At 30.6% G+C, this 57671-nt stretch carries 49 protein-coding genes, 1 riboswitch and 1 other annotated feature (1 of these 51 running past the window's edge); of the genes, 3 read left to right on the plus strand and 46 right to left on the minus strand.

The genetic code is table 11. The features are described 5' to 3' along the window. Positions 1-50: 50 nt before the first annotated feature. From CLOBL_RS08505 to CLOBL_RS08720, 45 genes are all read right to left on the minus strand, one after another. Complete coding sequence (locus CLOBL_RS08505) at positions 51-1313, minus strand: helix-turn-helix transcriptional regulator (protein ID WP_077858625.1); 1263 nt, start codon at positions 1311-1313, stop codon at positions 51-53. A 35-nt stretch (positions 1314-1348) separates the two neighbouring features. Then, the gene (locus CLOBL_RS08510) at positions 1349-2650 is read right to left on the minus strand and encodes a tetratricopeptide repeat protein (protein ID WP_077858626.1); all 1302 of its coding nucleotides are present in this window, start codon (positions 2648-2650) and stop codon (positions 1349-1351) included. A gap of 257 nt (positions 2651-2907) precedes the next feature. Next, entirely contained in the window at positions 2908-3084 is a 177-nt protein-coding gene (locus tag CLOBL_RS27470; RefSeq protein ID WP_143323852.1) for a YtxH domain-containing protein, read from the minus strand. Positions 3085-3204: 120 nt separating this feature from the next. Continuing rightward, positions 3205-4149, minus strand: coding sequence for a ribonuclease H family protein (locus tag CLOBL_RS08515; protein ID WP_077858627.1), 945 nt, complete (start codon positions 4147-4149; stop codon positions 3205-3207). 64 nt (positions 4150-4213) lie between these two features. Next, positions 4214-5176 carry a DUF1232 domain-containing protein gene (locus CLOBL_RS08520; RefSeq protein WP_077858628.1) on the minus strand — a complete coding sequence of 321 codons (963 nt, stop codon included), beginning with the start codon at positions 5174-5176 and terminating at the stop codon, positions 4214-4216. Positions 5177-5531: 355 nt separating this feature from the next. After that, positions 5532-6362: a MetQ/NlpA family ABC transporter substrate-binding protein gene (locus tag CLOBL_RS08525; protein ID WP_077858629.1), complete on the minus strand. Its 831-nt coding sequence runs from the start codon at positions 6360-6362 to the stop codon at positions 5532-5534. A gap of 12 nt (positions 6363-6374) precedes the next feature. After that, the gene (locus tag CLOBL_RS08530) at positions 6375-7013 is read right to left on the minus strand and encodes a methionine ABC transporter permease (RefSeq protein WP_077858630.1); all 639 of its coding nucleotides are present in this window, start codon (positions 7011-7013) and stop codon (positions 6375-6377) included. Beyond that, the gene (locus CLOBL_RS08535) at positions 7013-7978 is read right to left on the minus strand and encodes a methionine ABC transporter ATP-binding protein (protein ID WP_077858631.1); all 966 of its coding nucleotides are present in this window, start codon (positions 7976-7978) and stop codon (positions 7013-7015) included. Before CLOBL_RS08535 ends, CLOBL_RS08530 begins: the two co-directional genes overlap by 1 nt. Before the next feature lie 149 nt (positions 7979-8127). Then, a riboswitch (SAM riboswitch) is annotated at positions 8128-8242 on the minus strand. 300 nt (positions 8243-8542) lie between these two features. Next, the gene (locus tag CLOBL_RS08540; RefSeq protein ID WP_077858632.1) at positions 8543-11803 is read right to left on the minus strand and encodes a 5'-nucleotidase C-terminal domain-containing protein; all 3261 of its coding nucleotides are present in this window, start codon (positions 11801-11803) and stop codon (positions 8543-8545) included. 420 nt (positions 11804-12223) lie between these two features. After that, positions 12224-12691 carry an SsrA-binding protein SmpB gene (smpB, locus tag CLOBL_RS08545; protein WP_009172464.1) on the minus strand — a complete coding sequence of 156 codons (468 nt, stop codon included), beginning with the start codon at positions 12689-12691 and terminating at the stop codon, positions 12224-12226. A gap of 295 nt (positions 12692-12986) precedes the next feature. Next, positions 12987-15170 (minus strand): ribonuclease R, encoded by a 2184-nt coding sequence (gene rnr, locus CLOBL_RS08550; RefSeq protein ID WP_077858633.1) that lies wholly within the window; start codon positions 15168-15170, stop codon positions 12987-12989. Positions 15171-15433: 263 nt separating this feature from the next. Next, positions 15434-16792: a nitrogenase component 1 gene (locus CLOBL_RS08555; RefSeq protein ID WP_077858634.1), complete on the minus strand. Its 1359-nt coding sequence runs from the start codon at positions 16790-16792 to the stop codon at positions 15434-15436. 31 nt (positions 16793-16823) lie between these two features. Beyond that, positions 16824-18356, minus strand: coding sequence for a nitrogenase component 1 (locus CLOBL_RS08560; RefSeq protein WP_077858635.1), 1533 nt, complete (start codon positions 18354-18356; stop codon positions 16824-16826). Between the two features lie 130 nt (positions 18357-18486). Beyond that, positions 18487-19266, minus strand: a complete 780-nt coding sequence (locus CLOBL_RS08565; protein WP_077858636.1) for a 4Fe-4S binding protein — start codon at positions 19264-19266, stop codon at positions 18487-18489. Between the two features lie 13 nt (positions 19267-19279). Next, positions 19280-20020 carry an ABC transporter ATP-binding protein gene (locus CLOBL_RS08570; RefSeq protein WP_077858637.1) on the minus strand — a complete coding sequence of 247 codons (741 nt, stop codon included), beginning with the start codon at positions 20018-20020 and terminating at the stop codon, positions 19280-19282. Positions 20021-20026: 6 nt separating this feature from the next. Next, the gene (locus CLOBL_RS08575) at positions 20027-20806 is read right to left on the minus strand and encodes an ABC transporter permease (RefSeq protein WP_077858638.1); all 780 of its coding nucleotides are present in this window, start codon (positions 20804-20806) and stop codon (positions 20027-20029) included. Between the two features lie 22 nt (positions 20807-20828). Next, the gene (locus CLOBL_RS08580; protein ID WP_077858639.1) at positions 20829-21821 is read right to left on the minus strand and encodes an aliphatic sulfonate ABC transporter substrate-binding protein; all 993 of its coding nucleotides are present in this window, start codon (positions 21819-21821) and stop codon (positions 20829-20831) included. A 158-nt stretch (positions 21822-21979) separates the two neighbouring features. Next, positions 21980-22894 (minus strand): cysteine synthase A, encoded by a 915-nt coding sequence (gene cysK, locus CLOBL_RS08585; RefSeq protein ID WP_077858640.1) that lies wholly within the window; start codon positions 22892-22894, stop codon positions 21980-21982. Beyond that, positions 22891-24054 (minus strand): PLP-dependent aspartate aminotransferase family protein, encoded by a 1164-nt coding sequence (locus CLOBL_RS08590; protein ID WP_077858641.1) that lies wholly within the window; start codon positions 24052-24054, stop codon positions 22891-22893. Before CLOBL_RS08590 ends, cysK begins: the two co-directional genes overlap by 4 nt. 107 nt (positions 24055-24161) lie before the next feature. After that, complete coding sequence (locus tag CLOBL_RS08595; protein ID WP_077858642.1) at positions 24162-25034, minus strand: radical SAM protein; 873 nt, start codon at positions 25032-25034, stop codon at positions 24162-24164. A 208-nt stretch (positions 25035-25242) separates the two neighbouring features. Next, complete coding sequence (locus CLOBL_RS08600) at positions 25243-25590, minus strand: NifB/NifX family molybdenum-iron cluster-binding protein (RefSeq protein ID WP_009172478.1); 348 nt, start codon at positions 25588-25590, stop codon at positions 25243-25245. 15 nt (positions 25591-25605) lie between these two features. Next, the gene (locus tag CLOBL_RS08605) at positions 25606-26448 is read right to left on the minus strand and encodes a MetQ/NlpA family ABC transporter substrate-binding protein (RefSeq protein WP_077858643.1); all 843 of its coding nucleotides are present in this window, start codon (positions 26446-26448) and stop codon (positions 25606-25608) included. 38 nt (positions 26449-26486) lie between these two features. Next, complete coding sequence (locus CLOBL_RS08610) at positions 26487-27158, minus strand: methionine ABC transporter permease (RefSeq protein ID WP_077858644.1); 672 nt, start codon at positions 27156-27158, stop codon at positions 26487-26489. Beyond that, positions 27155-27934 carry an ATP-binding cassette domain-containing protein gene (locus tag CLOBL_RS08615; RefSeq protein WP_077858645.1) on the minus strand — a complete coding sequence of 260 codons (780 nt, stop codon included), beginning with the start codon at positions 27932-27934 and terminating at the stop codon, positions 27155-27157. The genes CLOBL_RS08610 and CLOBL_RS08615 overlap by 4 nt, the downstream gene beginning before the upstream one ends. 100 nt (positions 27935-28034) lie before the next feature. Next, positions 28035-28868 carry a nitrogenase iron protein gene (gene nifH / locus CLOBL_RS08620; RefSeq protein ID WP_077858646.1) on the minus strand — a complete coding sequence of 278 codons (834 nt, stop codon included), beginning with the start codon at positions 28866-28868 and terminating at the stop codon, positions 28035-28037. A gap of 117 nt (positions 28869-28985) precedes the next feature. Continuing rightward, positions 28986-30293 carry an aminotransferase class V-fold PLP-dependent enzyme gene (locus CLOBL_RS08625; RefSeq protein ID WP_077858647.1) on the minus strand — a complete coding sequence of 436 codons (1308 nt, stop codon included), beginning with the start codon at positions 30291-30293 and terminating at the stop codon, positions 28986-28988. Positions 30294-30481: 188 nt separating this feature from the next. Then, positions 30482-31798 carry a nitrogenase component 1 gene (locus CLOBL_RS08630; protein ID WP_077858648.1) on the minus strand — a complete coding sequence of 439 codons (1317 nt, stop codon included), beginning with the start codon at positions 31796-31798 and terminating at the stop codon, positions 30482-30484. Then, the gene (locus CLOBL_RS08635) at positions 31782-33263 is read right to left on the minus strand and encodes a nitrogenase component 1 (RefSeq protein ID WP_077858649.1); all 1482 of its coding nucleotides are present in this window, start codon (positions 33261-33263) and stop codon (positions 31782-31784) included. Before CLOBL_RS08635 ends, CLOBL_RS08630 begins: the two co-directional genes overlap by 17 nt. 219 nt (positions 33264-33482) lie before the next feature. Beyond that, entirely contained in the window at positions 33483-33635 is a 153-nt protein-coding gene (locus CLOBL_RS08640; protein WP_009172486.1) for a YezD family protein, read from the minus strand. A 118-nt stretch (positions 33636-33753) separates the two neighbouring features. Beyond that, positions 33754-33981 (minus strand) — a binding site (T-box leader). 174 nt (positions 33982-34155) lie between these two features. After that, a complete protein-coding gene (secG, locus tag CLOBL_RS08645; RefSeq protein WP_009172487.1) occupies positions 34156-34389 on the minus strand; it encodes a preprotein translocase subunit SecG in 234 nt (77 codons plus the stop codon). A gap of 145 nt (positions 34390-34534) precedes the next feature. Continuing rightward, a complete protein-coding gene (gene eno / locus CLOBL_RS08650; protein ID WP_077858650.1) occupies positions 34535-35827 on the minus strand; it encodes a phosphopyruvate hydratase in 1293 nt (430 codons plus the stop codon). 320 nt (positions 35828-36147) lie between these two features. Beyond that, positions 36148-36747, minus strand: a complete 600-nt coding sequence (locus CLOBL_RS08655; protein WP_077858651.1) for a protein kinase — start codon at positions 36745-36747, stop codon at positions 36148-36150. Positions 36748-36992: 245 nt separating this feature from the next. After that, positions 36993-38528, minus strand: coding sequence for a 2,3-bisphosphoglycerate-independent phosphoglycerate mutase (gene gpmI / locus CLOBL_RS08660; RefSeq protein ID WP_077858652.1), 1536 nt, complete (start codon positions 38526-38528; stop codon positions 36993-36995). A gap of 421 nt (positions 38529-38949) precedes the next feature. Beyond that, positions 38950-39696 carry a triose-phosphate isomerase gene (gene tpiA / locus CLOBL_RS08665; RefSeq protein ID WP_077858653.1) on the minus strand — a complete coding sequence of 249 codons (747 nt, stop codon included), beginning with the start codon at positions 39694-39696 and terminating at the stop codon, positions 38950-38952. A gap of 158 nt (positions 39697-39854) precedes the next feature. Then, positions 39855-41030: a phosphoglycerate kinase gene (locus CLOBL_RS08670; protein WP_077858654.1), complete on the minus strand. Its 1176-nt coding sequence runs from the start codon at positions 41028-41030 to the stop codon at positions 39855-39857. A 289-nt stretch (positions 41031-41319) separates the two neighbouring features. Further along, positions 41320-42321, minus strand: a complete 1002-nt coding sequence (gene gap / locus CLOBL_RS08675) for a type I glyceraldehyde-3-phosphate dehydrogenase (protein WP_077858655.1) — start codon at positions 42319-42321, stop codon at positions 41320-41322. Between the two features lie 73 nt (positions 42322-42394). Then, positions 42395-43456, minus strand: coding sequence for a sugar-binding domain-containing protein (locus CLOBL_RS08680; protein WP_077858656.1), 1062 nt, complete (start codon positions 43454-43456; stop codon positions 42395-42397). A gap of 381 nt (positions 43457-43837) precedes the next feature. After that, on the minus strand, positions 43838-45226 hold the full coding sequence (gene rpoN / locus CLOBL_RS08685; protein ID WP_077858657.1) for an RNA polymerase factor sigma-54: 1389 nt from the start codon (positions 45224-45226) through the stop codon (positions 43838-43840). A 302-nt stretch (positions 45227-45528) separates the two neighbouring features. Further along, complete coding sequence (locus CLOBL_RS08690; RefSeq protein ID WP_077858658.1) at positions 45529-46365, minus strand: DegV family protein; 837 nt, start codon at positions 46363-46365, stop codon at positions 45529-45531. 20 nt (positions 46366-46385) lie between these two features. Continuing rightward, positions 46386-46847 carry a tRNA (cytidine(34)-2'-O)-methyltransferase gene (locus CLOBL_RS08695; RefSeq protein ID WP_077858659.1) on the minus strand — a complete coding sequence of 154 codons (462 nt, stop codon included), beginning with the start codon at positions 46845-46847 and terminating at the stop codon, positions 46386-46388. 372 nt (positions 46848-47219) lie between these two features. Continuing rightward, a complete protein-coding gene (locus CLOBL_RS08700) occupies positions 47220-48602 on the minus strand; it encodes a VanW family protein (protein ID WP_242953803.1) in 1383 nt (460 codons plus the stop codon). Positions 48603-48849: 247 nt separating this feature from the next. Then, positions 48850-49791, minus strand: a complete 942-nt coding sequence (locus CLOBL_RS08705) for a glycoside hydrolase family 25 protein (RefSeq protein ID WP_077858661.1) — start codon at positions 49789-49791, stop codon at positions 48850-48852. Positions 49792-49870: 79 nt separating this feature from the next. Further along, entirely contained in the window at positions 49871-51337 is a 1467-nt protein-coding gene (locus CLOBL_RS08710; protein ID WP_077858679.1) for a HAMP domain-containing sensor histidine kinase, read from the minus strand. A gap of 22 nt (positions 51338-51359) precedes the next feature. Further along, the gene (locus tag CLOBL_RS08715; RefSeq protein ID WP_179117710.1) at positions 51360-52073 is read right to left on the minus strand and encodes a response regulator transcription factor; all 714 of its coding nucleotides are present in this window, start codon (positions 52071-52073) and stop codon (positions 51360-51362) included. 155 nt (positions 52074-52228) lie between these two features. Next, a complete protein-coding gene (locus CLOBL_RS08720; protein WP_077858663.1) occupies positions 52229-54151 on the minus strand; it encodes an ABC-F family ATP-binding cassette domain-containing protein in 1923 nt (640 codons plus the stop codon). A gap of 608 nt (positions 54152-54759) precedes the next feature. Here CLOBL_RS08720 and CLOBL_RS08725 point away from each other — a divergent pair. Then, positions 54760-55758: a VanZ family protein gene (locus CLOBL_RS08725; protein ID WP_242953804.1), complete on the plus strand. Its 999-nt coding sequence runs from the start codon at positions 54760-54762 to the stop codon at positions 55756-55758. Between the two features lie 172 nt (positions 55759-55930). Next, positions 55931-56545: a TetR/AcrR family transcriptional regulator gene (locus CLOBL_RS08730; RefSeq protein WP_077858664.1), complete on the plus strand. Its 615-nt coding sequence runs from the start codon at positions 55931-55933 to the stop codon at positions 56543-56545. Between the two features lie 109 nt (positions 56546-56654). Here CLOBL_RS08730 and CLOBL_RS08735 read toward each other — a convergent pair whose 3' ends face one another. After that, on the minus strand, positions 56655-57134 hold the full coding sequence (locus tag CLOBL_RS08735; RefSeq protein WP_077858665.1) for a hypothetical protein: 480 nt from the start codon (positions 57132-57134) through the stop codon (positions 56655-56657). A 154-nt stretch (positions 57135-57288) separates the two neighbouring features. Here CLOBL_RS08735 and CLOBL_RS08740 point away from each other — a divergent pair, with 154 nt between their 5' ends. Continuing rightward, a protein-coding gene (locus tag CLOBL_RS08740) for an aminotransferase class V-fold PLP-dependent enzyme (protein WP_077858666.1) crosses the window boundary here: on the plus strand, positions 57289-57671 show its 5' end (the start). It continues 919 nt past the right edge of the window; 383 of the gene's 1302 nt are visible here — the first part of the coding sequence; the start codon lies at positions 57289-57291; its stop codon lies off the right edge, out of view.

Raw genomic sequence — 57671 nt, forward strand, 5'->3', positions numbered from 1 at the left:
GAATAATCAACTATGGATTTTTTATTAGTTCAATTTCATTTTACAACAGGTCAAATTTTCTTATCTACAGAAAGAGCTAAATTAAAATACTTTAATGAATCTGTTGTTGATCCTAATTTATAATAAAGCTTTCCCATATCCATATAACGATTCTTTCTTTCTTCTCTTGTACCAAATTTAAATAATGAATCTAAAGATAAATTCATATATTTTTCAGCTTCCAAGTATCTATCCATTTTTTGAAGTATTATTCCTTTTAAATAATACGATTTTTCAATTAATTTTATATTGTTTGTAATAATTGCTTTATTTAATGATTCTTCTGTTATTTTACATGCTATTTCGTACTCTGAATTATCTATCAGAATTCCAGTACAATAATTTAAAAATTCCACATTTTTTTCGATATTATCTCTTGGGAATATCTTAATTCCTTCCTCTATTTCTTTAATTGCCTTTTCCTTTTCACCAACCTCAAAATAATACCTTCCATAATTTCCATGAGATAGTGCCAATAAAATAGGATTATACTTTTGGTATTCGAAAGCTTTCTTCTTATATTTATCTACACAGTCTTTTTTTAATTTAATGCATATAGCTGCGTATATGTGATAAATTTTCCCCTTACTTTCATCAGTCTTAAGATTATCAACATATTCTATAATTCCTGAGAGAATGGCATAAGCCTCATCTAATTTTTTTAAATTTTGATAGCATAAAGCTTCATTATAGCTTATTAAGCAATATTCACTAATAACCATTTCTTTTTTCTGTTCGAACATTTCTCTGAGCTTACTATAATAAGAAATTGCTTCTATATATTCTCCATTTTGAGAAAGATATCTAGCCATGTCTTTAAAATATATTATAGTATTTTCTTCTGTATTATCTCTTTGATATAAATCATAGTATTGAGACACTATTAATTGAATATTTTCGACCTTATTTTCCTCTACATAGTAAGAGAATAATATATGTATTAAGTCGAAAGCTAAATCATAATACTTATACTTAAGTGCATAATTTAAATTATCTCTTAATTTATTTTCTGAATCAGTATCACATGAAACATTCTTTTTCATTATTTTTAAGTTATTAGATATTTGTTCATAAACATCTTCTATTAAGTATTCTAAATCAATTTCAATTTTTTTCGCTATATATTTAAGTAATTCTTTATCTGCTTTGATCTTCCCATTCTCTATGCAGCTCATCTTAGCTATTGATATTTTATCTTCACATAATTCTTTTAATGTAATTCCCTTAAATATCCTAGCTCTTTTTATTTTTTCACCAGTAGACAGTATTTCCAAAATATATCACCCATTTACTCTTAGTTTTTTGCCTTTTAATTTTCTAATTTCTCAGCTTCATTAAATAATTTTATTCCTTGATTCAAATAATAGGCTGCTTCTTCCTCTTCTTTTTTATCTATGAAATATTTCCCGACCCTCATAGCTAATTCTCCTGCTTTAGCTAATCTTCCACTATCTTTTGCTAAAACATACGTATCAATTAATACAGTTTCTGCTTGTTCAATTTTGTCCTCAATATTAAACAAAGTATATTTAATTAACTTACATTTTATTTTTCTATCAACGTCATTTTCATCAATACTGTTTTCTATATTTTTTAATATTTTACTGCATTGCTCAATATTTTTTAATTTTAAATAACATGTACATATATCTATCAATATATCATTGATATGACCTACATGATTTTGAGCACTAACATTTCTAGATATTTCATAATGCTTGATTGATTCTTCTAAATCTCCTAATTCATAAAATAATTTACCCAAGTTATGCTCTATATTTACTATGCTCTTGTTATATTGTATTTTTTTATATACCTCTAACGTTTTCTTTGAGTATTTTATAGCATTTATTAAATCACCTTTTTTGTTAAACTCTTCTGCTAGGCCAAATAAATTTTTTGCGTAATTTTCATCATTATATATTTGTTCAAATCTTTCCTTTGCTAAATATGAGTATTTTAATGCCGATTCTAAATCTTCTACATCATAATAAGTTCTAGACATATTATAATAGATTTCTCCCATTAAGAAATCATCTACAACTTTATTATCAAGGTAAACTTTTTCTGCTTGCTTTAAGTAACTGCTGGCAGAATGATAAGCTTTTAATTCTAAAGCTATATTAGCTAGGTTTAAAAAAGTTTTTATTATTTGTTCATAGTTATTACTTTTAACAAAAATTACATTTGCAGACAAGAAAAATTTTTGAGCTAAAGGGAAATCCTTTTTATACATATAAGATTTTGCTGTAATAAAATATATTACTGCCTTCCTATACTCCAAATTATACTTTTCGCAATAATATAAAGCATTATCAATATATCTTTGTCCTTTTTCATAGTCACCTTGTAATATACAAGATTCTCCTACCTGCTCATAGTATAAGCTTATTTTTTCTGCTTGGCTTTCTTCCGATTCCATTAAATATTCTACTGTAGTATTTAGTGCATTTGCTAAGTACTCTAATAAGTCAACTGATGGATTTGAGCGACCAGACTCAACCAAACTAATTTGTCCTGGAGTTATTCTGTCTTTAGCTAGATCTTTTAATGTCATATTTAATTCTTTTCTTCGTTTTTTAATTTTTTCTCCTAGTGATAGAATTTCCATTTTTTCAATCCTTCTCTATTCAACAAATTCTTTAATCGATTAATATATTTTTCCTTAATTATAACATAAATTTATAAAAAACTGCACAAAAATATAAACGTACCCCAAATTTTATATAATTTAATTGTATTATCCATTTTTATGCCAAAAAATATAAATAAAATAAACAAAAAATAAAAAGACATGAAAACCGCTCATGTCTTTTTATCCAAAATGTAGCATTATTAAAATTCAATTTTTTGTAGCTACTCTATTTATTATCTCATCCAGCCATGAATTCCATGATAAGTAGACTCAGCCATATTTCTCATTCTTCTTCCTGCTCTTTTCATTGTTCTTTGAGGGCTTCTATCATCATAGTATGGCATCATTGCCATTTCAACAGCCACTCCTATTAAAATCCCTGCCATCATTCCTTTTGAGAATCTTTCCATAATCAACACCTCTTTAATATTAATTTAATTTTCTATAAGTAGATTATGTAGTAATCAAGAAGTTATCCAAGTTAATTTATTGAATGATTACTTCTTATTTCAAATTAAAGATGAAATCCCCTAAAGCTGTTCCAATAAATATAAAATAAATTTTTCTTTTTCCTTGCTTAACAATTTTGAAACTATTTTTTTGCATTCTTTAGAATTATTTTTATACAAGCTTACAATTTCTTTAAATCTACTTTGCTCATCAGCTTCTTCACTATTTTCTTCTATTATTTCATCTAAGATTTCATTTTTATTATCACTACCACTTATAATTATGTGATTATCAGAAGATGGCGCTACACTTAATATTTGATTTTTTACTTCAATACTAGAAACTTCTATAATGTTTTTTTTAAGTAATTTTTCGACTGCTTTATCAGAAGGTATTCCTAGAACTTCCTTACATTTCTCATCCACAAGTTCATTAAATAAATCACCTGTATGACTATCCACTTTAACAAATATTACTTCAATCCCAGAATTCATTAGCTTTTGCATATTTTCATAATATTCCATTGAAGATTCTTCTTTTCTTTCCCATGAGCCAGTTGCATGATGAGCTATTCCTTCATAGTCGTGAAATATAACTAATTTTTTTTGACCTTGCCTTAAAGCATATTGAGCAGCTTTAAGAGCTCCTTTAAGCTCACCTGCTATTTGCCTTATGTTTTTTTCTGATGAATCCTTTTCCGCATTACTTTCTATGTATTCTACCACATTATTATTTACACATACTAAACCATATGAGTATCTTCCATCTGAAGAATTATAGCTTCCATCAACATAAGCATGAAGGCAGTCTTTAGGATAATTCTCATCGCTCTTTTTTAACATTCTATTTCCTTCATTTAAATATGCTTTTGCATCTTCTAAGTTTTCAAAGCTCTTATATTTAGCTCCTTTTACTCCTTTAACGTATCCTAAACATTCTCCCCACGTATTAACTATAATATTCTCTACTTTTTTATCATTTTTTAAATCATATCCATATTGTATAGCATAAACTTTTTTAGCCATTGTATTTACCCTTTCTTATTTGATATTTTCTAACTAATATTATATCCTAAATATCAGAAAGCTTTTATAATGTAGATAATTCTGCAATAACAGAGTATAACTTTTCCACATTGCCAGCTTTAGTAAAATCCATTAAATATTCAACGCCTTTTTGTAATACTATGACCAAATCATTTCTACCTTGCCAATTCTCTACTATTATTGATAACGGAATATCTTTAAGAACTTTATTTAGTGCAAATAGTATAACTCCAATATCATCAATTGCTCCTACAAAAGGTATCTTATTAGGTATTAAATTACTTGGCATTGCTACATAACCTATAGCTGCTGACATTATTAATTTAGTCTTTATAGGTACTCGTTTATCCTTAAGCAATCTATAAATCAGCGAAATTATATCAGGCAGTATAAATATGTATTCTTTGTATTTCTCAGTAAACTCAGGAAGCTTGTCCTCTACAATTTTTCTTCCTTTTGAATAGCTGTCTTCAACTTTTTCCGTAATTTCTAATGCTAACTTTGCCTCTTCATCTTCTTCATTAGCTTCTTCCACTTCTATCTTCTTTATCAAATTTCCTGCTATAGAAATATTAACATTACTAGCTTCCACCCATAACTCAGATCTTTTCATAAATATCTCATCAATATTAAGCTCAACAAAAGGCACATCCTTAAGTACTGTGTTAACATCTACTATCACTCTATCTTTTTGACTATGTATCCCATATTCTTTAAATAACTTTAACAATTGTTTTAATGCAAAACTTCTAAAAACCCTAAATACTCCTAAGTTTAAAATCTTTGCCTCAACTACTCTAAAATTAATTTTATTTTGCATACATTCAATTAATTCTACTTTTACTGCAAATTCTATTTTAATTCTTTTTCTAAAATTTCCTTCTAATAATATTCCGTTATTAATTGATATGCTTGTTAATGTTAATCCTTCAATTTTAACGAATTCATTAATAATACTTAATATATCACTTCCAAGTAATTTAACCTTTACCTCTGATATGTTCATATTTTTATTCCCCTTTAAAATTATCTTCCTAAATATACTTAAAAGTATACATTATTCCAGATAATTATTAAAGATTTAGTTCTGCACACTTGCTTATAATAATAAATATGTTTTCAATAATGAACTTCATATGAGCAAATACTTACTTATATAAATTTCAATGATAAATTGCTATTACATTTAATATGGATAAATAAAGACTCATGATTTAAATTAGCAATATGATAATAAAATTTATATAAATTAAATAATAATTCAATATATAAAAGAAAGAGTACTCTTTCATTCAGAGTACTCTTTCAAAAATCATCCTATAAGACACAATCAAATAGATAACAATTCTATATGTCTAAAACTAAAATACTGGAATTACTGATCCATTGTATTCCTTATTTATAAAGTCTTTAACTTCTTGTGAAGTCATTGCTTTCATTAAAGCTTTAATTTTATCTTTATTTTCATTACCTTCTTTTACAACAACAATGTTTGCATAAGGTTTAGCTGCTTCTGAATCTTTATCTTCAATTATTATAGCATCTTTTGCTGGAGTGAAGTTAGCATCTAATGCATAGTTTCCATTTATTACAGCTGCATCAACATCATCTACTGATCTTGGAACTGTTGCTGCATCTAATTCATTAAATTTTAAATTTTTAGGATTTTCTGTAATATCCTTTGGTGTAACTAATTCACCATCTGCAATTTTAATTAATCCCTTACCTGCTAATAGCTTTAATGCTCTAGCTTCGTTTGATGGATCATTAGGAATAGCGATTGTAGCACCATCTTTAAGTTCATCTATGCTCTTAATCTTATGAGAATATAATCCCATTGGTTCTAAATGTATAGCTCCTACTGAAACTAAGTGATATCCTTGAGCTTTATTTTGCTCATTTAAATATGGAGTGTGTTGGAAGAAGTTTGCATCTAAATCTCCTTCTTCTACAGCAGTGTTAGGTTGATTATAATCATTAAATTCTGTTATTTCTACTGTATATCCTTCTTTTTCAAGTAATGGCTTAGCCACATTTACTATTTCTTCATGTGGTTTTGGTGTAACCCCAATTTTTATTACCTTATCTTCTTTAGAATCTGAACTTCCTGTATTAGAAGCATTTCCGCAGCCTACTAATCCTAGTGTAACTACTCCCGCTAAAACTATTGATAAAATTGATTTTTTCTTCATGTTTATTTCCCCCTACTTTGATAATTTATTGTAAAAATAATTGCCTATAAGCTGTAGTCCTTGTACCACTATAATTAAGACAATACATGTTACTACCATATAATCTGTTTGGAATCTTTGATAACCATAGCTTATTGCTACTTGACCAAGTCCTCCCCCTCCAATTGTTCCTGCCATTGCTGAATACCCAACAATACTTATTATTGTAAGTGTTATTCCAGATGCTATTGAAGGAATTGCTTCTTTAAGCATAACCTTAAATATAATTTGAGTATTTGATGCCCCAAAGGATTTTGCTGCCTCAATCATTCCTTTGTCAACTTCTCTAAGTGCTGATTCTATTATTCTTGCTACAAATGGAGCTGCTGCAATCGTAAGTGGAACAATAGCTGCCTCTGTGCCTATTGATTTTCCAGCAATAAATCTAGTTAAAGGTATTATTGCAACCATTAATATGATAACTGGAAAACTTCTTAATATATTAATTATTAAATCTAAAACAGTATAAACAATTTTATTAGGTTTTAATCCATCCTTTGCAGTAACTGTTAAGATTATTGCAGGTATGAATCCTAAAATAAGTGAACCAATAGTTGATGCAAAAACCATCTCTAATGTTTCTATTAAAGCTTTTACTATTATCGCATTCATTATTCAATTACCTCCAATAAGATATCTCTGTTTTCAAGATATTTTATAACCTTGTCCTTATCTTCTTCTTTAATATTTATTACAAGCCCCCCTAGTACTTCACTTCTAAATCTTTCAAGCTTACCCCAAACTATTGAAAAATCTATTTCGAGTTCTCTTGCCATTTTTGTTATAAGCGCATTTTCTGAAGAATCACTTGGGAAGAATAGCTTAATATTAACTCCATCATCAGGTAATAATTCATCATCTTCTTCACCCAAGAATTTCTTAAGAGACTTTCCAGGCTTTAAGAATAAATCTTCTGCTCTTCCTTCTGCTTTTATTTCTCCACCATCTAATAATGCAACTTTTTCACATATTTCTTTTATTACTTCCATTTGATGAGTAACCATGACTATTGTAATTCCTAGTTCTTTATTTATCTTAGAAAGTAATGCCAAAATATCTTTTGTAATCTTAGGATCTAAAGCTGATGTCGCTTCGTCACACAGTAATACTTTAGGATCTAATGCTAATGCTCTTGCTATTGCTACTCTTTGTTTCTGACCACCACTAAGCTCGGATGGCTTGCTTAATTTTTTATCTTTTAATCCAACTAAATCCAGTAATCTTGATACCTTGTCCTTGATTTCGTTTTTATTATATCCCCATACTTCAAGTGGAAGAGCTACATTATCAAAAACATTCTTTCTCTGCATAAGATTGAAATTTTGAAAAATCATCCCCAAATCTTTTCTAAATTCCCTTAAACTTCTGCCATCTAATGAAGAAACTTCTTTCCCCATTACATTTATTGATCCTCCATCATAAGATTCAAGACCGTTAATGCATCTAAGTAATGTAGATTTTCCTGCACCACTATGACCTATTATTCCATAAATTTCGCCTTCTTTAATGTTTAGCGATACATCTTTTATAACTTGTGCTTCCCCAAAATTTTTAATTACGTGTTTAATTTCTATCAAAACACATTTCCTCCTTTGACTTTGTTTTGTTAGTTTCCGGATAACTAAGGCAGCAAAATAAAATAATTATTAATCACTTTAATAATGCACCTCAAAACAAAAGCGCCAGAGAATAAATCTCCAGCGCATAAATACAACTCAAATTTATCCTCTCATCTTTCAGCTACTCTGCTGCTGGAATTAGCACCATATAAATATTGAGATAAACAATATTTCGGTTGCCGGGTTTCATAGGGCCAGTCCCTCCACCACTCTTGATAAGACATCAGATTATTTAATTTAGTTTCTTAAATGATTATATAAACAATTTTTTCATTTGTCAACATCTAAAAACCAACCACAAAATCCAATTAATTTATTCAATTCAAAGCATTATGCTCGGATTACTATAATTATTATATATATTATCTAATTATATTGCAAGAACTTTTTCCAAGCTTCAAACAATTTCTAATACAAACAATTATTGCAAAGTAAATACTTATTAATTTCTAAAATAGAACCATGCATATACTAGAAACATCTGTTTATGCACGGTTTTGTATTCTATCTTCTTTTTATTATTTAAGCAGCATTTTTTTCTTTGGCTATACTTGTTACTGTACTCCAATTTACTGAACATTTAGGAGATATTTCTCCATGTTTTTTTATATATGCTGTCATTAAGCTTCTTACCTGTCCATCATCACCAAGAGCTTTACCAGAATCATAAGTTACTATGCTTGGATCAGTATTACTTAATCCCGCTGCTTTCATAAAACCGCCACCGCCATTATATCTGTAATTATTGATTGCAACAGTAAATTTATCTGAATCTTTCACATCTACTCCATTGACTTTTAAGTTCTTTATTCTATTTCCTGAAATAACTCTTCCAGTTTCTTTATCAACAGTACATGCAGGCTGAGTTAAATCTATATCATAAGTTGCACCATATAATTGATCTAAGTTATAATCAGGAATATTTAATACTGAATCTTTAGTTATTGCTGTATTATTTCCACTTGTTTGTGCATAATACCTAACTGAATATTCCATCCAATCTTTTAACTGTCTACCGTTCATCTTAACTCCATATAAGAAGTTTTCAAAAACATAAACTGCCATCATATCTTTAATTGTAATATCACCGCTTGGTATATATGCAGTTTCACTTAATGGTGCTGCTATAGACAATTGTGTTCCCGCACTTTCTTTTTGAACTTCATTAATTAATTCCATAATTGCTGTCGGCTTACTAGTTTGATCCTTTCCAGTAAATTCTCCAGTTGAAGTTCCAATCTTTGTGTTTACATATTTTATTGTAGCATCTTCATATGGATTGATTAAATTAACTATGTCTGGATCATCCTGTATACTATTATCTATATCAACATTTTTTGTTGAAACTCCAGAAACTTTTCCATTTGAATCAACATTGATATTTATTTGTGCAATTCCTGTTGCCCCTTTAGTTGATTCAACTATTGGAACAATTTTACCTTCAGGATTCTTTTTAGTTAAGTCATTAACCTTTAGATGAGTGTGCCCTGCAACAATTGCATCTATCCCGCTAACTTGAGTTGCTATTGCATTAACCTCGTTTTCTGGCAAAACATCTGCAGCACTTTCTTGACCACTATGTGCTGAAACTATAATTACATCTGCTCCTTTTCCTTTTACTTCATTTACCCATTTTTTAGCTTCATCTACAAGATCATTAAAATGTAAGCCTTCGTAGTGCTTTTGATCTTCCCAACTTGGTATACACTTATTTTCCAATCCTATGACTGCAACTTTTATATCTTTTCCATTAATATTAAAACCTTTAATTATATATGGTTGTACAAAATTTGTTTCATCCTGCTTATATATATTAGCTCCAAGTACTGCTATTCCTTCTTTTTTATAATCTCCAATCACTCTATTTAATACGTCTAAACCATAATTAAATTCATGATTTCCTAAAGTCCAGGAATCATATTTCATTGCTCCCATGACTTTAGCCATTGGATATTCTGAGCTTGTATCCATTATATCGTAATAATACGAAAGTGGTGTTCCCTGAATTGTATCACCATTATCAATTAACATAACGTTCTTATTATTTTGTCTTACACTTTTAACATATGATGAAACTTTAGCTAAGCCCTGTGCCTTAGCTGGTGCTTTTCCTGTTGCATAATCATAATTTAAAACTGTGCCATGAACATCTGTTGTTGCGAGCAAAGTTATTGAACTAGATGTGTTAATCATTCTTGGAATATCCACATTAGATATTGTATTCTTATCATTTTTATCTTTATTAGCTTTGCACCAGTCTATAAATGCATCTCTTACCAAAGTATGAGTGTCATTTGCCACATCTAATCCGCCGTACTTTGTAAATGCTGTAAATGAATCTCCACCTTGAGCCACGAAATCTGGAACTGCTACAGTTAGCTTTTCAGTATCACTAATTTCACTTCCATCTTCTTTTGTTATAGATTTAACCCTTTGCCCTGATGGAAGTTTTGAATCATAAGTAATCTTAATACCTGATACTTGTAACCCCTTACTGTTATCTGCAACTGCCTGTTCTAAAACTTCTATTAATTGAGCCTTTGTCATGCTTAATTTATATATCGTATTATCAAAAGGCATAAACTGCCACATAGTACCTACTGTAATATTTCCTTTAGGTATATCTATTCTAAGGCCTCCATTATTTTGAAAGCCTACATCAGCTTTAACTGCATTCCTTGTAACATCAGATGCCCAATTTCCAAGTATTGATGATCCATAAGGAGATACATCCAATGTTCTTGTTAAATCGCTTTCTGTATTATATCCAATAACTTCACTAGTCATGGGCTCTATCTCTTTGTTAGCCTGTTTAACAATTTTATCAACATCGCTATCAGTTTGTGGTTTAGCAGCCTTATATCCTTGTTCATTATCTAAAGCTACGTAACTTGATTCAAGTTTTGGTGTATCAAATACAACCTTTTTATCACCAGTTATTTCAAATTTTGCATCTATATATCCTTTCCCATTAGAACCGCCAATATAAACTGGAATTTTAGTAGTTTGAGCTATTGCTGCAGTTTTAGTATGGCTATGACCTCCAAACACCGCATCTACATTTTGAAGTTTATTGGCTAAATCAAATACTGGTCCTGTAGCATTGTCGCCTTTATCACCTTCATGTACTAACGCTATTATTACATCTGCTAATTTACTTTGTTTTATTTGTGCTGCAACTGAATTAATTTCACTTGCCAAATCTTTAAATTCATAATCTTTTACATACTTAGGTGATACACTTGTTTCTGTTTCTAGTGTTATTCCTCCGATAATTGCAATCTTGACTCCATCTTTATTTATAATTTTATACGGATCAAATACTCTCTTCCCACTTTGTTTATCATATAAATTGCTGCACACTATTGAATATGCTGCACCCTTCATAGTTGTATTTAAAGTTGTGTCTAATCCCCAGTCAAATTCATGATTACCTAGAGTAGTTACTTCCATGCCTATTTTAGACATGACTTCCTGCACAGGAACTCCTTTCATAATGTTTGATGTTGCAGATCCCTGATATAAATCCCCGCCACCTAATATTAAGGTTCTATCAGGATTAGATTTTTTTATGTTGCTTAATCTATCTGCCAAAACTCCTGCAACTGGATTTCCTGAAGTATCATTTAAGGTTCCATGAAAATCTGTAACCTCAATAATATCAAAGTTTTTTTCAGTATTTGCAGCATATCCCACTGATGGAAAAGCTGTAAATAATGTAATTACTAAGAATAAGCTAGTTAAAAAAGCTATACATTTTTTCCCCTTTAATAATTTTTTCAATAATAACCCCTCCTAATTTTATTATTACATAATATGTATATTTTTCTATATTATGAATTATATAAAATGTTCGTTAAAACTTTATACTTCACTTTTAACATTGTGTAATATAATTCTTAAATTTATGAACAATTGCTCTAATATGGTTATTATTTATCATATTAATTAGGTTATAATGTAAATATCACTTTTCTATATTCTATTACAGTAAAATTTATTAACAATTAAAAAACTACCTAGAAATCAATTTTATGAATTTCCTAGATAGCTTAACTGTATATATACTTCTTTTAAGTAAATTTGTCTCCTGTCAGATATAAAATATCTATACCAACTTCAGACTTAGGCACTATCAAATAAATATAACGTCCCCTTGCAAGGCTATTTTGGACTCGTTATTTATTTTCATGTGCATAATTACTATTTATATTTTTCCTTCATTGCTCTATCTATATCTCTTTTGTGTGCTTTTTCAAGCATTGAATCTCTCTTATCGTAATTTTTCTTACCTCTGCACACTCCAAGAGCCACTTTAACTTTACCTTCTTTTAGATATAGCGATAACGGTACTAATGTATATCCATCTTGAGATACTAAACCATCAAGCCTTCGTATTTGATCTCTATGCAATAATAATTTTCTTTCACGAAGCGGATCTACATTAAATATATTTCCTTGTTCATATGGTGAAATATGCATATTTTTTATAAATATTTCACCGTTATATATATCTGCATAACAATCTTTAAGATTTACTCTCCCGTTTCTTATAGATTTAACTTCTGTTCCAACTAAGACCAAGCCTGCTTCCATTGCTTCTTCAACGAAATAATCATGCCTTGCTTTTCTATTTTCAGCTAATGAATTCTCATTCTTTTTTCTTGCCATTTTACTCACCCACTTTGTTCAGTTAACAGTTCATGCCCTTTAGGGTATCCTGTGGACAATTTACAGTTAACAGTTTATGCTGAAGCTCTGAAAGAGAAAGTTCGAATAACTATCATTTGAATCTCACTTATCTCACTTTTCCCTTCAGAATTTCTAAAATATTTAACTCATAAGTACTAATTAAATTTATTAATTAGTACTTATATATTATAAATTTAACTTATAACATTAATATAACAAAATTATATTATACATATCTTTGCAAATCAATCAGAATTAATATTTGTGGATTAAATTATACTAATTCTAGCACTTGATCTTTTGATTCATCTTTTATTTCTTCTCTTTCAGGTTCCTGAGTAATCTTAAAGAACACTTCTCTATTTGTTATATCTACATGAACGCATTCTACTTTTACTTTATCTCCAAGCTTATATAACTTTTTAGTTCTTTCACCAATAAGGCTTAAGTGTGCTTCATTAAAGATATAATAATCATCATCTAGGTCAGTGATGTGAACTAAACCTTCAATTGTATTAGGCAATTCAACAAATACACCAAAAGATGTAACTGAAGATATAACTCCTTCAAATTCTTCGCCAATTCGCTCTTGCATATATTCAGCCTTTTTAAGATCATCAACTTCTCTTTCTGCATCCTGAGCTTTTCTTTCCATTTCTGATGATTGCTTTGCTGCATATCCAACTATATTCTTTAACTTATTTATCCTCTTCTCATCCATTTCTCCATGAAGGTATTCTTTGATAATTCTATGAATTTGTAAATCAGGATATCTTCTAATTGGAGACGTAAAGTGACAATAGTACTGTGCTGCAAGTCCAAAATGACCACTGCATTCTGGTGCATACTTTGCCTGCATCATAGAGCGGAGCAATAATGTGCTAACGACAGTCTCTTCATTTTTTCCTTTAACTTTTTCTAAAATTTCTTGAAAACTCTTAGGTACTATTTCTTCTGTCCAATGAACATTGTACCCTAAATTATAAACAAATTCCTTAAACTTAGCTAATTTCTCCTCATCTGGATTCTCATGTATTCTATATACAAAAGGCAAATGAGTCCAGAACATATGCTCCGCAACTGTTTCATTAGCAGCTAACATAAATTCCTCTATCATCCTATTAGCTATTTCACGTTCATAAGGTTTAATTTCAATTGGTTTTCCAAGTTCATTTAGTGTTATTTTTGCTTCTGCTATTTCAAAATCAATAGCACCTCTTCTAGTTCTTTTTTCTCTTAAAATCTTACAAAGCTCTTCCATCATCTTAAAATCTTCATAAAGATAATCATATCTCTTTATCAGTTCCTCATCATGATCTCTCAAAATCTTTGTAACATCTGTATATGTCATTCTTTCATTAGTCTTAATAATAGATTCTACTATCTCATGATTTACAACTTTTCCTTTATGATCTATTTCCATGAAACAGGATAAAGTTAATCTATCTACCTTAGGATTTAAAGAACATATTCCATTGGATAATTTTCTAGGTAACATTGGAACTACCCTATCAATTAAATACACTGAAGTTGCTCTTTTTAACGCCTCTTTATCCAGTGGATTATTTTCTTTAACATAATGAGTTACATCTGCAATGTGAACGCCAAGTTTATAATTTCCATTACTTAATTTTTCAATAGATACAGCATCATCTAAATCCTTGGCATCTTCTCCATCTATTGTAACCATTTTTAACTCTCTTAAATCTCTTCTGCCTTTATATTCTTCCTCATCAATTTCTTCTGGAATATTTTCAGCATAATTTAGCACTTTTTCACTAAATTCTTCTGGAAGTCCTAGCTTCTTGATAATCATCAAAATATCTATTCCCCTATCGCCTTTTCTTCCAAGAACTTCTGTTACTACCCCTTCTGCCTTTTTATTTCCTTCTGGCCATTTTGTTATTTTAACTGTAACAACATCGCCATCTTTAGCTCCATTTCTATCCTTCTTCGATATAAATACGTCTTTTGATATTCTTGGGTCCTCAGATACTACAAATCCGAAATTTCTAGAGTCTTCGTATACACCAACTATTTTTGCTGTATTTCTTTCTATAATGTCAACTACTTCTCCTTCTCTCTTTTTCGTATTCGTATCTTCTCTAGTTATCCTAACAGATATTTTATCCCCGTTCATTGCTCCTTTCATGCAATTGCCTGGAATAAACACATCTTTTTGTCCCTCTTCTTCTGGAATCAAGAATCCAAAGCCTTTTGCATGAGCCTGAAGTGTTCCTACTATTAATCCTTCTTCTTCATGACCTTCTTTAGCAATCATATATTTATCTTTTTTTGTCCTTATAATAAAGCCTTCATTTTCCATCATTTTTAAAGTCTTCTTAAATGCATTATATTCATTTTTCTTTATATCAAATACAGCTACTAATTCTTCTATATCCATGGGTCTATATGCAGGTTCTTTCATAAAACTTGTTAATGTTTGTTTTATTCCCATAATTCTTCCTCCATTGTATCATTACTATATATTATTCCTATATATCTATATACTACCACAATAATATTAAACAATATAGATAATATCTCTCTCAAGTATTAGTATTGACACATATTAAGTAATTTATTAGCATGCATTTGAATAATCCATTTTAATAAGAAAGCAGATAATCTTTATACTATAATTATCTGCCATATCTACGCTTTATATTTTACAACTTTATAATTCAATAAAAATATCCATGCCATTTAAATAACATCTAATTATGCACTTGCACTAATTGCTGTAGTATAAATCTTCTCTAATAAATTAAGTGCCCCCTTATAACCTACATAGCTTCTAGATAATACCACTTCATAAGATGCTGGAAAACCAACTTCAATAATTGCTCCTTTTAACTCTTTTGCAGTATCCCTCTCCCATGTAGTTCCAAAAATAATAGGCGGCTTATGTCCAAAATCAGTATCCTTTAACAGTTTGCCTATTATATAGCCATCTTCCGCAAAATCCACTTCTGTTGAAACATCCTCTGCCAAATTCTTATATTCTTTTGATATTGCCTCTCTATATTGATCTGGTGGATTTTCTGTTATAATTTGTTTAGCTGGTATTAATCCCAGCTGATTTACTAGAAATCTATTAAGAGCCAAATTATATGCACTATCACCTACTACCGCATATTTCGCTGGTAGCCCCCACCAGTATTCCGCATAGAAATCCGAAAAGTGTTCTAAATAATAGTAATAACTCTTCTCTTCTTCCTTTATAAATTCCTCACTTTGCTCTTTATTGATACCTGCAAAATCCACTACCTTCCGCAAGAAATCTGTTGTTTCCTTTGCTCCAATTGGTATAATTGGAATATGCAAAAACGGCTGATTATATTTATTTTCTAAATGTTTTGCAGTCTCTAACCCAAGCCATGGTGAAAGTACCAAATTAAATTGTGCCTTAGGAATATTTTTCCATTCACTTACACCTTTTGATTCTGGTCCGAATAGAATATTAACTTTAAGTCCTCCACCCTCAAGTACACGTTTTATTTCAGTTAAATCTCCTCTCCAAAAAGTATTTTGATAAGGTAAAAGCGACCATACATTGACTACTCCTTTTTCTTTTTCACCATCATATGCTCCCACATATTGATCAATAATAGCTTTTGTTACCAGTTCATGGCCAACGAAATTATTTCCTTTAAACCCACCGGTATCAGCGTATACTATAGGAACTCCTTTTCTTTGAAATTCTCCAACTACTGCACCTACATCATCACCTACAATTTCTCCAATACATCCTGTAAGAACTACAAATAATTCTGCATCCATTATTTTTAGGGAAGCTTTAATTAACTCTTTAAGACGGTTTTCTCCTCCAAATACAACTTCATTTTCACCTGCATTAGAACTTGGAGAAACTGCCCCTCCACTATAGCCTCCCCCTTGAAAGCCATTATAAAAAGCAAGACTAGTATATTGTTTATCTGCGCATCCTGGTCCGCAGTTTACAATTGGCATAGCTCCTGGAATTGACGATACAGTATATATAGACCCTATTGCACACCCGTAACGCACCTGATTTATAGAATTTGTTTGTTTCAAATTTACATTTTCATTAACTCCCATAACCTTATCATTCTCCTTCTTTTAAAATCAGCTATATTATTTTTTCATTCAATATTTCTGGCTGCTTTGCAAGTATATACGGATCTTCTTGATCTAGCCACCACTTTGTATATGGTAATTTAACATGTTTTTTGAGATCCTGATGAAACTTTTTATGGGCAAGGATATCTAAAATAGCTTCTCCTAAATTAATCATCCCATCATATCCAATAGCCAGATGTTCATCTCCAAGTGGGGCTGCTGGTATTCCTAATCTAGAAGCCAACGGTGCAAGTCCATTATGCCTTATTAATATAAAATCTGGATTTGTCTTTTTTAAAAGTCCATAAAATTGATATTGCTGCCTATTACTTACACTAAATGAAGGAACATCATCGTAATTATCTATTAAAAATTTGAGAGAATCCTGCTTTGGATCTCCGCTATCATAAACTGGATCATGATGAAATACTAAAGATCCATTGACTTCTACTCCAAGCTCTCTGAGCACTGTAATTAATCCATGAGCATAAGCTGAGCCTGTTGCGACATAGCCTTTTACCCCCTTAAGCTTTTCCTTGAGTTCTTTAATCTTTGGTTTTACTCTTTCATGCTCTTTATTAATATAAGCTTCCGCAAGTTCTTCCCTATGTGTAACTTTTGCTATTTCTCTAAGCCAAGCGTCTGTTCCTGCAAATCCATAAGGCTGAGGAGCTTTAATTTCTGGCACTCCAAATTCCTGTTCTAATGCTGCTGCCATATAAGAAGATAGGGTATAGCAAAAACCTACAGTTGCAGCTGCTTCTGAAAGCTTAGCAAGATCACCTACTGTTGCTAAATCTACAATATAATTTACTCTTAATCCTAGTTCACCAAGTATAGGTGTAAATACATCAGACCCCCAAAGATTAATGACATTAATTAAATCCTCTTGTTTTTTAGGATTCTTACGTACAATTTTTCTTAGAATTCCATGTTGGGTGGCATCAAAACCAGTACTCCAATGCTTAGATCTGAATCCTTCACAAGCAAGTGGAATTACTGGTATGTTAATTTCTTTTTCTGCTTCACTTGCTACACTTTCCATATCTTCTCCAATAATTCCTGTTGCACATGAGGTGCTTAAAAATATAGCTTTAGGGTTATATCTTTCAAAAGCATCTTTAATGGACTGTTTTAATTTCTTAACTCCTCCAAATACCATGTCACTTTCATCTAAATTAGTACAAATAATTCTTATATTTTCCACTGGTAAATTTCTAAGTGCAAGTCCATTACGATAAATAGAGTTATATGGTACCTGGCCAGCAGCACACCCTATAGGTGAATGTTGGATAAGTACTGCATCTCTTACATTTCCAGCCTGGCACTCAACCATTTGTTCGCTACATACTGACCCTTGCGTAAAAGGCCCCTTTATTTCACAAAGCCTGCATTGTTTACCTCCCCCAGCACATCCTCTACGTTCATAAGAAGATTGCTTAGATAATTCTGACGCTTTCCCATCCCACGCAATAATTGTCCCTAATCTTTGTTCTCTACTCTCAACTTCTGGAATATCAAGATTAATTTTTTTATTTGCCATGCTTCATACCTCCTAGAATTTTAATTTATAAATAATAAGGCTGGGCTCTTTAATATTTAAATGTATATTAAAGAACTCAGCCTCTAGTTTTCTAGTCAACTTCGTTTAATAAATCTATATATTATGACTTTTACTTACTATTTTTAGAACCATGATTCCTGCAATGTTCTATTCCTTCTGGTGTTATTGATGATTTTCCATACAATTTTCTGTCCTCTCCAATAGGACATACCTTGATACATACTCCACAAGGATATCTAAATTCATCTTTTAAATTCTTGTGGTACTCTGCACATCTATATTTATTCATATCAGCTACAAGTGTATCTTTAGTTGTAAACGCTTCTGTAGGGCAATTTTTCTTGCACGCCTCACATTTTATGCACAAATCATTTTCCATAACTTTATCCTGTGGAAAATCTGCATCTGTTATAACTGATACAAGTCTAACTCTTGGCCCATACTCCTTTGTAATTAATGTGTGATTATAGCCAACTGTTCCAAGTCCTGCATATTTTCCTGCAATAACATGTGAAAATGCTGCAGCTGGTTTTCTTACTAACACTGATATATCTCCATAACAGTCTCTTGGGAAAAAGAATGCTCTATGCCCTTCTTGATTTAATGAGTTGGCTATTTTATATGAGATATCATCTAACATTCTATTTGTAGTATTATATAATTCTGAATACACTACAGATGGTGTTGTCTCTAACATAGGCAGATAAATCTGTACCCCCAATACAATAACTGATTTAGCCCACGGCCATATACTTTGAGGATAATATGCTTTATCTATTTCCGCATGTTCCTCCCATCTTTCCACACCAGTAAACCCTATTATATTAACTCCTAATCTCTTCGATAGTCTCTTTATTTTTTGTTTCAATTCACTATTTCTTTGTGTCATTATATTCCTCTCCCTAAATTTCAAATTCAGGCTCTAATTTCAATAATTCTAATATACTAGCTCTTAATTCCACGAGATATGAATCCCCTCTTTTTCTAGGCCTTTCTGACTCTATTTTTATTTCAGTCATAGCTTGTTCTTCGTTTTTTCTAAAAACAAATAATTTATCACACAAATATACTGCTTCTTCTATATCATGTGTAATTATGACTACAGTTGAAATTCTATTACTTTTCCACATATCTAAAACTAGATCCTGTAAATTCATTTTTGTAAAAGCATCTAAAGCACTAAAGGGCTCATCTAAAAGTAATATTTCAGGTGAATTAACCAATGATCTGGCAATTGCTATTCTTTGTGCCATTCCTCCTGATAGTTCCTTAGGATAATACTTGCTATAACCATTTAAATCAACCAATTTAATGATTTCAGATACTTTTTTAATTTTATCTTCCTCTTTTAAGCCAAAAGCAACATTCTCTTCAACATTTAGCCAAGGCATAAGCCTTGCTTCTTGAAAAATGAATCCTATTTTCTTACTTATACCTTTGTTTTCTTGATTGTTAATATAAATTTTCCCTCCATAATTAGTATCTAAGCCAGCTATAGATCTTAACAAAGTACTTTTCCCACATCCACTGGTTCCTACTATTCCTATAATTTCTCTTTCTCCAATTTCTAAGTTTAGGTTATCAAATAATTTATATTCATTATCAAATGTTTTAACAAAGTTTTCCACCTTAATTGCTGACATAGATAGTTACCTCCTTTTAAATGAAGTTTGCCAATGTAATACTCTCTTTTCTATATAAATAATTATATTATCTGTTAGTTTTCCAACTATAGCGAATATAAGAATTGATCCAAGTATTAATTCTGGTGCAGCACTATTTTGACCCATTATCATCAAATATCCAAGACCACTACTTGCCCCCATAAGTTCTGCTGCTACTACAAACATCCAACCTAGTCCTAAGCCGCTTCTTAATCCAGTAAACAACGCTGGAAGCGCAGCTGGAATTAATATTTTACGAATTATTTCTTTAGGTGTAAAGCTATGTATTAACCCAACTTCTATGTATTTAAAGTCAACTCCTCTGATCCCCATTACCCAATTTAGGTAAACTGGAAAAAATACGCCTACTGCAATAAGACTGATCTTTGATGATTCACCTATCCCTAGCCATAATATGAATAGTGGTACCCAAGAAAGAGACGGTATTGCTCTTAAAGCTTGAATAAGTGGATCAAATAATTCAAATATTTTAACATAATACCCTGATAATGCACCAAATACAATTGCAATGCCTGCTCCTATAAAAAATCCTGCGAAAACACGATATGTTGTAATAAGCACATGCTTTACTATTTCTCCATTTGCACACAATTTTATCAATGTACCTATAACAACTATTGGTCCTGGAAATAAATTAGCTTTAAATACTCCTGTGCTTGAGAGAATTTGCCAAATTACAATTAAAATTAGAGGTAATATCATATATTTAAATTTAAATTTATATATTTTTACTCTATTCTTCATCTTGACACCTCTTCATTTAATATTACTTAAGTGCTTCACTTGCATAGCTGCTAACAACAAGTCCATCTACTGTCTTCTGAATATCTGTATCTTCTGGTATTATATCTTCCTTTTTCAGAATTTTAGCCGCCTCTATTAGTGATTTCTTTTGATCATCTCCAGGAATGCTATCTTTAAAATCAGTTCTTTCTAACTGCTTCTTTGCTATTTCTGGTTTAAGTGCTGCTTCTTTAGCTAAAATATCAATAGTTTCTTGTGGATTATCAGCTATCCACTTTTTAGCCTTCTCATATACATTAATAACTCGTTTTACTGAATCAGGATACTTTTCTGCAAATTCTGTTCGTACATTTAAAAATCCATATGTATTAAAATCTATATTACGATAAAAAAGTTTTGCTCCATCTTCAACTTCTACTTTTGCTATATACGGATCTAAACCCGCCCATGCATCTATTTGGTTTGTGACCAAGGCATTGGCACCATCTGAATGCTGCAGAGGAATGAACTCTATGTCATTTTTAGTTAATCCAGCCTCTTCTAATGCTCTTAATAAGAATATGTATGGATCAGTTCCAATTGTTGCTGCTACTTTTTTACCCTTCAAATCTGCTGGAGATTTTATATTTGAATCTTTTGTGGTTACTAACGCTGCCCATTCAGGCTTTGAATAAATATATATTCCTTCTATTGGAGCGTCTTTTGCTTTAGAAATCAATGCTGCTCCTCCTGCCGTTGAACCAAAATCTATTGAATTACTTTGTAAAAATTCCAATGACTTATTACTCCCTTGACTTTGCACAAATGTTATTTTTGTACCATCCTTTTTAAATTCATCTTCTAACCATCCCTTTTCTTTTATTACTAAACTTTCAATATTGTATGTTGCATAATCTAGTCTTATTTCATTAGGTGTTCCAGGCTGCGAGGTTTCTTTATTTCCACATCCCGTCAGGTTTAATAACATCATACCTACTGTAATTAAACTTGCCAATAATATTTTTCTCTTTTTCATGATTTACCTCTCCTCATTTTATTTAGATTGTTTTAAAGAATTTATAAAAGATTTAATTTAATATATTAGCCATTATCAAATAATTAGAAATGACTAATATATTAATGCTTAGGATATCATTTTCATAACCAGTGCTTTTGATTAATTATTTTACTTTTTTAATCTCCAAACAAGGTTGTACTTAAATATCTATCTCCTCTATCTGGAAAAACAACTACTATATTTCCACCATCTATTTCTTCAGATAATTTCACTGCTGCTGCGAGTATTGCTCCTGACGATGATCCAACAATTAAACCTTCTTTTTTAGCTAGCAATCTAGCCTTTTCAAAAGCTTCCTCATCATTTACTTTTATTACCTTATCAACTAAAGATATCTCCATGGTTTTTGGAACAAAATCATTTCCTATGCCTTCTATTTTGTAACTTTTATGCTCCCCACCAACCATTGTTGATCCTTCTGGATCTGCAAGTATTCCTTTAATATTTTTATTCCTTTCCTTTAAGAATTTAGTGATTCCAGTAAAAGTACCTCCACTGCCGGCCCCTGCCACAAAATAATCTATTTTGCCTTCCAATGCTTCGTATATTTCTGGACCTGTAGTTTCATAGTGAGCTAAAGGGTTATCCTCATTCTCAAATTGTTCTAAACTAATACTATTTGGAACTTCCTTCAATAGTTCTTCTGCCTTATTTATTGCCCCTAACATCCCGTCTTCATCTGGAGTATTAACAATTTCTGCACCTAAAGCTTTAATTAATTTTTGTTTTTCTATAGAAAACTTTGTTGGAACTACAAAAATTATATTATAACCTTTATTTATTGCTGCTATCGCTATTCCTAGCCCAGTATTTCCTGCTGTAGCATCAATTATTGTATATCCTTTTTTTAATATTCCTTTTTCTTCAGCACCTTGAATCATTTTTACGCCAATTCTATCTTTTACACTTCCGCCTGGATTAAAGCATTCTAATTTTGCAAATACATTTACATTTTCCTTTATATTAATATGAGTAAGTTTTATTAAGGGGGTTTTTCCTATAAGTTCTTTTATATCACTTACGTAATTCATCTTACTTTACTCTCCTTAAATGCATTATTTAGATCTTCTAATAGATCATCAATATTCTCTATTCCAACTGATAATCTTACCAGATTATCAACAATTCCAACTTCCTGCCTTATTTTATATGGTATTGCTGCATGAGTCATAGTTGCCGGATGGCATATTAAGGATTCCACTCCACCCAGACTTTCTCCTAAAGTTATAAGTCTTAGAGAACTTAAAAATTTTTTATAATCAACTTTTTTATTAATAACAAAAGATAATACTCCACCAAATCCTGACGCTTGCTTTCTATGGATATCATATCCTTTCGAATCCTTTAAGCCTGGATAATAAATTTTATCAACATATTCATTTTTTAATAAAAATTCCACTATCTTTTCTGCATTTTCATTATGCCTATCTAATCTGACGCCTAGGGTTTTAATTCCCTGCAGCAATAAAAATGAATCAAAAGGTCCAAGTACTCCTCCAGTTGAATTTTGTATAAAGTGTAGCTTCTCCCATAGCTTTTCATCATTTACCACTATTAATCCAGCTACTACATTACTATGGCCTCCCAAATATTTGGTTGCACTATGAACAACTATATCAGCCCCAAATTCTAAAGGTCTTTGTAGATATGGTGACATAAATGTATTATCTACTATTGTTAGCGCACCATATTCTCTTGTAAGTTTACTGACTTCCTCAATGTCTGTAATATCCATAAGAGGATTTGTAGGTGTTTCTATAAATACAGCCTTTATCTTCCCATTCTCTTTATTATCTTCTAGAATTCTCTTAACATCATTTATTCTGGAAAAATCAACTATTTCATATTGAATATTGAAATTCTTAAATACCTTATCAATGACTCTGAAGGTACCTCCATAAAGGTTACTTGGAATTATTATCTTATCTCCACTATTTAGTAAGGATAAAACCGCTGTAATTGCAGACATTCCACTACTAAAAGCAAGTCCTCCTGTACCACCTTCCAGCAAGGAAATGGTTTTCTCTAATGCTTCTCTGGTTGGATTGCCTGTCCTTGAATATTCATAGCCTTTATTTTTACCTAATTCCTCCTGCTTATATGTTGATGTTTGATAAATTGGAACATTTACTGATCCCGTTGCTTCATCTCCGTCAACAGCTCCATGAACTAATATTGATTCTATTTTCATTTTATTTCCTCCTCATATACGTACCTTATATGCATATATAGTTTCTATATAATATTCATATTATTCTTATTTGCTTACTATGATTTTATGCTAAAAATGTTTTAATTTTAACCATGAGAAAAAGTCTCCACAACTTCTTTGTCATATAACTGACTGTGTATATCCTGATTTTTACCCGGAACTCCACATGCATCTGCACGGCAGTGTTTACAGTGTCTAAATACATCAAGATATTCTCCTGCCTCACCTCTGCATTTATTTAAAACTTCACAAGTTGGAGCTTCAAGATGAGATAATTCATTTTGGGGAATTAAAGGAATTATATTTAGTATCGATGCTCCTAATTCTTTCGTTACTCTGGCTATTTCTTTAATATGTGCATCATTTATTCCTGGGACTAAAACACTATTTATCTTTACTATAACGCCTAACTCGCTAATCTTCTTAATACCTCTAAGCTGTGCATCAATTAATTTTCTAGCTCCTTCTTCTCCTTTTAATTTATTTCCATATTCGTCAATTACAAAGGAACATATATCTTTTTGTATTCTTGCATCTATTGCATTAACAGTAACTGTCACAGTTTGTACACCTGCGTCTACAATCTCCTCTGCTCTTTCTTCTAATCGCAGTCCATTTGTACTCAAACAATTTATAAGCTCCGGGAATTCCTTTTTTATCAATCTAAAAGTTTCAAGAGCATGATCAGTTGCAAGGGTATCTCCCGGACCTGCTATACCAGCCACTCTTATTTCAGGACATAATTTCAATGCTTTTCTAACAGTCTCTACAGCTTGCTCTGGAGTAAGAAGAAGTGAACTTACCCCTGGGCGTATTTCCGATTTATTAAATCCTCTTCTGCAAAACTTACATTGTATATTACATGATGGGCTTACTGGCAGATGTATTCTACCATATTTAAAATGTGCTTCTCCTCCTAAGCACGGATGAGTTTTTACTAAATGCTCAAAATTCCCCATATAAAATCACTTCCTTTTTATTTAACACTAAGCTCTGAATATTCCTTATATTACATATCTTTCCATTATAAATTTTTAATATATATAAGCTCTAATTGAAAATACATTTTACTAAATTATTAGTTTTAGAAATTTTTAAAAAATTTCATTATTAATTGTTAATTGTCAAATGTACATTGTTAATTAGAACTTATATAGTTTAATTGTGTTAATATATATCTAAGATATTTACTTTTGAATTTAATATCTTTTTTAATATGTCTTCTATAAAATAAGGTGCTTCTATACCTTTTATGCCCCTTGCTTCAACTAAAGCTAAAGCACCTTGTCCTATTTGTGCAATAAAAACTGCTTTACAATCTGATATTAATTCGATGGATTTTTCCATCGCTTCCTCTGTATGTTGAAAATCTTGGCATGCTGGTTCATTTACCCTCGTTTCAACATACTTATAATCTTTGTCATCTACCTCAACAACTAAAAACTGCTTTGCTCTTCCAAAATGCTGATTTACAACTTTTCCATCGCTACTTGCAAATGCTATTTTATAAGACATTTCTTATCTCTCCTCCTAAAATGCTGGTACTACTGCTACACCATACTTTTCTTTGATGAAATTTTTCACATCATCTGAATTCAATGCTGCCACAAGAGCCTTTATATCATCTCTATCTTTATCACCTTTTCTTACTACAATTACATTGGCATAAGGAGAATTTCCACTTTCTCTGATTAAAGCAGTGTTTGGATCAATTTTTGCATCTAAAATTACATTAGTATTTATAACTGCTCCTGCTAAATCATCAAGAGCTCTTGGCAACTGTGCTGCATCAGCTTCTACAAATTGAAGATTCTTAGGATTTTCTGCTATATCACTTGGTGTTGCTGAATAATCTGTTATACCACTTTTTAATTTAATAAGACCATTTTTCTCAAGAAGCACTAATGCCCTATATTCATTTGATGGATTATTAGGTATTCCTATTTTATCTCCATCCTTTAGATCACTTATAGATTTTATCTTATTTGAATATAAGCCTATTGGTTCAATATGAACTTTTCCTGCAACTTCAAAATTATAGCCTTTTTCTTTAGATACCGATTCTAAATAAGGAACATGCTGAAAATAATTTGCATCTATTTGCTTTTCATCTAGGGCAGGATTTAATTGTCCTTCATCATCTAATGTTACTATTTCTAAATTAATACCTTCTTCCTTTAACTTTGGTTTAATATGCTCTAATATTTCAGCATGAGGTGTCACTGCTGCTCCTACCTTTAAAGTTACTTCACTTTTTTTACTTGAGCTATCATCTGCCTTGCTTGTATCCTGCTTACTATTATTAGCACATCCTGTAAAGATACTTAAAACCATAAGCGTGCTTGTGAAAATCGCTATCAATTTTTTATTCATTATTATTCCTCCTAATATTCATCTAATAAATCAAATTTTTACCACTCAAATTTAAATCTTCTCTTATTTATTAACTTCGCAATAGAATCACCTGCAAATTGAATAACTTGTACAATTACAACTAATATGACTACAGTTCCTATAAGTACATCTGTACGAAACCTCTGATATCCAAATCTTATAGCTAAACTTCCAAGTCCTCCTGCACCAATTGCTCCTGCTATAGCTGTAAAGCCTATTATTCCTATTACTGCTATAGTTATTCCTCTAACGATTGAAGGAAGTGCTTCTGGAAGTAATACTTTTTTGATTATCTCGAAGGGAGTTGCTCCCATAGATTCTGCTGCTTCTATTTTCCCAAATTCAACTTCCTTCAGGCTATTTTCTATTATTCTTGCAAGAAATGGTGCTGAACCAATTGAAATAGATACTATTGCTGCATTTGCTCCTAAAGTTGTTCCAACTATAACTTTGGCTAGTGGTAATAAAATAATGATTAATATCATTTCAGGCATCGATCTTATTACATTTATAATAAATCCGGTTATTTTATTCACTTTAATTAACGGAAATATTCCACCTTTATCGCTAACAACAAGTAAAATGCCTATGGGTACTCCAAGTACAAATGCTATTATAGATGAAAGAAATACCATATATAATGTTTCTGCTGTACCAGTTATAAGTAGACTTCCTAAATCGCTGCTCATATTCCTTCACCACCTGAAAATTTTCTATTTTTCTGAAGACCTTTTGTAATATTAATAAACTTTTTCAAAGTGTCACTTTTGGGATTTAAAAATAAATTATCAGTTTCACCACTTTCAACAATGTGCCCTTCTTCTAAAACCACCATATTGTTTGTCGCATATCTTAATACATCAAGTTCATGAGTTATTATTACTATTGTTAAATTTAATCTCTCATTTATACTCTTTAAAAGTTCCAGAATCGAAAAGGTAGTTTGTGGATCCAAAGCAGAAGTTGCTTCATCACTTAATAAAACATCAGGCTCATTTGCTAGCGCCCTTGCAATTCCAACTCTTTGCTTTTGTCCCCCGCTTAATTGAAGTGGATATGCATCTCTTTTTTCTGATAATTCAACCAGTTCTAATATTTCTTCAACTCTTTCCCCTATTTTTTCTTTTTTATATCCAGATATCTCTAATGGAAAAGCAATATTCTCATATACTGTTCTTGAATCAAATAAATTAAATTGTTGAAATATCATTCCTATCTTTTTTCTTGCATTCCTAAGTTCCCTTCTATTTAATTTTGTTATTTCATCTTCACCAATAACTATGGTTCCTAAATCAGGCTTCTCCAGTCCATTTAAACATCTTATTAAAGTTGATTTTCCTGCACCGCTAAAACCTATTATTCCAAAAATATCACCTGAATCAATTTTGAAGCTTATATCTTTTAGTACCTCTACTTTTCCAGTAGGAGTATTAAAAGTTTTACTTACATTATTTACAGTTATCATAAGGCTGCCTCCCACTATCTTAAATGTCAATATTTCTTGAGTTCATCTAGATATTTAAAGCTTTATACTCCAAAGATCTTTCGATTACATATTAATTGCTTTAATCCATCAATCCATATTCTAATAAAATTTCTTCAAGCCTCTCCTGCTTCATTGGTTGTGGAATTACAAACAAATCATTTTCTTCTATCTTTTTAGCTAATTCTCTATATTCATCTGCTTGGCTTTCTTCTGGGTCAAATTCTATTACGGTTTTTTTCCTTATTTCAGCTCTTTGTACTACATTATTTCTTGGTACATAATGAATTAATTGTGTTCCAAGCTCTTTTGCAAATGCTGTTAAAAGATCAAGCTCTCTGTCAACATTTCTGCTGTTACAAATTATTCCTCCAAGCCTCACTCCACCCTTTAGAGCGTATTTTTGAATTCCTTTTGATATATTATTGGCTGCATATAAAGCCATCATTTCACCACTTGCAACTATATATATTTCTTTCGCCTTTCCTTCTCTTATTGGCATTGCAAATCCCCCGCAAACTACATCACCAAGTACATCATAAAATACATAATCTAAATCTTCTGTGTAAGCTCCTAATCTTTCTAGCATTCCAATAGAAGTTATTATTCCTCTTCCTGCACAGCCTACTCCTGGTTCTGGTCCTCCTGATTCAACGCATTTTATTCCTTTAAAGCCTGTTTTCATTATTGCATCTAGTTCTATATCTTCTCCTTCTTCTCTTAATGTATCCAAAACAGTCTTTTGAGCTAATCCTCCCAATAATAATCTTGTGGAATCTGCCTTAGGATCGCAGCCAACTACCATAATCTTTTTTCCTAGTTCTGCAAGACCCGCTGTTAGATTTTGCGTAGTAGTTGATTTTCCTATTCCACCCTTTCCATATATAGCTACTTGTCTTAATGTTTTTTCTGCCATTACGATTCTCTCCTTAAATAAATAATTTTTCACTGCATTAACACATACAGATGTCTTTTCTATAATCTTTATAAATACTTTTATTTGAACCTCTATAAATCTTCTATACCCTTTTATTTAACTAAATAGATTTAAAGCTTTCTTAAATGCCTGTTTTAAATCTTCTATTAAATCCTCAGTATCTTCGATACCTATTGAAAGCCTTATGGTTTCCTGAGGTATTTTAGCTAGTTTTAATTGTTCTTCAGTTAATTCTCCATGAGTTGTTTTTGGAACATTAACAATTAAAGATCTTGCATCTCCAACATTAGCCTGATAACTAAATAACTTAACTGAATTAATTAATTTATAAATTCCTTCTGAATTTCCATTAAATCCAAATGTAAAAGTTGAACCAACACCCTTTGGAAAATATTTATCTGCTAAAGCTTTATAAGGGCTTCCTTCAACTGTCGGATAGCTTATCCAGCTAACTGCTTCTTCTGTTTTTAAGAATTCTACTATTTTCTCAGTGTTTGAAACTTGTTTTTGTACTCTTTCTGATAAGGTTTCTAAGCCTATTAATATTAAATAAGCATCAAAAGGACTAAGCACTGCTCCAAAATAGGTAAGATAATCTAATCTTATTTTTCCTGCAAATGCACTTTCCTTAAATGCCTCAATATAACTCCTTTCATTTCCTTCTAAATCCTTTAGTGTAAAATGCGGCTGAGTAAATTGAGGATACTTACCATTTGCCCAATTGAAATTACCACTATCTACTATTACACCAGCAATAACATTTCCATGACCACTTAAAGCTTTAGTTGCAGAATATATAACAACATCTGCTCCATACTTAATTGGATTAAGCAAATATGGTGTTGCAAAGGTATTGTCTACAATAAGTGGAATATCATTTTCATGAGCGACTTCAGCTATTTTCTCTATATCTGAAATAACCGCATTTGGATTGCTTATTGTTTCTATAAAAATTGCCTTTGTATCTTCCTTAATAGCTCTTCTAAACTCCTCTATATCACTATCATTATCAATTCTGTCAATTTGAATTCCGAACTTAGGATATAATTTTTTTAATGCATCTACTGTTCCTCCATATAGCTGATGTGTTGTTAAAATTCTGCCTCCTCCTTCTGCGACAGCCAATAGTGCATAAGTAATAGCTGCCATACCAGAAGCCACTCCAACAGCAGAAGCTCCTCCATCCAAGGCAGCTATTCTACTTTCTAATACACTTACAGTTGGATTTCCAAGCCTGCTATAGATATATCCTTCTTCAGAAAGACTTGCTAGCCTATCAAATCTTTCTGCTTCACCTACTTCAAAAGATGCAGTTGCATATATTGGCACAGAAACCGCATCATTGTGGTTTTTAGGATTATACCCACCTCTAACCTTAATAGTGTCAAATTTATAATCTCCCATTTATCTCTCCTCTTTTCTTTTTATAAACTTTCACTTATCATCTATAGAGCATTCTTATAAAAATACTCTTATTTAAAACCTCTATAATTTCTCATGATACCCTTAAAAACAAGCACTCATTAAATTTTGTCTCTACTCTTACATTGATATTAATTTAGATATTCCTACCCTTATATTTATCTTCTTCTTTATCTATAGGTGTTCAGTACTCGATCATATATATCCTCAATCGCTCTAAGTCCACCATTATATCCCGCATAACCACAATTAAGTACTAGTCTATAGGTTACTGGAACACTTGCTATAAGCAGATCTGCATTCATTTTTTTTGCAAGATCTCTATCCCATCCACTTCCTAAAATCAATGCTCTACTTTCAATTGATTCTTTTTCAATTTCCAATTGAACACTACCTGCATCTACATTGAATTCAACTTCTGCATGCCTAAACTCTGAAATATTCTCAAATTCTTTTACTATGGCTTCCTTATATTTTTCTGGAGTATCATCAACAATAAACTGCCTTCCTGGAAGTATTCCAAGTTCATTCAATAAAAATTTAGAAAATCCTAATGAATATGATGCGTCTAAAATGCTGTAAAATTTTCTTGGAAGACCATATCTAAATTCAAGCATAAAATCTGCTGTCCTTTCTATGTGAAAGTAAAACTTCTCCTCCTCTTTCTTAATAAAACTCTCAACGCTATCTTTACCTAAATGTCCAAATTTGCCTACCTGCCTTAAAAATTTAGTTGTAGCAATCGCTCCTATTGGCAGATATGGAAAATGTACATATGGTGTTTTGTATTTTTCTTTTAAATGTTCTGCAATATCTAAGCCTACCCATGAGCTTGCAACTATATTAAACTCTGCATTAGGTATTGTCTTCCACTCCTCTATACCTTTAGATTCATTTCCGAAAAGTATATTTACTTTTAGTCCAATACCCTCTAGTACCCTCTTTATTTCTTCCAAATTTCCATTCCAATAAGGATCTTGATATGGCACTGTTGCAAATACATTCACAAGTCCCTTTTTTACAGTGTCATCTTTTTTGAATTTATCTACATATTGATCAATTATTGCATTAACAACTGTACTATGACTCGCATAATTATTGCTTTTAAATCCACCAGTTTCCACATATACAATTGGCTTGTCTTCTTCTTGATATTTACTTGTTACACTTCCAATATCATCTCCAACTATATCTGAAGTACATCCTGTAAGAACAACATAAAGATCTGCATCTATTACTTTAAATGCACCTTCAATAACATCTTTAAGTTTTCTTTCACCACCAAACACGACATCTGACTCTGTTGCATTTGTACATGGTATTGTATTTCCTCCGGCGTACCCTTCCCCCTGTCCTATCAACGAACTTATTTTATTGCTGCATCCTGGTCCTGAATGTAATATTGGAACTCCACGTCTAATAGCTATCACTGTCTGTTGAGCTCCTAAAGCACATGAAAACCTAGGCTGTTCAATAATTTTCGACATTAGTATTACCTCCTAAGAACGTAAATGGATCTTGATCAAGCCACCATTTTGTATATGGCATGGTACTATGCTTAGCAAGATTAGTTACAAATTCTCTGTTATCTATTGTTTCAACTATACGTGATGCATAATTTAGAACTCCTTGATACCCAAACCCAAATTGTTCGTCTCCAATTAATAAAGTTGGTATTCCAAGTTTTGCCCCCCACATAGTCATCCCACCATGTCTTGCAATCATAAGATCAGGTTTCACCCTGTTTAATATATTTACAAGTTCATATGCCTGCTTGTTACAAACATTATAGTGTTTAATATCTCCATAAATATTTACTGCCTGTGCTAAAGCATCAGAAGTCTTATCCTTGTTATCATATAGAGGATCATGATGGAAAATAGCTGCTCCCTGAACATCTAATCCAAGTTCCCTAAGCATAGCTATTATTGCATGGCCATGTGCTGCTCCTGCTGTAACATATGCTGTTTTTCCTTTTAATTTTTCTCTATATTCTTCAAGTCTTGGTAGCACTTTTACATGTTCTTCTTCTATTATTTTTTCGATTTCTTCTTCTCGATTTAATACTCTGCCTATTTCCCTCGTCCATATATCAGTTCCCTCTATTCCGTAAGCTGGTGGTGCTTTTATTTCTTTAACTCCATATTCTTGCTCTAAAGCTGCACCTAAATAAGTACTTAAGGAAGGGCAAACATGAATTGTTGCTGCTGCTTCAGAAATATACTCTAATTCTGCCACTGTTGAAAAAGGAACAATATATTGAGCTTCATACCCAAGTCTATTTAAAAATTCATCAAAAATATGACTTCCCCAAAAATTAGCTATATTAACTTTATTGGTTTTCTTCCTAGGCGGTTTTACCAGTTTTCTCAAAATCGAATGATATGCCGCATCAAATCCTGTCGTCCATATTTTAGACCTGAATCCTTCACACGAACATGATATAACTGGTATTCCTAACTCTTGTGATAAATTTTCGGTTATTGCATCAACATCTTCTCCTATTATTCCTGAGGCACAAGACGTGGTAACAAAGATAGCATTTGGTTTGACTCTTTTATATGCTTCTCTTACTGTGTCTTCCAATTTTTTAGCTGCTCCAAAAACAGTATCCTTTTCTTCAATACATGTACTGAAATATCTGCCTATGGTAGCTGGAAGATTTCTCTTCATTTGCTCCACTCTATAAGTAAAATTGAAACCAAAGAAATCTCCAGCACATCCTATTGGTGCATGATTAACAACTACTGCATCTCTTATCATTGATAGTTGACAGAATGCATGTCCTGCATTACATCCCATACATTGAGAGAACTTCCTTGAACAATCTTTTAATTTTCCTGCATGAGCACAGGTAACAAGTTCTTTTGCTGAACCATTAAATCCAGTAATTGAGCCCAATCTTGATTCTCTTATAGTTACTGATGATTCCTTCAAATTAATTGCTCCCATAATTGAACTGTCCTCCTTAAACTTTTATTAACATTAATAATTTGAAAAAAGAAAAGAGGACATACTTCTTTCACTAAGAAGTACATCCTCTGGTTTTCCAGTCAGATTTACTTAAATACTATCTGTTTTATATCCACTTATTCTTATAAGTATACTGTGTTTTATAATAATATATTCTTTTTACTTTCATTTGTCAACAACTTTTAACATCTTTTCTAATTACTTCATTCTTATTTTCTCATTTTTATCAACTTGTATAATTATTCCATCTTGTATTATTAATGTTATTGACCCATACTTTATTTTTTCAACCATCCTTAATATTTCTTCTAATTTTTTATTTTCTATAATTTCTTTACTATTAATAGCCATATATATTCACCCCCATAAGATTAAGATACTCTTGATATAATGTTTTTATCAGTTAAAGATATACTTATCTTAAATTTAATATATAATTTTCATTATAAAAAAATGCCTCTGTTATAAAAACAGAGGCAGAATATTCCCGCGGTTCCACTCTGATTTATTATGCATTATATTTATACATAACATCTCTTTGTGCTGTATCAGGCACACCTGCTAAGCCTACTTCACTTTTCAACTTAGTGCTCTAGGATGCATTCTATTAAGTTCCATTTAGAATTTCTTTCAGCTGTTTTAAAAATTCCTCTCTGAAAATTTTCCTTAATATACTTATTCCCTTCATCGCATTTACTTATAATAAACTGTATGATTTCTTTTTTCGTATTATTCCTATTTAATTACTATGATTTACTATTCTAATTATATTCTACATACTTGTAATTAGTCAATATTATTTTGTATCTTTATAATAAAACTTTTATATGAAAATACAAAAAGCTACTTAAAACAAAGTAGCTCGAATTTACTATTTTATTAAATTTAATGCAACTGTATTGATTACAAAAAGAAACATAAATACGCATGTAAATCTTATAAGAATTACTTCCTTAGTTCTTGACTTATTTTTTGAAAAGAATGTATCTTTTGAAGCACCTTGTATTAAACCACTTAAGGCATCTGCTTTACTAGGTTGCATGTATACTGTTATAATAACACCTAATCCTAATAACACTTCAAAAGCTAATAACATATTTTGCATAGGTAACACCTCCACTAATGATCAACGACATCTACATTTAATAATATCATATTTATTTATTTATTACAACTTTATGTAAAATAAAAATAGTCAGTAACATAATTTATATTTTTATGCCACCGACTATCCTTTAAGTGCCTAGGTATTATTTTATGTTAAAAAAGGCCTTTTTACCTTTATACTCAGCTACTTCACCTAATTCTTCTTCTATTCTTAGCAGCTGATTATACTTAGCAACTCTTTCTGATCTTGCTGGTGCTCCAGTTTTGATTTGCCCTGCATTTACAGCTACAACTAAATCAGCTATTGTTGTATCTTCTGTTTCTCCAGATCTATGGGAAACAACTGCTGTATACCCAGCTCTGTTTGCCATTTCTATAGCATTTAAAGTTTCTGTCAATGTACCTATTTGATTTAGTTTAATAAGGATCGAATTAGCTACTCCAAGTCCAATTCCCTTTTCAAGTCTTTCAGTATTAGTAACAAATAAATCATCACCAACCAATTGAACTTTCTTTCCTAACCTTTCAGTTATTAACTTCCATCCATCCCAATCTTCTTCTGCCATACCATCCTCTATTGAAATAATTGGATACTTATTAACCCAATCTTCAAAGAAATCTACCATTTCTGCTGATGATAATGTTCTTCCTTCATGCTCTAGCACATATTTTCCATCTTTATAATATTCTGATGAAGCTGCATCAATAGCGATATAAATTTCTTCACCTGGTTTATATCCTGCTTTATTTATTGCTTCAATTATAACATCAAGTGCCTCTGCGTTTGATTTTAGATTTGGTGCAAATCCACCTTCATCTCCAATCCCTGTGGAATACCCTTTATCATTTAAGATCTTTTTCAATGTATGGTAAACTTCAGCGCACATTCTTAATGCTTCACTAAAAGTAGGTGCTCCAGCCGGCATAATCATAAACTCCTGTAAATCTACTGAGTTATCTGCATGAGAACCTCCATTTAAAATATTCATCATAGGTACAGGTAACACCTTAGAATTTACACCTCCTATATATCTATATAAAGGCATTTCTAATGCGTTAGCAGCTGCATTTGCTACTGCTAATGATACTCCTAAAATAGCATTTGCTCCTAATTTACTCTTATTAGGAGTTCCATCTAATTCTATTAACATCTTATCTATATATGTTTGTTCAAATACATTACAACCTATTAATTCCTCTGCAATTGTCTCATTAACATTTCTTACGGCATTTAAAACACCTTTACCTAAGAATTTATCTTTATCTCCATCTCTTAGTTCTACAGCTTCATACATACCTGTTGATGCTCCTGATGGAACTGCGGCTCTTCCTATTGTACCATCTTCTAAATATACTTCAACCTCTACTGTTGGAAAACATCTTGAGTCTATAATTTGTCTCGCAATGACATCTACAATTTCTAAATAATCTTTCATTTCTATTCCCTCCTTATTGTTTTTAATTGATAACTATTATCAATTTAATTATAATACATTTATTTCTTATATTAAAGTATTTTTTTAACTACTATAATATTATTAGTAAATTTTTTTGGAATATTCATCTTATTTTACTTTTGAAGCCGCTTATTATCTTTTATTCTCATTGGTAAAAATATCGTGCATTTTTTTCAGAAATATCGATTTACGCAGAATACGTTTATAATAAAATTAAAAATCCTTAATTTTCTAATTTCTAAAATCAAATATGATTTATTGTTAGTACTTGTAAATTCAATAAAATATTATTTACATAATCATTCAAGAAATGATAGATACTCAGATTCACAATATCTTTTAAATTTTAATTCCCAAGCTACTGCTTTTTTTGAATCTATTTTTCCTATACCTTTAATAAAATCCTCTAAAACTCCTATTTTATTTAGTCCCTTCATTAAATGTCTTGGATAATCAATCCTTTTACTATATGCTTTTTTAGGGTCTATTATCATAACCTTCTCATTACTAGAAACATAAATATCTTTGCATCTGACATCTAGTTTTTTGAACTTAAGTTTTTTGAACTCTCCTAATAATTCATATATATTTTTAATTAGTTTTTCGCTCAATCCATTTTCTTTTATATATTTATCAAGTCTCTTTCCTTCCACTAGGTCTCTTATTACATACAAACTTCCTTTTTTATACAAGTACGGAAAGTATTTCGATCCATTTGTTCTAGCCAAAATGCTTCCTTCATCATTACATACTTTCTTTCTTAAAAATATTTTAATCACCTTTCTATTCGGTAATTCATAAACTACACCATTATGCCCCTCACCTAAATAACTGGCCTCTCTAAATAATTTTTCTGTAGCTTCGTCAAAATCAGCAGAATATGCAAAATTTTTCTTCATATCATCAACCCTAAATCTTTTTTATAAGTATATTAATTTAAAATTTAATTTATGCAATTTCACTTAAATTATTCCCTAAACTCCCATAAATCTTTTCTTTTCAAAATATAATATTTAAACTAAATTGTCCTAAAATGAATCAATATTGTATACTTTTTATAATCTTATGTTATTCAATATCTAAACACAAAAAGACTACCTTACAAGGATTTATCCTCATAAGATAGTCTTTTATGTTAAATAATTTATTTATTTATTATTAAATTTTCACCAGTCATTTCTGAAGGCACTTCAAGTCCTAATTGAATTAACATAGTTGGTGCGATATCAGCAAGTTTTCCATCCTTTAATCCCTTACCTTCTGTATCATTTGCAACCCAAATGAAAGGTACTGGATGTGTAGTATGAGCTGTGAATGGATTTCCTGTTGAAAAATCTATCATAGTCTCAGCATTACCATGATCGGCTGTAATAAATACGCATCCGTCTTTTTCCAAAATTTTGTTTACGATATTTCCTACGCATTCATCAACTGCTTCAATTGCCTTAACAGCTGCTTCTACAATACCTGTATGGCCTACCATATCAGGATTTGCAAAATTTAATATTACCATATCATATTTGTCGCTGTCTAATCTGTTTAATAGTTCTTCAGTTACTTCATATGCACTCATTTCTGGTTTTAAATCATAAGTTGCAACTTTAGGCGAAGGAATTACCTTTCTATCTTCTCCTGGATTTTCTTTTTCTACTCCCCCATTAAAGAAGAAAGTAACATGAGCATATTTTTCTGTTTCTGCAATTCTTAATTGATTTAATCCCTTGCTGCTTACATATTCTCCAAGAGTGTTAGTTAAAGTTTGAGGACTATATGCAACATGTACTCCTTCTAAAGTCTTATCATATTGAGTCATTGTTATAAAAGTAAGACTTAAAGTTTCTCTCTTAAATCCTGCAAATTCTTTATCATTAATAGCTCTTGTTATTTCTCTAGCTCTATCTGGTCTAAAATTAAAGAACACAACTGAATCACCATTTTTTATGTTTGCAATTGGACTTCCATTTTCAGTTATTACTGTTGGCAATACAAATTCATCAGTTTTATTGTCTTTATATGATTTATCTATAGCTTCTACTGCACTAGCTGCAGTTTCACCTTTTCCTAGAACTAATGCATTGTATGCAAGTTCAACTCTTTCCCATCTATTATCTCTATCCATTGCATAGTATCTACCACTTATAGTTGCAATCTTACCTACCCCTATTTCAGCCATCATCTTTTCAGTTTTTTCTATAAACTCTTTTCCTGATGAAGGTGGTACATCTCTTCCATCCATAAATGCATGAACATATACATTTTGAATTCCTTCTTTTTTAGCAAATTCTAAAAGTCCTCTTAAATGCTCTAAATGTGAATGAACTCCACCATCTGATAATAAACCCATCAAGTGTAAAGCTGCACCATTCTTAGCGTTACTCATAGCTAATTTAAGAGCTTCATTTTCAAAGAAATCTCCGTCTGAAATTGCTTTAGTAATTCTAGTTAATTCTTGATATACTATTCTTCCAGAACCAATGTTTAAATGTCCAACTTCTGAATTTCCCATTTGACCTTCTGGTAATCCAACTGCTAAACCGCTTGCTTGTAGCTCAGAATTTGGATATTTTTCAAAAAGTTTATCTAAATTTGGTTTTTTTGCTAAACTTACAGCATTTCCTTCAGATTTTGGTGCTACTCCAAAACCATCTAATATCATTAACATAACAGGTCTCTTTGCCATCTTCCTATCCCTCCAAATACATTTGTTAAAAATCATAATATAAATATTCTAATAATTATTCTACATTTAAACCGTTATTTTTTTATCAATTATCAGTATATAGACCTTATTAAGAACTTATATATTAAATATTATCGTCTATTTTAATTTACATACTACTATTCACTTAAATTATATTATTTTTTTGCATTTATTGCAACTTCTAAACATTTATATTCAAAGTGTAAGCTAAATTTACAAATATCACTTCACTTATAATAAATTATCTATATTATCTATAATATAAAAATATTATGTTTTTATTTTCATTCAATCAAGTTAATTATTTATCATTATTTTTATATAAAATTAAATATTTTATATAAAAATAAAAACCATGAACACTTTTTACCTTGTTCATGGTTTTCTTATTGTCTTTATATTAATAATTAACTATAGCAGCAAAATCAGCTGGAACTAAACTAGCTCCACCAACTAATGCACCATCTATATCAGACATTTCCATTTGAGCTTTTATTGTATTTGGTTTAACTGATCCACCATATTGAATTCTTGTCTTTTCAGCTGCTTCTGATCCATACATTTCAGCAACCATAGCTCTTATTGCTTTAATTGTTTCATTTGCTTGTTCATCTGTCGCAGTTTTTCCTGTTCCAATTGCCCAGATTGGTTCATAAGCAATAACAAGTTTTTCTACTTGATCATTAGTTAATCCATCTATATCAGCTTTAATTTGAGCTTCAATAACTTTATTTGTTGTTCCGTTTTCTCTTTGTTCTAAAGATTCTCCGCAACAAAGAATTGGAGTAATACCATGTTCAAAAGCTTTTTTAACTTTCTTATTTAATGCTTCATCAGTTTCATTGAAGTATTCTCTTCTTTCACTGTGTCCCAAAACAACATAGTCTATTCCTAAAGTTTCTAACATCTTAGGAGAAACCTCACCTGTAAATGCTCCACTTTCTTCAAAATGCATATTTTGTGCAGCAACTTTTATGTTTGATCCAGTTGCTGCTTTTTTTACAGCATCTAAACATACAAATGTAGGACATATAACTACATCGCATGAAGCATCCTTTACTAATGGTTTTAATTCTTCTACCATTTTAACTGCTTCTTCAACAGTCTTGTTCATTTTCCAGTTACCTGCGATAATTGCTTTTCTCATTATATACACCTCATAATTCATTATTTATTTGTAATATACATTCCAACGTTTTCATCAAAACTTCTATTACACTTTATAATATTTAGAAATCTTATGATATTAACAGATTAAACTTAAGAAAAGTAATTAACTCTTCTTAAGTTTAAATTTAATTAAAATTAGTCATTTAATGCAGCTATTCCTGGTAATACTTTACCTTCTAAGAATTCTAATGATGCTCCACCACCTGTAGAGATGTGAGTCATCTTGTCTCCAAATCCTAATGTATTAACTGCTGCAGCTGAATCTCCACCACCTATAATAGTAGTAGCATCTGCATCTGCCATAGCCTTAGCTACTGCAATTGTTCCTTTATTATAGTTTTCAAATTCGAATACACCCATAGGTCCATTCCAAATTACAGTCTTAGCATCTTTAATAGCATCAGCATATAAAGCTTCTGTCTTTGGTCCGATATCTAATCCCATGTTTCCAGTTGGAATGTTTTGATCTTCTGTAACTGTAGCTTCAACATCTTTGAATTCTGCAGCTACTCTGTGATCTACTGGTAATAAGAATTTAACGCCTTTTTCTGCTGCTTTAGCAACCATTTCCTTGGCATAGTCAAGTCTCTCTTCTTCAACTAGTGAAGTTCCGATTTCATATCCTTGAGCTTTTAAGAATGTGTAAGCCATTCCACCACCGATTATGATTGTGTTAACTTTATCTAAAAGATTGTTTATAACAGCAATCTTATCAGAAACTTTTGCTCCACCTAAGATAGCAACAAAAGGTCTTACTGGACTTTCAACTGCATCTCCTAAGAATTTTAATTCTTTTTGGATTAAGTATCCACATACAGCTGTATCTAAGTAATCAGTCACACCAACTGTTGAGCAGTGAGCTCTATGAGCAGTTCCGAATGCATCATTAACAAATATGTCAGCTAATGAAGCTAATTCTTTAGAGAATGTTTCAATATTCTTAGTTTCTTCTTTTCTGCATCTAGTGTTTTCTAATAATACTATGTCTCCATCTTTCATTGCTGCAACTGCTTTTTTAGCATTTTCACCAACAACTTCTTCATCTCTAGCAAAAACAACTTCTTTTCCTAACATTTCAGTTAATCTAGCAGCAACTGGTGCTAATGATTTTGAAGCATCTTTTCCTAAATGTGAGCAAAGTATAATCTTTGCATTGTGAGCAACTAAATATTTGATTGTTGGAAGAGCTCCAACTAATCTATTTTCATCAGTTATAACACCATCTTTTAATGGCACATTAAAATCGCATCTTACTAATACTTTCTTTCCGTTAACATCAATATCTTCAATTGTCTTCTTATTAAAATTCATGACTTTCACCTCTAAAAAAATATTTTATGAGTATTTTAAAAGAGTCTGGCTTTATAGCCTTATACTACAAAACCAGACTTATTCCGGCATATTTAAAAAATAACAAGTCAGTATGCTAGCATATTTCGTATCATACTGTGTCAGCATATTAGGCTAGTAGCCGGCTATGAGCCAAATATGCTTCCTTGTCTGATGCAAAAATATACAAAGCATCTTTGACTCGTTATTTTCTTCATATGCCTTATTTTATAACATAAATTTGCGCGTTATGTTTAAAATATAGTTTAAATTACTTTAAGTTAGCGAAGTATCCTAAAGTTCTGATTAATTGGTTAGTGTATGACATTTCGTTATCGTACCAAGAAGATACTTTAACTAATTGTTCTCCATTAACTTCCATAATCTTAGTTTGAGTTGCATCAAATAATGAACCGTAGCTGATTCCGATAACGTCAGCAGAAACTATTTCATCTTCAGTGTATCCATAAGATTCAGTAGCAGCAGCTTTCATAACAGCATTAACTTCTTCTACAGTTACTTTCTTATTTAAAGTACAAACTAATTCAGTTAATGAACCAGTGATTGTTGGAACTCTTTGAGCACCACCATCTAATTTTCCTTTTAATTCAGGAATAACTAATCCGATTGCTTTAGCAGCACCAGTTGAGTTAGGAATGATAGAAGCTGCAGCAGCTCTAGCTCTTCTTAAATCACCTTTTTTGTGTGGAGCATCTAAAGTATTTTGATCGTTAGTGTATGAGTGGATTGTAGTCATGAAACCTTTAGTTAATCCAAAGTTATCATTTAATGCTTTAGCCATTGGAGCTAAACAGTTAGTAGTACATGAAGCACCTGAAATAACTGTGTCTGATGCCTTTAATATATCGTGGTTTACATTGTAAACTACTGTTGGTAGATCATTTCCTGCTGGAGCTGAAATAACAACTTTCTTAGCACCTGCTGTGATATGAGCTGAAGCCTTATCTTTTGATGCGAAGAATCCAGTACATTCAAGAACGATATCTACGTTTAATTCTCCCCAAGGTAAGTTTGCTGGGTTAGAATCAGCAACTACTTTGATTTCCTTTCCGTTTACTACGAAAGCTCCTTCTTTAACTTCGATTTCTCCATCGAATCTTCCTTGAGCTGAATCATATTTGAATAAATGAGCTAACATTTTAGCATCTGTTAAGTCATTGATTGCAACCACATTAAATTCAGGGTTGTTAATCATTAGTCTTAAAGCTAATCTTCCTATTCTTCCAAAACCATTAATTGCTACGTTTACCATTACAATTACCTCCTAATAATGCTTTTCTTTTTTTTATAAAAATAAATTTTACAAACTAATTTAATAACTGAATTTAACTTTCAAATGCATTTAATATTCCATTGGCTGCCGCCTCATCTGTTACTAACACACCATCAATATCGTTATATTCAGTTGCCATGATGGACTCCACTTTATTTTTCCCACCAGCTACTGCAATATGTGTTCTAATTTTTCTTGCTTCATTAATTTTTATTCCAATTGCGGTAGTTTCTGAGATTATTTCTGAGTCCTTATTAAAATAACATCCAAATGCTTCTCCAACAGCGCCTTTATTTATTAAATTGTCTATTTCCTGCTGTGGAACTCCTCTTTTTCTAGCCATTTGTACAGCATTACCTATACCATAAATAAGCACATCTGCTTTATGTATGGTATCTATAACTACCTTGACTGCCTCCTCTTTAAGCAAAGTACCAATTATATCTAAGCTTAAATTTTCTGAGATATGAAGCATTTTATAAGTACCATTTAACTTTTTAGCTAAAGTAGCTGCTAAAGTATTAGCTTGGGTTTCAACTTTCTTCCCCATGCCACCTCTTGCTGGTACTACTTGTATCTTGGACAAATTTGTTATTTTCGGAAATGCTTCTACAACTTCTTTCAATGTACTTCCTCCAGTTAAAGCAATAATAGAATTATTTTCTAAAACATCTTTAACGTAATTTGCACACGCCTTGCCTAAATCCTTTAATACTAAAGGATTCTCTTCCACATCTCCTGGGACTATGATAACCTTCTTTAAATTAAGAAAAGATTCTATCTTCTTCTCAACTTCTGAAAGACCCTTTATCTCATGAATAAAATCATTCAATTTATGTATAATTTCTACACCTTCACTTGTAACTGTCATTCCAGAAGTATTTATCTCAATTAATCCTTGATCCTTTAAAAAACCTATCTCTGTCCTAACAGTCCTTTCACCGACATTTAACATATCAGCAAGAACTCTTCTTCCTATAGGTTCATTATGACAGATTGTTCTGAGTACGTTATACCTTTTCTCTAATGTATTTACAAGCTCAGGAACTATCTTTTTTTGTAACTCTAATATTTCCTGCAACTCAAACACCCCTTTGGTCACTACGTGTCCCATATCATTTCTTTATGTCCCACATATATTATTATAAAACACCTTTCAAAAATTTTAAAGTCCTTATTTAAAATTTTTTATAATATTTCAAAAAAAACAAAAATACACTAACATAATTAATTATTAGCAAACTTTTTTATAGTTTTCCACAATGATTCCATATTTATCTACTATATATATAATAATACTTCTAAATTTTAAACCTAGCTTTATAAGAAGTTGAAATTACCAATATACTCTCTTAATTGTCAAGTTCTAATCCTTTAGAAATTCCTATATGAATCATAAATTTTTATTTATGACTTAATACTAAAAACATCTTTTTGCATTGCTCATTAAAACTTGACAAGTAAGAGTTAATTATCTAAATTTCTAAACTATTTATTATAATCTTTTTCTCATAGATGAAGATTTAATACCTAACTCTTCTCTATATTTTGCAACTGTTCTTCTCGAAATCTTCATATCTTTATCTGCTAACATAGAACTTATTATCTGGTCTGAAAGCGGCTTGCTCCTATCCTCTTCATCTATTATTCTTTTTATTTCATTTTTTACTGTTGCCGTTGCCATATCATCATTATTTGCTGACAAACCTGTTGCAAATAGATCTTTTATTTTTATTGTCCCATAGCTTGTTAATATATATTTATCTTTAATTGCTCTGCTTACAGTTGATTCATGCAGATTAACTTTTTCAGAAACCTCTTTTAACGTCAAAGGTTTTATCTGCTGTCTGCCAAATTTGAAGAAATCTTTCTGCTTATCAATCAAGCATTCCAATACTTTGTATAATGTACCTTTTCTTTGTTCTATCGATTTTATTAAAAATATTGCCTTATTAATTTTGTCCTTGACATAAGTATTTATCTCTGAATCTTTATTATTTTGCAATACATCTTTATACGTTCTATTTATCATAAGCTTTGGTAAAGCGCTTTCATTCATTATTATAAAAAACTCATCATTTATATTTTTAATTTCAGCATCTGGAATTATATAATTCACTTCTTCTCCAGTATAAAATCCCCTTGATGGCTTAGGCTCTAATTTCTTAATCAAGTCTCCATATCTTTGGGCCTCTCTTGGTGATATATTAAAAGCTCTTCCAACTGCTTCGTACTTATTCTCAGCAACATTTTCAAGATGGTTTAAAATCATTTTCTCCATTATATTATCCAAAATATTTAATCTTAAACTCTGAATAAGCAGGCATTCCTTGATATTTCTAGCTCCTATTCCATAGGGTTCCAAAGATTGAACTATTTTTAAAGCTCTCTCTATAATTTCCTCTGATATATTCAGCTCTTGTCCGAGTTCTTCTACTGAAATTTCTAAGTATCCTTTATTATCTAATGATTCAACAATGTACTTACATATATTTAACATGTACTCATCTATGTCAGCCTCAACTAATTGTTCCTGAAGATATTCTTTTAAGGAGATCTTTTTTTCTATGAAATTCAACGGTGAAATTTCTTCGTTTGAATAATTTATTTCTGATTTATCCTTATAATTATCTGAATACAATTCTTCAACTATTTTTTTATGATCATAACTATCTTCTATGCTCATTTTTTCAGCATTTTGCACATCATCATATGGAGCTGTTTCTTCATTTATTTCTAAGACTGGATTTTCCGAATATTCAATATCTATATATTCCCTTAAATCATGAAGAGACATTTGCAGTAATTTTATAGATTGCTGCATATTTTGAGTTAATATCAATCTCTGTTCCTGGGTCATCTTCATGCCATACTCTATATTCATAAATTTCCTCCTTACAAAAAATTATGTATGCGCTAATTAAACGTATTCATAAAAACTATCTTTTTGCTTTAGTTCTTAATTCTATCTCTTTTTCTATAGTATACTCTGCATTATCCTGAGATTGCAAGCATAGTTCAAACCCTTCTATATACATACAATGCCTAAAACACTTGATTTCTAATAAAAATTATTTTTATTAGAAATAAAAACATGCCTCATATACTATATATTAACATTGGTCTTAAATAAATTGTTAAACCTTATTAAAACCAATGCAATAAAAAATAAAGGCATGTGTTTCTTTATTTAGTTAAAAATACTATTCCGCAACATCCAGGACCAGAATGAACACATACGACCGATCCAACTGGACATTCAATAAATTTTACATTATTGTTTTCCATATATTCTTTAAGCGCTTCTTTAACTTCAAGATTATTTACATCAATTAATATAACTGGTACCTCATCATCTAACTCCGCACTTTCAAGATCATTTATAATCTTTTTAATTGCTTTCTTATTTCCCCTGATCTTATCTTTTACTGACATAATACCATCTTTTATTTCGAGTATAAGCTTTATTCCAAGCATTCCTCCAACTATACCAGCAGTTTTAGAAATTCTACCGCCTCTTACAAGGTATTCTAAAGATTCAAAGTAGACTGAAAGCTTTATATTATTTTTAATTACATTTAATTCTTCTTCTAGCTGTGCAATATTATATCCCTTTTCTCTAAGTTTAGCTGCTTTTAAGACTAATATTCCTAATGCTGCTGTAACATTTTGAGAATCAATTACAACTATATTATCACTTTCTAGTGTTTCTTTTGCAATACATGCTGATTGATACGTTCCACTCATTACAGAAGACATATGAATTGATATAATTTTATACCCTTCCCATAAATATTTCTCATATATCTCAATGAACCTATTAGGGGTAACTTGTGCTGTTGTTGGAAGCACATTATCTCTTTCTATTTTTTCAAATACTTCATTAGTATTTATTTCAACTCCATCTTGATAGCTCTTTTCACCAAAGTTTATTAATAATGGTAAAACCTCTATCTCATACTTTTCGTATATATCCTTGGATAAATCAGCAGTGCTATCTGTTATGATTTTTATCTTTTCCATATATCTTCATTCCTCTTCACTTATTTCATATTAGGAAATCCTATTTGTCTTAATGCTTCATAAGCTACAATAGCCACTGTATTAGATAAATTTAAACTTCTAGTACTTGATTTTATCATTGGAATTCTAAAACCAATATGCTTCTCATGTACTTCTTGCGGTACTCCGCTAGTTTCTCTTCCAAACATTATAAAATCTCCTTCTTTGAAGGAAATTTCATCAAAGTGAGTTTCTCCATGAGTAGTTGATAAATATATTTTTCTGTCTCCATATTTATTCATGAAATCTTCATAGCTCTCATGAATTTCTAAATCTAGATCTTTCCAATAATCTAATCCTGCTCTCTTAACTTGCTTTTCATTTATGTCAAATCCTAATGGCTTTATTAAATGAAGCTTACTACCTGTAAGAACGCAAGTTCTAGCAATATTTCCTGTGTTTTGAGGTATTTCTGGTTGATATAATACTATATTTAAATTCAAAATTCCACCTTCTCCTATTCAAGTGCAAAAAATTAGTCTATTCTTCTATTTCAAAATTATACTATATGGTTCATAACAAGTCAAAAGTATTCCCTGCATAATTATGGAAGGCCAATTAAACTCATATACTTTATAGAACATTATCAAAAATTAATTTTATTATGGTGAATAGAATTCTATTATCAATATATTCACCACTATAAAATTAATTGACAATATATAATAAATTAACCACTTTCTAAAACTTAAGTTAATCCTTTTTATTCGGTATCTAACTTTTTACAAAGTTATAGACATACGTCTTCAAATATACTAAATTCATACAAAAAACATATGTCTATAATTTATATAAATATCAAATTAAATATACTACTATTCCGATGGAGAGGTTACTGCTGCCGTTCCTACACTAACATCTGATTTTATTCCTTTTTTTACAATTACATCAACACTTGCATAAGTATCTGTAGATATGAGTTCTCTATTTATTTCAACCCCATTCTCATAAGTAACCTGATATGATTTTGTTCTATAACCGGTCATTCCACCTCCTTCATTTACTTCTTTACCTTCTGGTAAACTACTGTCAGGTACAACTTTAGTTTGTGGAGGTATAGTTTCAAGAACTTCACTTACCATTTCATATGTCTTTCCATTTAACGCGCTTGGATCTCCGTACACATTATAAGTTAAAGCCTTACCTCTAGTAATTCCTTGAATATAAATTGGAAAATCATACGTGTTCTTGAACTTATAATCTAAATACCCATAAGCAACTGTTGCATCAAGTCCTGGCTCTGTATAGCCTACTGCCATTGAGTGATTTGTTCTTTCAACAGATCTCAAATTAGCTTTCATTACTGCCCTATAAAGAGTTGTTGATACTTGGCATATTCCTCCACCAATTCCTGGTTCAATTTTATTTCCTACAAATGTTCCTGCCTCTTGATACCCTCTTTCAGTTGTTCTTTGCCCCACAGTTCCATTAAAACTAAAAACTTCTCCAGGCATAACTACAGTTCCATTTAATGTAGCGGTTGCTATCTCTATATTTTTGCATCTTCCTAGGGGGGATGTAGCATAACTTGTTGAGAAAGTTCCCATTAAGCCTTTTATCTTAGCTAAATCTTCTTTAGTTACCCTTGGCTTTGTTTTTTCTACCTCAACAGTAATATTAGTCTCTGGATTAATTTCACCATCAATACTTCCTCTTAATTTTTCGTCTAATGCTTCCAAATTTACAGTTACTCCTTCTTGTTCTGGATTAACTGTTATACTGCTGCCATTAATACTTAGAGTAGCATCCTTAGCTGCTTGAGCTGTATCGCTTTGTATCTTCTTTTCATATGCCTTAAGTTTTTCTTCGTCATAAGAAAAATTTAAAGGAATTTTATTTTTTGTATTATTATTACCTTTTATAGTTATAAATTTTTTTAAAGTCCCTCCAACTTTCCCAGCCCTATAAGCTTGTTCAATAGTTTCATCTATGTTATATTTAGGCGAAATATCTGAATAAATAAGTTCATATTGCTTCTCCCCTATTGCTATGAATACTTTTTTATTTGGTATAACAGTTTCAAAAGTTTCAACAAGTTTATTCTTTGCCTCCTCTTTTGTCATGCCTCCAATATTTACTCCTTGTACAGTTATTCCTGGATATATTTTATTCTCCCAAGCTTTAACCGTATTTTTTATTGACATAGAATATACAGCTGATGCAGCAGCTCCAACTACTATAAATGCTATAATTACCATTGCTATTTTTATTAATGCATTAACTGCTATTTTGGAAGATTTTGCTCTCTTATTTTTAATTTTTCCCACTCACTATTCTCCTTTCCAGGAAATCGCTCTCACATACTATTTATCATAGTGATTAAGTACGTTATTGATCATAATTTACATTAATATTAATTTGTAATTAATATTGCCTTATATCATACTTCATCTTTTATATGCTAGCTACACATATATAAGCTTGAAATATGATATGAATCTTATTTTATAAATTTACCTTTGCTCTTGTTTTTGATGTTTCTCCATCATAATCAAATGCTTCAATAGCTACTTCAATAGGCGCATTTTTTTGTACATTTATTTTATTTGAAGGTATTACATAACTTGTAGCATTTTCATCAACAGTTCCTACCCACTCTCTATTTACAAAGAGATTATAGCCAAGTAAATCTACATCACTATTTCTATTCCACGAAACATTTATGTTTCCACCTTGAAATCTTGCTTGTAGTCCTGTAACAACTCGAGGCTGAGTTAATAAATCTACGCTATTAGGACCCCAATTTGCATCTACAGGATTTCCAACCCCTTGAACAGTTTGACTTTCGCTGTATTGCCATATTCTCCATCTAGTCCATCCTCCAACATTAGGTGGAAATTTAGGATTAATAGGAATACTTGTATACATTGCAATCCATAGCGGCATATTCTTTAAAGGATAGCCACGGCCAGGAACGTTAAAGTTATTATAAAGCTCTATAAAGTTTGTTCCTGTATAAATCATAAGTCTTCTTCTAGTATTTTTTTCAAATCTTTTTCTAAATCTGTCAATCCAATCAATTAACGTTTTTGTACTTATTGACTTATCTAACGGTGCCTCAACATCTATTACAGGAAACAAATCTCCATAATCTTTATTTCCAAATCCCTGCTGCAGCGTATTTATAAAGTCATCACATTGCCTATCGGCATCTGTTAAATCATACGATGGTAATGAAAAATGATATGCACCAACTGGAATCCCATAATTTCTGGCGTTTTTTACGTAATCAACGAATTTTCTATCAGCCCTAAAGGTTCCAGTTGCTGATCCCGAAGCTCTCAGATATAAAAAATCTATTTTGCTTGCTAAAACATCAAATTGGACAGTTGTAGTATATTCATTTATGTCTATCCCAAAACGACTATTAGGATTTTTATCTTGCATATTTCCTCCAAAATATAAAATACTTCATTAATATAAATATTAATTTTACTAAAAAAAAGTACCTATAATTAATAATTAATTATAGGTTTAATTGCACATAAAAACTTATATTATCTCCTATTGATTGAGCCCATATCTTTCCTTCATGTAATTCCACTATATTCTTAGAAATTGCAAGCCCAAGACCTGATCCACCTGTATTGCTATTTCTTGATTCATCCAATCTATAAAATCGATCAAATAACTTATCCGTTTTTTCTTTTGTAAGATGATCTCCTTTATTTCTAAATACCACAATTGCAGTATTATCATGTTCATATAAGCCAACAAGTATTTCTCCAGGCTTATACGAATATTTTATAGCATTAGTAATTAAGTTCTCAAACACTCTAAGCATTTTCACGGTATCTATTGAGACAAATATACTATCTGATTCAAATTTCTTATATATAGTCAAATTATTTTCTTCAACCAATGGTGTTAATTCCTCAATTAATTGTGATAAAAACTCTGCCAGGTTAACTTTAGTCTTTGTTAAGGTAACCCCATTATTGTTTAATTTAGTATAATCAAATAAATCTTCTATTAATAATTTTAATCTTTCTGCCTTACTAAAAGCTATATTTAAATATTCTTTCATCTCATTTTCATCTTTGTATCTTCCTTGAATTACAAGTCCCATATATCCCATTACAGAAGTTAATGGTGTTCGTAAATCATGAGAAACATTAGTTATTAAATCAGCTTTGGTTTTTTCTGCATCCCGTTCAGCATTAATTTTTTCTCCAATTTCCTTGGCCATAAGATTTATATTATATGCTATATTTTTAATCTCATCTGTACCTTTTTCTTCTATTCTATAATTCAAATTTCCACTTGCTATTATTTTAAGGCCAATTGCAATTTCATCTAAATATTTCATTTTCTTATTTGTTATAATAACAAAAGATACTACAAATACAATAACTGCTAGAATTAATGCTAAAGATGAATTCGATGTATTAAATGTGGTGTACGTTATAGTGGCTTCTGGAATTTTAGAATATATTAAATACCTTCTTTCACCATCAATCTTTAGCGGCATTATGTACGTTTTTTCTCGGACCTCCTCGTTCTTTTCATAATTTACATTCGTCATTGCTCCTTGTAATGCACTATATATATCTATATTTTCTTCAACTACATTTTTAGTTTTATATAATATTTTCCCATCTAAATCAGTTATATAACTTTTATCTCCACTATCCACATTACTTAAAATGTCATTAATTTTATCTCCTGAAATTGGGCTTTTTTCTGCTTCTAATTGCTTAGCTAAATTATTAGCATTTCTTTCTATAGAATCATAATCATATGTTATCTTAGGCTCTGTGTATTGTTTTGATAGCATATTGTTTGTAAAACTATAAAAAATAAATGCTATAAAAAAACATACTCCTATTACTGCCATAAGTTCAAATCTAATATTTTTTTCAATTCGCTCTTTCACAATGCTTAATATTTTCTCAATTCGCTTTATTAATTTTGAATTACGTTTATTGTGCATATTTATGCTTCTTTCAGATTTACTACTTTTCAATCTTATAGCCTACCCCCCAAACAGTTTTTATAAATCTAGGGTTTCTAGGATCTTCCTCTATCTTTTCTCTTATCTTTCTTATATGAACCATAACAGTATTATCTGATGTCATAAATTCCTGGTTCCAAACACTTTCATAAATATTTTCTATAGAAAACACTTTTCCTCGGCTTTTCGCAAGCAATGATAAAATATCAAATTCAGTAGGTGTGAGTTTTATCATGTTATCTCCTAAAGATACCTCATGAGTTTCCAAGTTTATACTAAGTTCATCTATTTGTATTACATTTTCATCATTCTCTGCTGACATTACCTTATTACCAAATTTATAAAATCTCCTAAGCTGCGATTTTACTCTTGCAATAAGCTCTAGTGGATTAAATGGTTTTGTTAAGTAATCATCAGCGCCCATATTAAGACCTAATATCTTGTCAATATCCTCACTTTTTGCAGACAACATTATTATAGGCATTTCCTTCATCTCTCTAATTTTCAAGCAAGCTTCTATTCCATTTAAATTTGGCATCATAACATCTAATATTATTAGATCTATATCATTCTCCTTAAGTAAATTAATAGCCTCAACTCCATCGCATGCCTTTATAGTGTTGTATCCATCACTTTTAAGATATATATCAACTAAATCTCTAATTTCCTTCTCATCATCAACTATTAAAATAGTTCCCTTTTCCAAAAGCTTCATCTCCTATTCTAAAATTCTATATTTAAATCATATTCTAATTTTATTTTAACTTAAAGACCTTAAGAAAATTATCAATAGTTCTTAATATTTTCTAAAATATACTTTCATATAACAATAAAGAATATCTCGTAAGATATTCTTTATTGTTATATATATTATTCTTGTGAAAGTTCTTCCCATTTTTCATAAAGACTTTCAATGGTTTCTTGAAAAACCTTAATTTCTTTATTGACTCTTTCACTTTCAACTGGATTAGAGTAAATTTCTTCCTTACAAAGCTCCTCTTGTAGCTTTTCTAGAGCTTCCTCATTGGCCGTTATATTTGCTTCTATTGCCATAATTTCATTTTGTTTAGCCTTTGCTTCTTTCTCTAAAGCCTTTTTCTTTTTCTTTTCTTCATTCAATTGAGTTTTTGTTTTTCCTGAAGCCAGACTCTCATAAGCTTCAAACCTTTGGGGATTTTTCTTTTTTTCAGTATAATAGCTATAATTTCCTAGATATTCATTAACTCCCTTCTCTTCTAATTCTAATATTCTATGAATCACCTTATTCAAAAAATATCTGTCATGTGAAATTACAATTAATGTACCATCATAACTTAATATTGCTTCTTCTAAAGCCTCTCTTGATGGAATGTCTAGATGATTTGTAGGTTCATCTAAAAGAAGCAGGTTAGATTTAGATAGCATTAGTTTTAAGAGATTTATTCTGCATCTTTCTCCACCGCTGAGCTTACTTATTTCTTTGAAGACATCATCACCTCTAAAAAGAAATGATCCTAAAAAGCCTCTAATTTCACTTGTTGTAAATTCCGGAAAATCATCCCACACTTCACTTAATACAGTATTATTAATATTAAGGTTTGACTGCTCCTGATCATAATATCCAACATTCACATTTGCACCTAGTACTTTAATTCCAGAATCACTCTCAATTTTATCCATTATAATCTTAAAGAGCGTAGTTTTTCCACGTCCATTTTCACCAATTAATGCAATCTTCTCTCCTCTTTTTAAATCAAGTGATAAATCTGAGAATAATTTTTTATCACCAAAGCTTTTAGCTAAATTTTCAATATGAAGTACATCATACCCGCTCTTAACAGATGCCTCAAATTTAATTTTTGATGCTGACTTTTCCTTATCTGGAGCATCTATAAGTTCCATTTTATCAAGTGCTTTTTCCCTACTTTCAGCAGCTTTTATACTTTTCTCTCTATTAAATGATCTAAACTTTTCTATTATTGCTTCCTGCCTCTTGATTTCTGACTGTTGCAGATTATACGCCTTTAGTTTAGCATCATAATCTTTTTTCATTAGCTCTAATGCTTTAGTATATGGTGCACTATAACAATTCACATGGCCATTTATAACTTGGAATGTTGATGTTGTGACAGAGTCTAGGAAAAATCTATCATGCGAAATTACTATTACAGTCCCCTTATAGGTTTTTAAATATTCTTCAAGCCATTCTATTGCCTCTAAATCCAGATGATTTGTAGGCTCATCAAGTAATAATATGTCAGGATTTAAAAGTAGCAGTTTACAAAGAGCAACCCTAGTCTTTTGCCCTCCACTTAAGTTTGAAATTGACTTTCCAAAGTCTCCTTCATTGAATCCAAGACCTTTTATTACACGAGATATCTCACCTTTATAAGTATATCCTCCTCTATTTTCATAAAGATCTTGTGCTACTCCATAGTCTTTAATAATTTTTTCATGATAAGAAGCATTTTTTTCATCATATGGTTCGTTCATTTTTAATTCTAAATCTTCTATCTTTTTTTCTAATCTTTGAAGATCTTCAAAAACAAGCAACATTTCATCATAAATTGTATTACTTGAATCCAATGCTAAATGTTGCGCAAGATATCCTAGTGACTTATTTTTATCTACAAAAACCTCGCCATCATCTTGGGATAATTCTTTTGAAAGTATTTTAAATAAAGTGGTTTTTCCCTCACCATTTGAACCTATTATCCCAACCTTATCCCCTTCATTAATAGAAAAGGTTACATCCTTTAATATGGTATCTATTCCATAACTTTTACTTATATTTTTACAACTTAAAACAATCATTTTTCATCCTCCAGTAGCTTAGCTGAAAATCAAAAACATTATCGCTCCGTTAGATTTTCTTTACTAATTATACTATTTTATATTTCTTATAGCAATTTAGACCTTTGTAGATAACAAACAACTTTGGTGCTAGAGTTATGTTGTAACTTACCGAAATTATAAATATTTTTTAGAAATTCCTAAATTAACTTCATCACCAATTTAAAGTTTGGATTATTTTTTAATTTATTCTATAATAGTAGAGATAAACGCTTATAAACTTGACTTATATAGAATAATTATTTATTTTTAGGTTATTGAATAAACAGAATTTGTAAAAAATATATGAGTATTTTAAAACAGAAGTAGCTAAGGTTTTTCCACCATTGGAAAATATTTATACAATCATTAGAAATTGTATTCCTTAAGAGTTTTTCAGAAGAAGGAACCAATTATTCCTTGAGCATATGTTAAGTCACTGGATGGAGAAGATATGGAAAATGTTATTCATAGAATGATGTTCTGATTAACGAGTTGCCAATATAATGCTGCAGGAATCCTTTAAAAGAACATTAAGTTTTATTTTGAGTTAAATCAAGTTACTATTGATTCTGATGTGATTTTTGAAGATGAAAGGAGATCTAAGAATAAAAAATGAACAAGAAAAAATTTCAAAGGGTAATGAAGTATTGATGGATAATTCCGAGGTTATGAATGGCAAATTACATAGATTTATTCTTATAGGAACGATATTATATACAATTTTAGTACTGTATTTCATGTTCTTTGGGTTTAGCCGACTAGACCAAAGAATCAATTATAATCAGTATACATTTATGCTTATGCCTGAAGGGATTCCACTAAGGTTTCCGGAACTAACGATGTCATGGTTATACGATTTTGGAAACATTGCTGCTTTTATCCCTTTTGGAATAGTAATTCCATTATTGTATCGTATACGTTTTAGAAAGTTTATAGCATTGTTCATATTAGTGATTTCTTTTTTAGAGGTATTACAATCCGTTACCTTTATGGGTACATTTGACACTATGGATATTATATCTAATACATTAGGTGCGATCATGGGATTTGTAGGATATAGAGTAGGATTTTCTTCTGAGATTACCTTAAAAAAACTTGTTGCTTCAGCAGTATCTATTCTTATGCTTATCATTGGAGTTATGATTGTTTCTGAAACAATCGATTATGGTGTACATGTGAATGAAAGAATAGGACCTGTTCAAGCATTAAATGAAGCGAGTACAACCATGCCAATAACTAATAGTTTTCAAACTTTTACGGTGGAAGGCGAGACAGTACAGCCAAAATTTAATTTGTATAGCGGTGCGGATGGAATAAGTAAGGAGTATTTATTTAATTTAGGCAAGAAAAATCTATGGCTCTATGCCAATTATGGTATTCCCGACGGAGAAGAATACAAGGGTTCCGTTACGATTATGATTAATGGGGAAAAGTTTGCTCAGTTCACTGATCAAGACAAAGATAGCCATATGATGAAATTAGAGACGTTTTTTGACTCGGAAATAAAAGATGTTAAAATTATAGTTACGGGAAATGCAAAGGTATGGGATGTTAGCATTGCAGAAATAAAGCATTGGTGGGAGTAACTATGATAACAGAAAAATAAGGAATATTTTCTTAAGCAATTATTTGTAAATATTAATTATTCAACAACCTATATTCTATTTAAGCTTTTTTTTTTGTATATATACTAAAAATCACATAATTCTAAATTTAAAGTTAAATATCTATTATAGAAACATTACTTGGAGGCAAGATATGGCTGTGAAAGATGGTGGCAGTAGCTTTACCGAAAGAAAAAAACAATTAAAGGAAAAAGAATTACTTTTAGCCGCATATAATCTATTTTTTAAAAAAGGCTTTGAAAAAACCTCTATTGATGATATTGCTAAAAATGCTGGGGTTGCAAAAGGAACCTTTTATTTATATTTTAATGATAAACATGATATTTTAAATAAACTGATTCTTCAAAAAAGCAATGAAATAATAAAAGAAGCTTTAGCTAAAACAAACGCTTTAGGAAGTGAAGACTATAGAGAAAGAACATTATTTTTTATAGAACATATAATAAATTATTTGAAAAATAATGAATCTTTATTAAGGCTAATAAATAAAAATATTTCCTGGGGATTATACAGGAAGGCTATAATGAAACCAGAGGCATACAATGAGGTAAAGAAAGTACTAGATCTTTTTATTAATAACCTTACTAATGAAGGAATGAATAAAGAGGATGCTGAAATGACCTTGTTCATGATTTTTGAATTAGTTGGAAGTGTATGTTTTACAACTATTATACTAAAGGAACCCGTTGACATTGAAAGTATAAAACCGCTTTTATTTAAAAAGATCTTAGCAATGATAGAAGTTTAATAACTTATGGTAAAAAGCCATAATAGGCTCACTATAATGGCATTTTACCTCCTTGCCTTCTGAAAACTATTCATGTCATCTTTGGACTTGTTATTTATTTTTATGTTCCTTAACATTTATCATCTTTATTAGAATACATTAATGTTGATTTTATCAATCTTTTAATAATCACTCTTACTATTGGACGTGGAATTCGATATGAATAAAGAGTAGCAAATATCCCTGGATGTTTTTTCTCAATTTTTGAATATATTTTGCTTATATCACTATTAGAACTAGACCTTTCTAAATCTTCTGTTTCATCTAAATCAAGATCAAGATTTCTTAAAATATCAAATGTAGTAGGTATTGTATTGTTAGCTACGTTAATATATCTATTCATAGAATAATCACTGGAATCATCAGAATGATAGCATAATTCTGGAAGTCCTGTTTCAGAAGGAAATAAATCCAAATTACTATCATCATCAAAATTCAAAGAAACTTTATCATACAGATTTCTATCCATAAATTCTGGTGGAACAAATTTAATATCATTATCATCCAAATTTGCTCGAGACTCTGCCATATATTTCTCATCAGGTTTCATTAATATTACCTCCTATTAATATGATTACTATTAATAATATGCATCATAAATATATATATAGTACTAAATTTCATAGAAAAGATATGAATTTTACTTTTCTATTAAGTGAACAATAAATATGTCATAGGAATACTATATATTGGAGGAGATGCATATGAAGGTAAAGGATACAAAAAAACTCAAAGACTTATTTATTGGATTAAATGAAAAAGTTTGTGCTGCAAATGGACATTATATAAGAGGAATAAATTTTGATAATGCAGCTACAACTCCACCTATTAAGTCAAGTATTGAATATATAGAAAATTTAAGTAATACCTATGCTTCCATAGGTCGAGGAACAGGCCAGAAAGCAGAAATTACTACTGATTTATACAAAGACTCCAAAGACTTCTTAATGAATTTTTTCAATATAAAGAATAAAGATAAATATGTAGTTATTTATGTTAGTAATACAACTGAAGGGATAAATAAATTAGCAAAAACCTTAATAAAAGATCCAGATGAAATAATTTTAACTTCAAGAATGGAACACCA

The organism is Clostridium sp. BL-8 (assembly GCF_002006495.1).
Taxonomy (GTDB): Bacteria; Bacillota; Clostridia; order Clostridiales; family Clostridiaceae; genus Clostridium.

Coding starts and splice junctions, on each gene's coding strand:
- CLOBL_RS08640 (WP_009172486.1), bottom strand. CDS start 33,635: ATGGCTATTAATAGTAAAGAAATTATAGAAAATAAAAAATTAGAAGAA.
- CLOBL_RS08700 (WP_242953803.1), bottom strand. CDS start 48,602: ATGGTAATTATAGCATTTATAGTAGTTGGAGCTGCTGCATCAGCTGTA.
- CLOBL_RS08555 (WP_077858634.1), bottom strand. CDS start 16,792: ATGGGAGTTAATGAAAATGTAAATTTGAAACAAACAAATTCTATAAAT.
- CLOBL_RS08625 (WP_077858647.1), bottom strand. CDS start 30,293: ATGGGAGATTATAAATTTGACACTATTAAGGTTAGAGGTGGGTATAAT.
- CLOBL_RS08595 (WP_077858642.1), bottom strand. CDS start 25,034: ATGGGGAATTTTGAGCATTTAGTAAAAACTCATCCGTGCTTAGGAGGA.
- CLOBL_RS08530 (WP_077858630.1), bottom strand. CDS start 7,013: ATGAATGCGATAATAGTAAAAGCTTTAATAGAAACATTAGAGATGGTT.
- CLOBL_RS08635 (WP_077858649.1), bottom strand. CDS start 33,263: ATGGGAGCAATTAATTTGAAGGAATCATCAGTAACTATAAGAGAATCA.
- CLOBL_RS08670 (WP_077858654.1), bottom strand. CDS start 41,030: ATGAATTTTAATAAGAAGACAATTGAAGATATTGATGTTAACGGAAAG.
- CLOBL_RS08575 (WP_077858638.1), bottom strand. CDS start 20,806: ATGAAGAATAGAGTAAAAATATATAAATTTAAATTTAAATATATGATA.
- nifH (WP_077858646.1), bottom strand. CDS start 28,868: ATGGCAGAAAAAACATTAAGACAAGTAGCTATATATGGAAAGGGTGGA.
- CLOBL_RS08720 (WP_077858663.1), bottom strand. CDS start 54,151: ATGATTGTTTTAAGTTGTAAAAATATAAGTAAAAGTTATGGAATAGAT.
- tpiA (WP_077858653.1), bottom strand. CDS start 39,696: ATGAGAAAAGCAATTATCGCAGGTAACTGGAAAATGAACAAGACTGTT.
- CLOBL_RS08605 (WP_077858643.1), bottom strand. CDS start 26,448: ATGAATAAAAAATTGATAGCGATTTTCACAAGCACGCTTATGGTTTTA.
- CLOBL_RS08630 (WP_077858648.1), bottom strand. CDS start 31,798: ATGTCGAAAATTATTGAACAGCCTAGGTTTTCATGTGCTTTAGGAGCT.
- CLOBL_RS08600 (WP_009172478.1), bottom strand. CDS start 25,590: ATGTCTTATAAAATAGCATTTGCAAGTAGCGATGGAAAAGTTGTAAAT.
- eno (WP_077858650.1), bottom strand. CDS start 35,827: ATGAAAGATTATTTAGAAATTGTAGATGTCATTGCGAGACAAATTATA.
- CLOBL_RS08725 (WP_242953804.1), top strand. CDS start 54,760: ATGAAAGGAGATCTAAGAATAAAAAATGAACAAGAAAAAATTTCAAAG.
- CLOBL_RS08580 (WP_077858639.1), bottom strand. CDS start 21,821: ATGAAAAAGAGAAAAATATTATTGGCAAGTTTAATTACAGTAGGTATG.
- CLOBL_RS08570 (WP_077858637.1), bottom strand. CDS start 20,020: ATGTCAGCAATTAAGGTGGAAAACTTTGTTAAAACATTTGATAATGAA.
- CLOBL_RS08705 (WP_077858661.1), bottom strand. CDS start 49,791: ATGCAAGATAAAAATCCTAATAGTCGTTTTGGGATAGACATAAATGAA.
- gap (WP_077858655.1), bottom strand. CDS start 42,321: ATGGTAAACGTAGCAATTAATGGTTTTGGAAGAATAGGAAGATTAGCT.
- CLOBL_RS08690 (WP_077858658.1), bottom strand. CDS start 46,365: ATGGAAAAGATAAAAATCATAACAGATAGCACTGCTGATTTATCCAAG.
- rnr (WP_077858633.1), bottom strand. CDS start 15,170: ATGGGAATAAAACAAACATTAACAAGTTTTATGAAAGAACCTGCATAT.
- CLOBL_RS08680 (WP_077858656.1), bottom strand. CDS start 43,456: ATGGGACACGTAGTGACCAAAGGGGTGTTTGAGTTGCAGGAAATATTA.
- CLOBL_RS08510 (WP_077858626.1), bottom strand. CDS start 2,650: ATGGAAATTCTATCACTAGGAGAAAAAATTAAAAAACGAAGAAAAGAA.
- cysK (WP_077858640.1), bottom strand. CDS start 22,894: ATGAATTACGTAAGTGATATAAAAGAACTTATAGGAAAAACCCCCTTA.
- smpB (WP_009172464.1), bottom strand. CDS start 12,691: ATGGCAAGAAAAAAGAATGAGAATTCATTAGCTGAAAATAGAAAAGCA.
- CLOBL_RS08515 (WP_077858627.1), bottom strand. CDS start 4,149: ATGGCTAAAAAAGTTTATGCTATACAATATGGATATGATTTAAAAAAT.
- CLOBL_RS27470 (WP_143323852.1), bottom strand. CDS start 3,084: ATGGAAAGATTCTCAAAAGGAATGATGGCAGGGATTTTAATAGGAGTG.
- CLOBL_RS08560 (WP_077858635.1), bottom strand. CDS start 18,356: ATGGCAAATAAAAAAATTAATCTTGATATTCCAGAAGTTGAGAGTAGA.
- CLOBL_RS08655 (WP_077858651.1), bottom strand. CDS start 36,747: ATGAAGAAAAATTTTGCATATTCTGCTGATTTTGACGAAGCTACAGAA.
- CLOBL_RS08590 (WP_077858641.1), bottom strand. CDS start 24,054: ATGAAAATAGAATCAATATTAGTTCATGGAGCTGTTGACGGAGATGAA.
- rpoN (WP_077858657.1), bottom strand. CDS start 45,226: ATGAATATAGAGTATGGCATGAAGATGACCCAGGAACAGAGATTGATA.
- CLOBL_RS08710 (WP_077858679.1), bottom strand. CDS start 51,337: ATGCACAATAAACGTAATTCAAAATTAATAAAGCGAATTGAGAAAATA.
- gpmI (WP_077858652.1), bottom strand. CDS start 38,528: ATGGCAAAGAGACCTGTTATGTTAATGATATTAGATGGTTTTGGAGTA.
- CLOBL_RS08615 (WP_077858645.1), bottom strand. CDS start 27,934: ATGATAACTGTAAATAATGTAAGTAAAACTTTTAATACTCCTACTGGA.
- CLOBL_RS08525 (WP_077858629.1), bottom strand. CDS start 6,362: ATGAAGAAAAAATCAATTTTATCAATAGTTTTAGCGGGAGTAGTTACA.
- secG (WP_009172487.1), bottom strand. CDS start 34,389: ATGCAAAATATGTTATTAGCTTTTGAAGTGTTATTAGGATTAGGTGTT.
- CLOBL_RS08565 (WP_077858636.1), bottom strand. CDS start 19,266: ATGACACAAAGAAATAGTGAATTGAAACAAAAAATAAAGAGACTATCG.
- CLOBL_RS08610 (WP_077858644.1), bottom strand. CDS start 27,158: ATGAGCAGCGATTTAGGAAGTCTACTTATAACTGGTACAGCAGAAACA.
- CLOBL_RS08715 (WP_179117710.1), bottom strand. CDS start 52,073: ATGAAGCTTTTGGAAAAGGGAACTATTTTAATAGTTGATGATGAGAAG.
- CLOBL_RS08730 (WP_077858664.1), top strand. CDS start 55,931: ATGGCTGTGAAAGATGGTGGCAGTAGCTTTACCGAAAGAAAAAAACAA.
- CLOBL_RS08735 (WP_077858665.1), bottom strand. CDS start 57,134: ATGAAACCTGATGAGAAATATATGGCAGAGTCTCGAGCAAATTTGGAT.
- CLOBL_RS08520 (WP_077858628.1), bottom strand. CDS start 5,176: ATGAACATATCAGAGGTAAAGGTTAAATTACTTGGAAGTGATATATTA.